Annotated in this window: 64 protein-coding genes, 1 tRNA gene and 1 pseudogene (1 of these 66 running past the window's edge); 30 read left to right on the top strand and 36 right to left on the bottom strand. The window is 57.0% G+C overall.

What is annotated here, in order from left to right; translation table 11 throughout:
- Together ACTRW9_RS05040 and ACTRW9_RS05035 are read left to right on the top strand one after the other, a co-directional pair.
- Positions 1–311, top strand: partial view of an HAD family hydrolase gene (locus ACTRW9_RS05040; protein ID WP_442428526.1) — the final stretch only. It extends 556 nt beyond the left edge of the window; only the last 311 of its 867 coding nucleotides appear in the window; its start codon lies beyond the left edge, outside the window; the stop codon is at positions 309–311.
- Positions 312–380: 69 nt separating this feature from the next.
- Entirely contained in the window at positions 381–1,034 is a 654-nt protein-coding gene (locus tag ACTRW9_RS05035; RefSeq protein ID WP_442427240.1) for a peptidylprolyl isomerase, read from the top strand.
- A gap of 162 nt (positions 1,035–1,196) precedes the next feature.
- Here ACTRW9_RS05035 and ACTRW9_RS05030 read toward each other — a convergent pair whose 3' ends face one another.
- The 4 genes from ACTRW9_RS05030 to queF are packed head-to-tail and all read right to left on the bottom strand — an operon-like array spanning position 1,197 to position 2,760.
- Positions 1,197–1,529, bottom strand: a complete 333-nt coding sequence (locus ACTRW9_RS05030; RefSeq protein WP_442428525.1) for an HNH endonuclease — start codon at positions 1,527–1,529, stop codon at positions 1,197–1,199.
- On the bottom strand, positions 1,526–1,972 hold the full coding sequence (locus ACTRW9_RS05025) for a DUF1566 domain-containing protein (RefSeq protein WP_442427242.1): 447 nt from the start codon (positions 1,970–1,972) through the stop codon (positions 1,526–1,528). The genes ACTRW9_RS05030 and ACTRW9_RS05025 overlap by 4 nt, the downstream gene beginning before the upstream one ends.
- Positions 1,969–2,316 (bottom strand): YkgJ family cysteine cluster protein, encoded by a 348-nt coding sequence (locus ACTRW9_RS05020; protein ID WP_442428524.1) that lies wholly within the window; start codon positions 2,314–2,316, stop codon positions 1,969–1,971. Before ACTRW9_RS05020 ends, ACTRW9_RS05025 begins: the two co-directional genes overlap by 4 nt.
- Before the next feature lie 42 nt (positions 2,317–2,358).
- Positions 2,359–2,760, bottom strand: coding sequence for a preQ(1) synthase (gene queF, locus ACTRW9_RS05015; protein ID WP_442427244.1), 402 nt, complete (start codon positions 2,758–2,760; stop codon positions 2,359–2,361).
- Positions 2,761–3,021: 261 nt separating this feature from the next.
- On the opposite strand from queF, the gene ACTRW9_RS05010 reads away from it, so the two are divergent.
- The 3 genes from ACTRW9_RS05010 to ACTRW9_RS05000 all read left to right on the top strand — a co-directional run bounded on the left by ACTRW9_RS05010 (position 3,022) and on the right by ACTRW9_RS05000 (position 6,521).
- Entirely contained in the window at positions 3,022–3,315 is a 294-nt protein-coding gene (locus ACTRW9_RS05010) for a co-chaperone GroES (RefSeq protein WP_005005736.1), read from the top strand.
- A 36-nt stretch (positions 3,316–3,351) separates the two neighbouring features.
- Positions 3,352–5,007: a chaperonin GroEL gene (groL, locus tag ACTRW9_RS05005; RefSeq protein WP_442427245.1), complete on the top strand. Its 1,656-nt coding sequence runs from the start codon at positions 3,352–3,354 to the stop codon at positions 5,005–5,007.
- A 290-nt stretch (positions 5,008–5,297) separates the two neighbouring features.
- Complete coding sequence (locus ACTRW9_RS05000; RefSeq protein WP_442428523.1) at positions 5,298–6,521, top strand: hypothetical protein; 1,224 nt, start codon at positions 5,298–5,300, stop codon at positions 6,519–6,521.
- Between the two features lie 22 nt (positions 6,522–6,543).
- On the opposite strand, the gene ACTRW9_RS04995 is transcribed toward ACTRW9_RS05000, so the two are convergent.
- The 6 genes from ACTRW9_RS04995 to ACTRW9_RS04970 all read right to left on the bottom strand — a co-directional run bounded on the left by ACTRW9_RS04995 (position 6,544) and on the right by ACTRW9_RS04970 (position 11,002).
- Positions 6,544–6,972: an ExbD/TolR family protein gene (locus ACTRW9_RS04995; protein ID WP_442428522.1), complete on the bottom strand. Its 429-nt coding sequence runs from the start codon at positions 6,970–6,972 to the stop codon at positions 6,544–6,546.
- A gap of 10 nt (positions 6,973–6,982) precedes the next feature.
- Positions 6,983–7,369 carry an ExbD/TolR family protein gene (locus ACTRW9_RS04990; protein WP_442428521.1) on the bottom strand — a complete coding sequence of 129 codons (387 nt, stop codon included), beginning with the start codon at positions 7,367–7,369 and terminating at the stop codon, positions 6,983–6,985.
- Positions 7,366–8,034, bottom strand: a complete 669-nt coding sequence (locus ACTRW9_RS04985; RefSeq protein ID WP_442428520.1) for a MotA/TolQ/ExbB proton channel family protein — start codon at positions 8,032–8,034, stop codon at positions 7,366–7,368. Before ACTRW9_RS04985 ends, ACTRW9_RS04990 begins: the two co-directional genes overlap by 4 nt.
- 43 nt (positions 8,035–8,077) lie before the next feature.
- On the bottom strand, positions 8,078–9,115 hold the full coding sequence (locus ACTRW9_RS04980; protein WP_442428519.1) for a TonB family protein: 1,038 nt from the start codon (positions 9,113–9,115) through the stop codon (positions 8,078–8,080).
- 15 nt (positions 9,116–9,130) lie between these two features.
- A complete protein-coding gene (locus ACTRW9_RS04975) occupies positions 9,131–10,372 on the bottom strand; it encodes a sialidase family protein (protein ID WP_442428518.1) in 1,242 nt (413 codons plus the stop codon).
- A 285-nt stretch (positions 10,373–10,657) separates the two neighbouring features.
- Positions 10,658–11,002, bottom strand: a complete 345-nt coding sequence (locus ACTRW9_RS04970; protein WP_442428517.1) for a hypothetical protein — start codon at positions 11,000–11,002, stop codon at positions 10,658–10,660.
- Positions 11,003–11,198: 196 nt separating this feature from the next.
- Here ACTRW9_RS04970 and glgC point away from each other — a divergent pair, with 196 nt between their 5' ends.
- Entirely contained in the window at positions 11,199–12,434 is a 1,236-nt protein-coding gene (gene glgC, locus ACTRW9_RS04965) for a glucose-1-phosphate adenylyltransferase (protein WP_442428516.1), read from the top strand.
- 24 nt (positions 12,435–12,458) lie between these two features.
- Positions 12,459–13,640 carry an exo-beta-N-acetylmuramidase NamZ family protein gene (locus ACTRW9_RS04960; protein WP_442427254.1) on the top strand — a complete coding sequence of 394 codons (1,182 nt, stop codon included), beginning with the start codon at positions 12,459–12,461 and terminating at the stop codon, positions 13,638–13,640.
- 29 nt (positions 13,641–13,669) lie between these two features.
- On the opposite strand, the gene ACTRW9_RS04955 is transcribed toward ACTRW9_RS04960, so the two are convergent.
- A complete protein-coding gene (locus ACTRW9_RS04955) occupies positions 13,670–15,064 on the bottom strand; it encodes a sigma-54 interaction domain-containing protein (protein WP_442428515.1) in 1,395 nt (464 codons plus the stop codon).
- A 368-nt stretch (positions 15,065–15,432) separates the two neighbouring features.
- Between ACTRW9_RS04955 and ACTRW9_RS04950 the strand changes: the two genes are divergently transcribed.
- Together ACTRW9_RS04950 and ACTRW9_RS04945 are read left to right on the top strand one after the other, a co-directional pair.
- Positions 15,433–15,831: a hypothetical protein gene (locus ACTRW9_RS04950; RefSeq protein ID WP_442427256.1), complete on the top strand. Its 399-nt coding sequence runs from the start codon at positions 15,433–15,435 to the stop codon at positions 15,829–15,831.
- Positions 15,832–15,921: 90 nt separating this feature from the next.
- The gene (locus tag ACTRW9_RS04945) at positions 15,922–16,338 is read left to right on the top strand and encodes a hypothetical protein (RefSeq protein WP_442427257.1); all 417 of its coding nucleotides are present in this window, start codon (positions 15,922–15,924) and stop codon (positions 16,336–16,338) included.
- 161 nt (positions 16,339–16,499) lie between these two features.
- Here ACTRW9_RS04945 and ACTRW9_RS04940 read toward each other — a convergent pair whose 3' ends face one another.
- On the bottom strand, positions 16,500–18,182 hold the full coding sequence (locus ACTRW9_RS04940; protein ID WP_442428514.1) for a TldD/PmbA family protein: 1,683 nt from the start codon (positions 18,180–18,182) through the stop codon (positions 16,500–16,502).
- Positions 18,183–18,470: 288 nt separating this feature from the next.
- Between ACTRW9_RS04940 and ACTRW9_RS04935 the strand changes: the two genes are divergently transcribed.
- From ACTRW9_RS04935 to ACTRW9_RS04915, 5 genes are all read left to right on the top strand, one after another.
- Entirely contained in the window at positions 18,471–18,917 is a 447-nt protein-coding gene (locus ACTRW9_RS04935; protein WP_442427771.1) for a GatB/YqeY domain-containing protein, read from the top strand.
- 104 nt (positions 18,918–19,021) lie between these two features.
- The gene (gene dnaG / locus ACTRW9_RS04930; protein WP_442428513.1) at positions 19,022–20,788 is read left to right on the top strand and encodes a DNA primase; all 1,767 of its coding nucleotides are present in this window, start codon (positions 19,022–19,024) and stop codon (positions 20,786–20,788) included.
- 61 nt (positions 20,789–20,849) lie between these two features.
- The gene (rpoD, locus tag ACTRW9_RS04925) at positions 20,850–22,613 is read left to right on the top strand and encodes an RNA polymerase sigma factor RpoD (RefSeq protein WP_442427773.1); all 1,764 of its coding nucleotides are present in this window, start codon (positions 20,850–20,852) and stop codon (positions 22,611–22,613) included.
- Between the two features lie 8 nt (positions 22,614–22,621).
- Positions 22,622–22,698: transfer RNA gene (locus ACTRW9_RS04920), tRNA-Ile, on the top strand.
- 242 nt (positions 22,699–22,940) lie between these two features.
- Positions 22,941–23,612, top strand: coding sequence for a M48 family metalloprotease (locus ACTRW9_RS04915; RefSeq protein WP_442428512.1), 672 nt, complete (start codon positions 22,941–22,943; stop codon positions 23,610–23,612).
- Between the two features lie 102 nt (positions 23,613–23,714).
- Here the strand turns inward: ACTRW9_RS04915 and ACTRW9_RS04910 are convergent, their stop codons facing one another.
- Positions 23,715–23,894 carry a hypothetical protein gene (locus tag ACTRW9_RS04910; protein WP_442428511.1) on the bottom strand — a complete coding sequence of 60 codons (180 nt, stop codon included), beginning with the start codon at positions 23,892–23,894 and terminating at the stop codon, positions 23,715–23,717.
- 256 nt (positions 23,895–24,150) lie between these two features.
- Here ACTRW9_RS04910 and ACTRW9_RS04905 point away from each other — a divergent pair, with 256 nt between their 5' ends.
- The 3 genes from ACTRW9_RS04905 to ACTRW9_RS04895 all read left to right on the top strand — a co-directional run bounded on the left by ACTRW9_RS04905 (position 24,151) and on the right by ACTRW9_RS04895 (position 25,702).
- Entirely contained in the window at positions 24,151–24,501 is a 351-nt protein-coding gene (locus tag ACTRW9_RS04905) for a helix-turn-helix domain-containing protein (protein ID WP_442427776.1), read from the top strand.
- A gap of 248 nt (positions 24,502–24,749) precedes the next feature.
- The gene (locus ACTRW9_RS04900) at positions 24,750–25,202 is read left to right on the top strand and encodes an Hsp20/alpha crystallin family protein (RefSeq protein ID WP_442427777.1); all 453 of its coding nucleotides are present in this window, start codon (positions 24,750–24,752) and stop codon (positions 25,200–25,202) included.
- 149 nt (positions 25,203–25,351) lie between these two features.
- Entirely contained in the window at positions 25,352–25,702 is a 351-nt protein-coding gene (locus tag ACTRW9_RS04895) for a hypothetical protein (RefSeq protein WP_442427778.1), read from the top strand.
- Between the two features lie 55 nt (positions 25,703–25,757).
- Here the strand turns inward: ACTRW9_RS04895 and ACTRW9_RS04890 are convergent, their stop codons facing one another.
- From ACTRW9_RS04890 to ACTRW9_RS04875, 4 genes are all read right to left on the bottom strand, one after another.
- Positions 25,758–25,982: a hypothetical protein gene (locus tag ACTRW9_RS04890; protein ID WP_005005812.1), complete on the bottom strand. Its 225-nt coding sequence runs from the start codon at positions 25,980–25,982 to the stop codon at positions 25,758–25,760.
- Between the two features lie 75 nt (positions 25,983–26,057).
- Positions 26,058–26,261 carry a hypothetical protein gene (locus ACTRW9_RS04885; protein ID WP_442427779.1) on the bottom strand — a complete coding sequence of 68 codons (204 nt, stop codon included), beginning with the start codon at positions 26,259–26,261 and terminating at the stop codon, positions 26,058–26,060.
- A 120-nt stretch (positions 26,262–26,381) separates the two neighbouring features.
- Positions 26,382–27,197: a sterol desaturase family protein gene (locus ACTRW9_RS04880; protein ID WP_442428510.1), complete on the bottom strand. Its 816-nt coding sequence runs from the start codon at positions 27,195–27,197 to the stop codon at positions 26,382–26,384.
- Between the two features lie 35 nt (positions 27,198–27,232).
- Positions 27,233–27,679 carry a hypothetical protein gene (locus tag ACTRW9_RS04875; RefSeq protein WP_442427781.1) on the bottom strand — a complete coding sequence of 149 codons (447 nt, stop codon included), beginning with the start codon at positions 27,677–27,679 and terminating at the stop codon, positions 27,233–27,235.
- 199 nt (positions 27,680–27,878) lie between these two features.
- Here ACTRW9_RS04875 and ACTRW9_RS04870 point away from each other — a divergent pair, with 199 nt between their 5' ends.
- A complete protein-coding gene (locus ACTRW9_RS04870; protein ID WP_442428509.1) occupies positions 27,879–28,586 on the top strand; it encodes an AAA family ATPase in 708 nt (235 codons plus the stop codon).
- Between the two features lie 81 nt (positions 28,587–28,667).
- Positions 28,668–29,990 carry an MFS transporter gene (locus ACTRW9_RS04865; RefSeq protein ID WP_442428508.1) on the top strand — a complete coding sequence of 441 codons (1,323 nt, stop codon included), beginning with the start codon at positions 28,668–28,670 and terminating at the stop codon, positions 29,988–29,990.
- A 9-nt stretch (positions 29,991–29,999) separates the two neighbouring features.
- Here the strand turns inward: ACTRW9_RS04865 and ACTRW9_RS04860 are convergent, their stop codons facing one another.
- Positions 30,000–30,356: a hypothetical protein gene (locus ACTRW9_RS04860; RefSeq protein ID WP_005005828.1), complete on the bottom strand. Its 357-nt coding sequence runs from the start codon at positions 30,354–30,356 to the stop codon at positions 30,000–30,002.
- Entirely contained in the window at positions 30,353–30,928 is a 576-nt protein-coding gene (gene def / locus ACTRW9_RS04855; RefSeq protein ID WP_442428507.1) for a peptide deformylase, read from the bottom strand. Before def ends, ACTRW9_RS04860 begins: the two co-directional genes overlap by 4 nt.
- A gap of 312 nt (positions 30,929–31,240) precedes the next feature.
- Here def and ACTRW9_RS04850 point away from each other — a divergent pair, with 312 nt between their 5' ends.
- On the top strand, positions 31,241–31,519 hold the full coding sequence (locus tag ACTRW9_RS04850) for an HU family DNA-binding protein (protein ID WP_005005830.1): 279 nt from the start codon (positions 31,241–31,243) through the stop codon (positions 31,517–31,519).
- 168 nt (positions 31,520–31,687) lie between these two features.
- Here ACTRW9_RS04850 and ACTRW9_RS04845 read toward each other — a convergent pair whose 3' ends face one another.
- Positions 31,688–32,071 carry a hypothetical protein gene (locus ACTRW9_RS04845; protein ID WP_442427785.1) on the bottom strand — a complete coding sequence of 128 codons (384 nt, stop codon included), beginning with the start codon at positions 32,069–32,071 and terminating at the stop codon, positions 31,688–31,690.
- Between the two features lie 150 nt (positions 32,072–32,221).
- Complete coding sequence (locus ACTRW9_RS04840) at positions 32,222–32,803, bottom strand: lytic transglycosylase domain-containing protein (protein ID WP_442427786.1); 582 nt, start codon at positions 32,801–32,803, stop codon at positions 32,222–32,224.
- Between the two features lie 375 nt (positions 32,804–33,178).
- Here ACTRW9_RS04840 and ACTRW9_RS04835 point away from each other — a divergent pair.
- Both ACTRW9_RS04835 and ACTRW9_RS04830 read left to right on the top strand, forming a co-directional pair.
- Positions 33,179–33,274 (top strand): annotated as a pseudogene (locus ACTRW9_RS04835) (zinc-ribbon domain-containing protein); the annotation flags it as partial.
- A gap of 159 nt (positions 33,275–33,433) precedes the next feature.
- Positions 33,434–36,268, top strand: coding sequence for a hypothetical protein (locus ACTRW9_RS04830; protein ID WP_442428997.1), 2,835 nt, complete (start codon positions 33,434–33,436; stop codon positions 36,266–36,268).
- Here the strand turns inward: ACTRW9_RS04830 and obgE are convergent, their stop codons facing one another.
- From obgE to rplU, 3 genes are read right to left on the bottom strand one after another with little or no spacing between them, the layout of a single operon-like run.
- Positions 36,269–37,327 carry a GTPase ObgE gene (gene obgE / locus ACTRW9_RS04825; protein ID WP_442428506.1) on the bottom strand — a complete coding sequence of 353 codons (1,059 nt, stop codon included), beginning with the start codon at positions 37,325–37,327 and terminating at the stop codon, positions 36,269–36,271. It abuts the gene before it with no gap.
- Positions 37,328–37,359: 32 nt separating this feature from the next.
- On the bottom strand, positions 37,360–37,617 hold the full coding sequence (gene rpmA, locus ACTRW9_RS04820; protein ID WP_442427788.1) for a 50S ribosomal protein L27: 258 nt from the start codon (positions 37,615–37,617) through the stop codon (positions 37,360–37,362).
- Positions 37,618–37,632: 15 nt separating this feature from the next.
- Positions 37,633–37,944 carry a 50S ribosomal protein L21 gene (gene rplU, locus ACTRW9_RS04815; protein WP_442428505.1) on the bottom strand — a complete coding sequence of 104 codons (312 nt, stop codon included), beginning with the start codon at positions 37,942–37,944 and terminating at the stop codon, positions 37,633–37,635.
- Positions 37,945–38,163: 219 nt separating this feature from the next.
- On the opposite strand from rplU, the gene ACTRW9_RS04810 reads away from it, so the two are divergent.
- Positions 38,164–38,739, top strand: coding sequence for a class I SAM-dependent methyltransferase (locus tag ACTRW9_RS04810; protein ID WP_442428504.1), 576 nt, complete (start codon positions 38,164–38,166; stop codon positions 38,737–38,739).
- A 1-nt stretch (position 38,740) separates the two neighbouring features.
- Positions 38,741–39,604, top strand: coding sequence for an SHOCT domain-containing protein (locus ACTRW9_RS04805; RefSeq protein WP_442428503.1), 864 nt, complete (start codon positions 38,741–38,743; stop codon positions 39,602–39,604).
- Between the two features lie 31 nt (positions 39,605–39,635).
- Here ACTRW9_RS04805 and ACTRW9_RS04800 read toward each other — a convergent pair whose 3' ends face one another.
- From ACTRW9_RS04800 to ACTRW9_RS04785, 4 genes are read right to left on the bottom strand one after another with little or no spacing between them, the layout of a single operon-like run.
- Positions 39,636–40,268, bottom strand: coding sequence for an O-methyltransferase (locus ACTRW9_RS04800; RefSeq protein ID WP_442427792.1), 633 nt, complete (start codon positions 40,266–40,268; stop codon positions 39,636–39,638).
- Positions 40,269–40,279: 11 nt separating this feature from the next.
- Positions 40,280–40,939, bottom strand: coding sequence for a DNA-3-methyladenine glycosylase family protein (locus ACTRW9_RS04795; protein ID WP_442428502.1), 660 nt, complete (start codon positions 40,937–40,939; stop codon positions 40,280–40,282).
- A complete protein-coding gene (locus ACTRW9_RS04790; protein ID WP_442427794.1) occupies positions 40,939–41,739 on the bottom strand; it encodes a hypothetical protein in 801 nt (266 codons plus the stop codon). Before ACTRW9_RS04790 ends, ACTRW9_RS04795 begins: the two co-directional genes overlap by 1 nt.
- Before the next feature lie 3 nt (positions 41,740–41,742).
- A complete protein-coding gene (locus ACTRW9_RS04785; protein WP_442427795.1) occupies positions 41,743–42,261 on the bottom strand; it encodes a shikimate kinase in 519 nt (172 codons plus the stop codon).
- A gap of 242 nt (positions 42,262–42,503) precedes the next feature.
- On the opposite strand from ACTRW9_RS04785, the gene ACTRW9_RS04780 reads away from it, so the two are divergent.
- Positions 42,504–42,965, top strand: a complete 462-nt coding sequence (locus ACTRW9_RS04780; RefSeq protein ID WP_442428501.1) for a tetratricopeptide repeat protein — start codon at positions 42,504–42,506, stop codon at positions 42,963–42,965.
- The gene (locus ACTRW9_RS04775) at positions 42,962–43,633 is read left to right on the top strand and encodes a hypothetical protein (protein ID WP_442428500.1); all 672 of its coding nucleotides are present in this window, start codon (positions 42,962–42,964) and stop codon (positions 43,631–43,633) included. Before ACTRW9_RS04780 ends, ACTRW9_RS04775 begins: the two co-directional genes overlap by 4 nt.
- 28 nt (positions 43,634–43,661) lie before the next feature.
- Here ACTRW9_RS04775 and ACTRW9_RS04770 read toward each other — a convergent pair whose 3' ends face one another.
- Positions 43,662–44,603, bottom strand: coding sequence for a hypothetical protein (locus ACTRW9_RS04770; RefSeq protein ID WP_442428499.1), 942 nt, complete (start codon positions 44,601–44,603; stop codon positions 43,662–43,664).
- Positions 44,604–44,987: 384 nt separating this feature from the next.
- Here ACTRW9_RS04770 and ACTRW9_RS04765 point away from each other — a divergent pair, with 384 nt between their 5' ends.
- Positions 44,988–45,224, top strand: coding sequence for a sulfurtransferase TusA family protein (locus ACTRW9_RS04765; protein ID WP_005005869.1), 237 nt, complete (start codon positions 44,988–44,990; stop codon positions 45,222–45,224).
- 156 nt (positions 45,225–45,380) lie between these two features.
- Here ACTRW9_RS04765 and ACTRW9_RS04760 read toward each other — a convergent pair whose 3' ends face one another.
- The 5 genes from ACTRW9_RS04760 to nirK all read right to left on the bottom strand — a co-directional run bounded on the left by ACTRW9_RS04760 (position 45,381) and on the right by nirK (position 49,803).
- Positions 45,381–46,154 carry a type III pantothenate kinase gene (locus ACTRW9_RS04760; RefSeq protein WP_442428498.1) on the bottom strand — a complete coding sequence of 258 codons (774 nt, stop codon included), beginning with the start codon at positions 46,152–46,154 and terminating at the stop codon, positions 45,381–45,383.
- Between the two features lie 41 nt (positions 46,155–46,195).
- A complete protein-coding gene (locus ACTRW9_RS04755; RefSeq protein WP_442428497.1) occupies positions 46,196–48,034 on the bottom strand; it encodes a carbamoyltransferase family protein in 1,839 nt (612 codons plus the stop codon).
- 12 nt (positions 48,035–48,046) lie between these two features.
- Positions 48,047–48,196, bottom strand: coding sequence for a DUF5989 family protein (locus tag ACTRW9_RS04750; protein WP_005005875.1), 150 nt, complete (start codon positions 48,194–48,196; stop codon positions 48,047–48,049).
- Positions 48,197–48,208: 12 nt separating this feature from the next.
- Positions 48,209–48,565 carry an SxtJ family membrane protein gene (locus ACTRW9_RS04745; RefSeq protein WP_442428496.1) on the bottom strand — a complete coding sequence of 119 codons (357 nt, stop codon included), beginning with the start codon at positions 48,563–48,565 and terminating at the stop codon, positions 48,209–48,211.
- Between the two features lie 164 nt (positions 48,566–48,729).
- Entirely contained in the window at positions 48,730–49,803 is a 1,074-nt protein-coding gene (gene nirK, locus ACTRW9_RS04740) for a copper-containing nitrite reductase (protein WP_442428495.1), read from the bottom strand.
- A gap of 124 nt (positions 49,804–49,927) precedes the next feature.
- On the opposite strand from nirK, the gene ACTRW9_RS04735 reads away from it, so the two are divergent.
- From ACTRW9_RS04735 to ACTRW9_RS04725, 3 genes are all read left to right on the top strand, one after another.
- Positions 49,928–50,278, top strand: coding sequence for an STAS-like domain-containing protein (locus ACTRW9_RS04735; protein ID WP_442428494.1), 351 nt, complete (start codon positions 49,928–49,930; stop codon positions 50,276–50,278).
- 203 nt (positions 50,279–50,481) lie between these two features.
- Positions 50,482–50,973 carry a hypothetical protein gene (locus ACTRW9_RS04730; protein ID WP_442427803.1) on the top strand — a complete coding sequence of 164 codons (492 nt, stop codon included), beginning with the start codon at positions 50,482–50,484 and terminating at the stop codon, positions 50,971–50,973.
- Between the two features lie 56 nt (positions 50,974–51,029).
- On the top strand, positions 51,030–51,191 hold the full coding sequence (locus ACTRW9_RS04725; protein WP_442428493.1) for a hypothetical protein: 162 nt from the start codon (positions 51,030–51,032) through the stop codon (positions 51,189–51,191).
- Positions 51,192–51,197: 6 nt separating this feature from the next.
- Here ACTRW9_RS04725 and ACTRW9_RS04720 read toward each other — a convergent pair whose 3' ends face one another.
- Positions 51,198–52,484, bottom strand: a complete 1,287-nt coding sequence (locus tag ACTRW9_RS04720) for a NupC/NupG family nucleoside CNT transporter (protein WP_442428492.1) — start codon at positions 52,482–52,484, stop codon at positions 51,198–51,200.
- 83 nt (positions 52,485–52,567) lie between these two features.
- Positions 52,568–53,446 (bottom strand): SDR family oxidoreductase, encoded by an 879-nt coding sequence (locus ACTRW9_RS04715; RefSeq protein ID WP_442428491.1) that lies wholly within the window; start codon positions 53,444–53,446, stop codon positions 52,568–52,570.
- Positions 53,447–53,576: the final 130 nt, after the last annotated feature.

The following is a 53,576-nucleotide window of genomic DNA, read 5'->3' as shown; positions in this document are numbered from 1 at the left end:
TGTACTTCGCCGAGGACATCGCACACCCCGGTTATTACTGGTTGCAGGCGTTTCACAAAAAGGCAAACAAGGGAAGCATGCTTGACCAGCTGGCGGAACAACTGGGGATCCCCATGAACCGCGTGGTGGTGTTTGGTGATTACCTGAACGATCTGGAAATGTTCAAAATCGCCGGGAAATCCATCGCCGTCGCCAACGCCCTTCCGGAGATCAAACAGGCCGCTCATGAAGTGATTGGGAGCAATGCCGAGGGTGCGGTCCTGAATTACCTGGAGACGGTTTGGTACGGGTCTCCAAAAAAGGTATCTTAACCGGACCGGGTTACGATAAGATGAAACATCGACTTTTGGAAAAACGGAAAACTGGATTGAGGTGTTGAAATGTCGGATACCGAACAACCCCAAGAACCGGACAAGACGATATACCAGCGGGACCTGACCGCGAAGGAACCCAAGGTTCCGGAAAAGGCCGAAGGCGAAAAACCCAAAAAGCCTCCGGTGAAACCGCCGCGCAAGGTCTTCAAACCAAAGAAGGCAAAAATCCAGACCAGCAAACCGCTGGAACACCGTACGCGGCACATCCTGGTTTCGACCCGGGAAGCGGCGGACCTGATCCGGCAGACGATCATCGGTTACCAGAAAGAACTCGAGAACGAACCGAGCAACGACCCGGACAAGGAATTCATCGACCGGGACAAGGTGGAAAAGTTTTTTGCCAAATTCTCAAAAAAATACAGCACCTGCCGCACCCGCCGCATAGGGGGCGACCTGGACTGGGTTTATCCCAACATGGACGTGTCGGAGGACATCATGACTCCGGATTTCAGGGACGCTATCCTGAAATGCGAGAAGTTCGTGATTCCGGAGCCCATCCGGTCGAAGCTGGGTTACCACATCGTGCTGGTGTGCGAGTCGCGCATCTGCAAGCGGGAAGCGGAAAAGAAGGAAAGCGTGGACCCGCGCTACGAGGCCCTCATGGCGAAGGACAACCCGACCATCCAGGCGCCGCCCAAAAGCATGGACATCCCCACCTGAAGCTTTTGCATGCGAAAACGGGGGAACCCGGACCGTTGCAGTCCGGGAGGCTCAGGTTTTGAACAAAAACAGCACGATGCCAAGGACGATGACCACCAGGGTGCCCCAGCCCATGATCTTCAGCATTTTATCTTCTCCCATACCGACTGCATTCCTTTCTCGTCAGAATTGAACGTCCCCACCCAGCTTGTTTTTTAAAATCATCTCCGCCGGGGTGTAATACTTCTTTTCGTTGTTGCATGACTTGCACGCCACCACCACGTTGCCCTTGGTGCTCTTGCCGCCACGCGCCAGCGGAACCAGGTGATCCATCGTCAAGTCCTTCCGGCCGAACGTTTCGCCACAGAAATGGCACAAGCCGCGGTCGATCTGCACCCGCCACCAGGTGGACTGACGCAGGTCCTTCGCCTTCTGCTTTTCGCGCGCGATCTGCTGGGGAGTGGGTTTTCCGCCGGGCTCCGTCCGCCCGTTTCGCGGTGTGCGCGTTCTTTTCATTCCGGGTTTGTTAGAAGGAGAAAAGGGTTCATATTACCCCGTACTGCGCGTACGGTGCCGGAAAAACTGGCCTTCGGGTACCAGTGCCGGTTGCCCGCATCGAACTCGAACCCCAGCGCCCCCGACAGGCGCGAACGCCACGTCCAGAAACAACTGCCGTAGCCGAACTCGAACACCGGATCGATGTGCAGGGTGTACGTCCGTCCCCGCGACTCGAACGTGTGGGCGATCTCGTAAAGGCTCTGCATCTCAAGCCGGTCCGGCAGACGCCAGTCCGCATGCCCGCCCAGTTGCACGCGGTTGAGATGTTCGATGTACTCGTTCGCTTCATACCACGAGCAGTAGTTGCCCGTCTCGGCATAGTGGTAACTCTGTTGCCACACGAGGCCGGTGGCGGTGTCGGTCACCGTGCCGTCTTCGTTTTCGACGAACCGTTCCGTCATGAACCCACCCGGTCCAGCACCGTCGCCCGGCGGAACGTGTAGCCGCATTGTTCAATGTCGTCCGGCTCCGTCGGGTACTTCATGCACAGGAGCGGCTTGTCCGGCGTACCGTGCACCCGGCACCGCTTGTCATCGGCCAGTTGGTCGCAGGCAATGGGGATGGCGTAAAACAGGCAGTTGTTGTCCACGTCCTCGCCCACCAGTTGAATGCCCCGGTATTTCAGGTAGCGTTCCAGTTCCTCAACCGTGCCGTGCTGGCGCAGGGTGACGTCCCGCACCACGGTCACGTTCACCGTCTGGCAGCACTCGCCGCATGAATGGCACTCACCTTCCCTGATCCGCATAGAACCTCATCCAGTTAAATATAGATTTCTCCCTCCGCCCCATCATGACGACGGGCGTTTGTTCTTCGATTTCCGTTTCGTTCCGCTTTTGCCGTAGTGCTCCGCCGACACCGTGGTGTAGATGCCGCCCCGCACGTTGAACTCGCCCACCACCTGCATGTAACGGGGGCGGCAGGCCTTCACCAGGTCGTCGAGGATTTCGTTGATCACCTTTTCGTGGAACGCTCCCTCGTCGCGGTACGACCACAGGTAGAGCTTGAGCGACTTGAGCTCGACGCACAGCTTGTCCGGGATGTAGGTGATGTCGATGGTGGCGAAGTCCGGCTGACCCGTTTTCGGGCACAGGCAGGTGAACTCCGGGCACTCCATGTTGATCTCGTAATCCCGGTCCGGATTGGGATTGGTGAACACTTCCAGCTCTTTAGACGATTGTTTTTTTGACATTTATAGGACTCGCAACATTTTTTTGATTTTTTTGACCGGACACCTTGCCTTTGCAGAAAGGCGTATTATATAAGACCAACGTTTCTGGCACTCTACCTCAAAGAGTGCTAACCCTTGCTTATTTGACCCAGACCCGAACCCGTAACCGGTTATTTTATAAAAAGTTATGGATCAACGCGGCGTTGCAGGAGGACGCCCACCATCACCAATCCAGTTTACTGGATTCCAAGTTTATCATTTTTTGGGAAGGAGCACAGTTCTATGAACATTCGTCCATTGCAAGACCGTATTCTGGTGCAACCCATTCGGGAGAAAGAAGTCCGAAAAGGGGGGATCATCATTCCCGATTCCGCCAAGGATGCGCCCACGGAAGGCCGAGTGAAGGCCGTCGGCCCGGGCCGGATCGGTGAAGACGGAAAACGCGTGAAACCGGATGTCAAAGTCGGCGACAAGGTGCTGTACAGCAAGTACGGCGGCACCGAAGTGAAAATCGACGCCGAAGATTTCCTGCTGATGCGGGAAGACGACATTCTGGGCGTGATCGACAGCAAATAAACCCACGAACCCCCTATTTGAGGAGAACGATATACAATGGCAAAACAAATCGTATATGACGAGGAAGCAAGACACAAGATTCTGTCCGGCGTCAATCAGCTCGCCGACACCGTGAAGCTGACCCTCGGCCCCAAGGGCCGCAACGTGGTCATCGACAAGAAATTCGGCTCGCCCCTGATCACCAAGGACGGCGTGACCGTCGCCAAGGAAATCGAACTGAAGAATCCGTTCGAGAACATGGGCGCGCAGATGGTCAACGAAGTCGCCAGCAAGACCAGCGACAACGCCGGTGACGGCACCACGACGGCGACCGTTCTGGCGCAGGCCATTTTCCGCGAAGGCATGAAGAACGTCACCGCCGGCGCCAACCCGATGGAAATCAAGAAGGGCATCGAGGACGCGGTAGCCGCCGTGATCCCGGCCATCCAGAAGCTCTCCAAACCGACCAAGGACAAGAAGGAAATCGCCCAGGTCGGCACCATCTCTGCCAACCACGATACGGCCATCGGCGAAATCATCTCCGAAGCCATGGACAAGGTGGGCAAGGACGGCGTCATCACCGTCGAAGAGGCGAAGAGCATGGAGACGGCTCTCGAAATCGTGGAAGGCATGCAGTTCGACCGCGGTTACCTGTCGCCCTACTTCGTCACCGACGCAGAGCGCATGGAAGCGGTTCTGGAAGACTGTTACCTGCTCCTGCACGAGAAGAAAATCTCCAGCATGAAAGACCTCCTGCCGGTTCTGGAAAAAGTGGCCAAGGGCGGCAAGCCCCTGCTCATCGTGGCGGAGGAAGTAGAAGGCGAAGCGCTGGCGACCCTCGTGGTCAACAAACTGCGCGGCACCCTGAACGTCTGCGCCGTCAAGGCTCCGGGCTTCGGCGACCGCCGCAAGGACATGCTGAACGACCTCGCCATCCTGACCGGCGGCCAGGTGATCACCGAAGACATCGGTGTGAAACTGGAGAACATCACCCTGGACGACCTGGGCCGCGCCAAGCGCGTCACCATCGACAAGGACAACACGGTGATCGTCGACGGCAAAGGCAAGCCTTCCGAAATCCAGTCCCGGGTCAAACAGATCCGCACCCAGATCGATGAGACCACCTCCGACTACGACCGCGAGAAGCTGCAGGAACGTCTTGCGAAGCTGGTCGGCGGCGTCGCCATCATCAAAGTCGGTGCGGCCACCGAGACCGAGATGAAAGAGAAGAAAGCCCGCGTCGAGGACGCCCTGCATGCGACTCGCGCCGCGGTCGAGGAAGGCATCGTGCCCGGCGGCGGCGTGGCGTACCTGCGCTGCCTCAGCGCGCTGGACAAGCTGGATGGCACCCACGACTACAAACTGGGTGTGAAGATCATCCGCCGCGCTCTGGAAGAGCCGGTCCGGCAGATCGCAGCCAACGCCGGTGAAGAAGGCACCGTGATCGTCGAGAAGGTGAAGAGCCTGAAAGGAAGCATGGGCTTCGACGCCCGCACCGGTGAGTACGTCGACATGCTGAAGGAAGGCATCATCGACCCGGCAAAAGTCACCCGCACCGCATTGCAGAACGCGGCCAGCATCTCTGCTCTGTTGCTGACCACGGAAGCAATGATCACTGACCTGCCTGAAGAGAAGGACGACCATGGTCATTCCCATGGCGCTCCGGGCATGGGTGGCATGGGCGGTATGGGAGGCATGGGCGGCATGATGTAAAGCCCCCTCCTTTTTGAATAGAATCCCCGGTCCCGTTTGGGGCCGGGGATTTTTTTCGCCCGTTAGGGAAGGCGATATTCGAGGAAATCCACCGGGGGATTTACCAATTCCGGTTGACATCGGGGCACGAATCAAATATAATTCTATAAATCAATTACTTACAAGTTACCGGTGAGCGACGGACACCACTCACCGCGCTGGAGAGGACAGGGGGTTGCCCGGCCGATCGACGGGACCTCCTGCGGCATCTTTCCCTCGTTCCAGCCTGCTTTTATGGTAAGGTACGGCTCTTGTTTGTTACGGACCCCGCCACTCCCTGTGGCGTACACGAGCCCCTGACCGTCTTGATCCCGAATCCTGTATTAAACCGAATCCAGTTAAAAACCATCCTCTGGTGGCTGGCCCTTTGGGTCGCCGCATGCGGGTTGCTGGCGATACCGCGCCCGGCGTGGGCCGATTCCCCTCTCCACTTCGTGGTGGAAAACCAGACCTTCGTGTACAACCAGGAACACACGAACATCGACGCCATCAACGACGGCTTCACCCTGATCGGCAACCAGACCAAAACCTATTTCCGGTACGCCATCGCACCCGCGGTGGCGGTGGACGTCGGCGCGTTTTTGGATTTCCCTTTCGGTGAAGACGACCGCGTATCGGGCGTCGATCCCATCATCTCCCTCCACTGGGGGTTCGCACCGGGCTGGCAGTTCACCGCCGGAACCATCGACCGGAACCATCCCCTGCACGACGCGTTCTTCAACGACAACCTGCGCTACATCGAACCCATCGAGCAGGGATTCCAGATCCGCGGGGACACGCAACACATCCTTCAGGACACGTGGCTGAGCTGGGAGGAACGGGAGACGCAGACGAAACGTGAAAAGTTTGCGGCGGGCAACTACACGCAATTGAAGGCGGGTGGCTTCATGGTGGACGCGCAGGTTTACTGGGTGCACATGGGGGGACAGAAGAACAGCGGGCCCGGCGTGTGGAACAACCTCAGTTACGGCTTCGGCACCGGTTACACCTACCACCACAGCAAAATTCTTCACCCCGGCAGTTTTCTGGACAATATCGGCTTCACCATCCACTACCTCGTCAACCAGGACGATCCCCCGGCGCTGCCACAGGTGGATGAGGAAGGCGTGGCGCTCCGCGTGTTCGCCACGGTGTGGGACACGTACGTGTACGGACTGTTCTGGGAAGGCGGCAGCGCGCATTTCAACTCGCCCCGGGGCGATTCCACTCAGCCGGGCGTGCCTTTGGCCAAGGGCGACCCGTTTTACAAGGCGGAGGATTTCCAGGAGGTCGGCGTCATCAAGACCTGGACGCTCGGCAACAACATCTACCTCACCGGCGACGTACGGGGGCAGTATATCCTCGACCGCTTCGTGCACATCGCGCACCTGAACGTCACCTGGCGCGACTCGTTTGCGCTGTTCGAGGAATTCTTCAGTAAAAAGCGGCCCGACCCCACCCGGCCGCCGCAGGTCTACTGGCCGCAACCACGCTGATTCTTTAAGAAGAGAAAAACCGCTAGAGCGGCGTGTGGACCTTCGCGCTCCCCTGCGGCTGGTCTGTGGCGAACACAAACTCGCGGATGCCCGCCTCATTGGCCAGACGGATCACCTCACCGCAGACCTTGAAGGACGCCTTCCGGTCGGCCTGAATTTCCAGCACCGGCTCTTTTTTATCCGCCGCCAGTTGCGCAAACACGGCAGGAAGCCCGGCCAGTTCGGTGGCCTTGCCATTCACCTCGATGCCGCCTTGCGGGTACACCTTGACCTGCACTGTGTCCTGATTGATTTTTTCCGCCGACTGCGACTCCGGCAGGTCCACTTCCTGTCCGTGCTTCATGGCGGTGGAGGTCAGCATGAAAAAGATCAACAGAAGAAACACGACGTTGATCATCGGCGCCATGTCCAGTCCGAAGGACGTGTCTTTGGATTTGCGGATGCGGATCATGGAATCGGCCTCACATCACGATCGAGTAATCGTTCACCCCGGCCTGCCGGGTGATGTCCAGCACACTGACGAACACCTCGTAGCGGGCGTCCTCACTCGATTCGATAACCACCTGTTTGTCCCGGCGCGTAGCCAGGGCTCGAGTTAGTTTATCCAGCAAGGCATCGGTAGAAAGAGTTTCCCCGTTCAACTTGATGGATCCATCCTGTTTTATGGCGATGATGACTGGTTTTTCAGGATTCTCGGCGGCCGCCTGCGACTCCTTCGGCAACAGCATGTCCAGCCCCTGCCCCTGCACGGCGAAGGTGAGCATGAAAAAAATCAAAAGCAGGAAGACCACGTCGATGAGCGGGGCGAGATCGACGCGAGCCCGTTTTTTATGACGGCGAATCTTCATGACGCAATCAGGGTTTTGGAAGAGGCGGTGCCCGGCGTATTGCGGTTCTGTTCGACGGAATGGACGAAGTAATGCGCGAAGCGCTCCATGGCGAAGCCCTGGCGTTCGATGCGTTTGTCAAAGAAATGCATCATGACGAGAACCGGAATGGCCACCGCGAGGCCCGCGGCGGTGGTCAACAGCGCTTCCCAGATGCCCCCGGCGAGCAGGCTGGGGTTCACCTGTCCCTTGTATTCGGCCACCTGGTTGAACGCCTGCACCATGCCGATGACGGTGCCGAGAAGACCCATGAGCGGCGAGATGGCGGCGATGACTTCCAGCCCCTTGATGTTGCGCTCCATGCTTTCCATCTCCTCCTGACCCACCATCGACAGTGTTTCCTCCAACTGCCACTTGGGCGCGTGGTGATTGTGCACGCCCGCTTCCAGCACCCGCGCCACCGGCCCGTTGGATCGACGGCACAACTCCAGCGCCTTTGACGTGTTCTTTTTGCGGAGTGCTTCCTGCACCGCCCTGTACAGGGCTTCCGGGTTTTCTTTACGTTTATTGAAGTACACCAGCCGTTCGATGATGATGGCGACTGCGATCACCGAGCAAAGCAGGATGGGGACCATGATGATCCCTCCCTTGGTGACCAGATCCATTGCCGATTGAAACATTGTCATGGTGTCGCTCCTGTTCTCTACAAAAATTTCTTTATTCAGGCCGTCATTCGATGAAAAACGAAACCGGCAGTTGGAAGGACAACGAAGCATCGCCCAGCCTGGCCGGGATGGCCTCGTAGGGACTGCCGTCGCGGATGGCCTTCATTGCGGCTTGATCGAGCACGTCGAATCCGGACGACTGGGCGACCGAAACCTGCACCAGGTTGCCGTCACGCGCCAGCTCGAACGCCACCACTGTGCGGCCTTCCACACCGCGCTGGCGGGCGGTGTCCGGATACACCTGATGGCCGGCGATCCGTTGCTGAACTCCCCGGGCAAACAGGCCCAGAATCCGGCGGCGTTCATCCTCGGACAGGCCATCATCGCCCCAGTCCTCCAGTTGCACCGGCTGGGAGAACGACCGGGACACGGATGCGTTTGCATACTTTTCAAAATGGGACACCGGTTGTGCGCCGGTCACCGGTGCGGGGTTTTCATTGGAGGTGAAAAGCGGTTGCGGCGTCACCGGCTGAACCTGCGCCGGATTCACGTGCGTCGTTACCGGGGTCTGCATGACGGCGGCCTGAGTGGTCTTTTGAGAATCCGTAACCGGCGTCTCCAGATGAATCGGGTGGACGACCTGTCTCGTTTTCCGTTGCCGGGAGGTTCGGTCCATGATCATCGCCTTCCGCGTTGCCACCGGTTGGCTCAAAACCTGCGGTTGCAATATCGGTTTCACCACCGGAGTTTTATGCACGACCTTTGCGGACACCGGTTGTGCCTGAGGCATCGTTGTGGGTTGGGGCGGCATTACCATGGGCTGGACCGGTTTCACCTGCGTCTTCACCGGAGTGGGTGCCTGCTTCATGAGCTGCGGTTTCAGTGCACTGGGTTTGGGACCGGCTTTTTTCTTTGGTGGAACCGGAACGGGTTTCTTCTCCGCAATGGTCATCCGCACTTTTTTGGTTTCCGGTTCGGGAATCGTCTTGTCGCTTTGAAGCAGGGGCAGAACCGAGATCAATACCAGGTGGAACGCCAGCGAACACACCACCGCGCGGGGCCAGTTTATGTTGTCAATGAGGGGTCTCACTTCAGCGTGCATGATCGATCGTCTCCCTCAAGACAAAGGTTGAAGGCGGCCCCGGCACAGAATGACCTCGGGGCCCTGTTCGCTGAATTCGGTCCACGTCGCATACACCCGTCCGCCGTTGCCGAAAAACAGATACGGGTACGCCACCCCGTTGCCCTTGGTGGGCAGTGCCTGCGGAGCGGTGAGAGCGCCGTCAGCCGACGCCTTGACCACCCATGCTTTGGCCGGCGCCCACCCACCCTCCAGGTTCGGGTCGCGTCCCTGAAAAATGATGTAGGCCGCGTCGTCCGATTCGGCGATATAGGGGTGGGTCGGGTCGAGCACCCCACCCTGGATTTCCTTCACCCATTTGAACGAGCGGCCGAGGTCGTCCGACACCGCGAGTTTCACGGTAGCGCGGCGGTCGATGGCGGTGTACCAGGCAACGTAGAGTTTGTCATTGATGAAGCGCAGGGTCGGTCCCGCATGCGGGCACCCGTCGATGACCCAGCCCGTTTTCGTCACACGCACCGGATCGCTCCACGTTTTGCCGCCGTCTTTGGAAGAAGCGACGACCACCACCCGCTCATGGCCTTCATCCACATGGCGCCAGGCCATGAACACCTCGCCCGACGAACCGAAGGCGATGGCCGGGCGGCAACAGGGGCAGATGTCCCCGGCGATCTTCACGTTCCTGCTGAACGTGGTGCCGCGGTCTTTGGAGGAGGCGGTGAACAGCGAAAACGTGCCCGGCTTGTTGGTGTTCTTGTCGCGCCCGTCCAGCCAGGCGACGTGCACGCTGCCGTCGGGTCCCACTTCCGTATCGAAGAACGACTGGAAGGATTCGCCCTCGTCATCGTTCACCCGCACCGGTTCGGTAAAGCTTCTGCCGAAATCCATGGAACGGGCGAAGCGCACATCCCCGTTGCCGTCCCAGGTGGTGTATATTTCGATGCCCGGTCCGGTTTCCAACTGGGGTCCGTTCTCGCCGTGGGAGCTCACTTTCTCAGTTTCAGGATGCACGGCGTGCCCGGGCGAAAACGAGTCGCCCATGTTGTGCGAATGCGAATAGAGAATGCTTGTCCTGCCCTTGTCTTTTCCGGCGTAAAGGAGTTTGATGGCTTCCGATGCGCTGATGCTCAATTGCCCACTGTTGCCCTGGCCGATGGCCTTCGGGTGCGGTTCCCATTCAATGATGCCACCGGAAGCACCCGGTTTATCACCGGCAAAAGCGGGTTGCGTCTGCCATTCCATGCCCGCCCAAATGGGAACGACCGCAATGAGAAACATTCCGAAATATATGATTCTTTTATACCTGCACCACATGAAGGAACCTCCAAACACTTTGAACTCGACCGAAATATCACTCAAAGGGATTTCGACCCCGCTCTCGGGAGGAACGACCCCAAAACGGGCCGGAACCCGAAGGGACTTCGAGCAATTTAAAAAATAAGGATGTCGTCGATGGAGTTGCTTCGCCTTTTGTATTAAAAGCCGGGGGTCCGGAATTAAAAGAAGCGCAAGGAAACGATGCTCAATTCCCAGCCGGAACGACTTTTGGAAATAGCGAAGGGTTTAGAGGAACCGGGGAGGAGGTTCTGGAATAGAAGGGAGATGAAAAGAAAAACCGGAGCGGAACAAAGGCAACGCCACCACTCGCTCATAAGCGGGAGTATTGAAAGGCACACTGTGCAGAAAGACGCTCGATGCAGAAGGGGAGCCGGATGCCGGAGCGGGGTTGTCATGACAGGGCAGTTGAATCTCCAGGCCGTCCAAACCCCGCTTCTGGTAGTGCGGGCAGGGTTTCTGGATGTCATGCCCCATCAGCGCACAGTGCAGGGCATGGGCTCCCTGTTTTTTGACAAACGGGGACTTCTCCATGACGTGGCCGTGCGGAGACGCCCAAGCGGACGTGCCCACGCAACACACCAAAAAGATTAAGCCTGCACTGATCCAGCTTTTCATTCCCATGAGGCAATTCTATACAACTGTCCAAAGGAAAATCAAGTTGAATTGCCGGGCCTGCGGATTGCTATTCATCGCAAAACCATTAAAATAAGAACCATCGGGCAACTTCCCCCTCTTTCCCCTTCTCACGAACTGGAGCGCGAACACAATGAAAATTCTGGGCATGATCATGGCTGGGGGCGAGGGAAGCCGGCTGCACCCACTGACCGCCGAACGGGCCAAACCTGCGGTGCCTTTTGGCGGCAAGTACCGGCTGATCGACATCGTGCTCAGCAATTTCATCAACTCCCGCATCTACGCGATCTACGTCCTCACCCAGTTCAAAAGCCAGTCGCTCACCGAACACCTGCAGGAAGGGTGGCGGTTCAGCTCGATTCTCCCGGACCATTTCATCCTGCCCGTTCCAGCTCAGAAGCGCACCGGCGAAAGCTGGTACCGGGGCACGGCGGACGCCATTTACCAGAACATCAACCTGGTGCAGGACCGGGATTACGATCTCGTCGCCATTTTCGGTGCGGACCACATCTACCGCATGGATATTCAGCAGAAGGTGCAGTACCACACGGAAAAGCAGGCGGACGTCACCATCTCCGCCATTCCGGTTCCGGTGGACCAGGCGCATCAGTTCGGCGTGATCCAGGTGGACAAGGCGGGGCGGGTCATCGGTTTCCAGGAAAAACCCAAAAACCCGACACCCATTCCGGACCGCCCGGGCCTGGCGTACGTTTCCATGGGCAACTACCTGTTCAATGCCAAGTTCCTGACGGAAGTGCTTTTCTCCGACGCGGACAAGACGGAGTCCTCGCACGATTTCGGCAAGGACATCCTGCCCTCGGTGTACGGCAACCACGCGGTTTACGCTTACGACTTCGCCACCAACCGCGTCCCGGACATCACGGAAGAAGAAATCGGCTACTGGCGCGACGTCGGCACCATCGGCAGTTACTGGGAAGCCAACATGGACCTGCGCAACATTAAGCCGATTTTCAATCTGTACAACCGCAAGTGGCCCATCAAGAGCAATTCCTTCGGCCTGCCGCCGGCGAAATTCGTATTCAACATGGAGGGGCGGCGCGGGCAGGCGGTGAACAGCCTGGTGTCGGAGGGAAGCATCATCAGCGGCGGCATCGTGCAGGACAGCGTCCTGGGCCGGAGCGTGATGGTGGAAGGCGGTGCGGCGGTCATCAATTCGATCCTCATGGACCGCGTGCACATCGGCCCCGACTGCAAGATCAACATGGCCATCATCGACAAGGACGTGTATATCCCGCCGGGCACCGTCATCGGCTACGATCCCGCCGAAGACGAAAAACGGTTCCATGTGGACAAGGAATCCAATATCATCGTAATACCCAAGGGATACAAGTTTCCCTCATCCAGATAGGGATTGAGCGAAAGCGGGCACACCATGACTCACGTCAAGACCGGGCTGGACCGTCTGCTGGCCGACCCGGCCCATATCCTGAAAGGCAGGCGCGTGGGACTGGTGGCCAACCACACCTGCGTCGCCGCCGACGGCCGCTACGGCTGGCTTCATTTCCAGGAACACGATGAAATCGAGCTGGTGAAACTGCTGGCTCCGGAACACGGCCTTTACGGCGTGGCGCAGGACATGGAATCGGTGGACTCTTCCGTCGATCCCGGCACCGGCCTCGCCATCCACAGCCTGTACGGAACCGACGAAGCCTCGCTCCGTCCTTCTCCCGAGCTGTTCGCCGACCTCGACACCGTGGTGTTCGACATCCAGGACATCGGCTCGCGTTACTACACGTTTGTTTACACCATGGCGTTCTGCATGGAAGCCTGCCGGGAGGCGGGAGTGCGCATGGTGGTGTGCGACCGGCCGAATCCCATCAACGGGCACCAGGTGGAAGGCAACTGCGTCGGTGAGGGATACCGCTCGTTCGTCGGACAGTACCCGATTCTGAACCGGCACGGCATGACAGCGGGGGAACTGGCGTGCCTGTTCAACGAACACTTCGGAATCGGATGCGACCTCGGCGTGGTTCACATGGAAGGCTGGAACCGGAACATGTGGTACGACGAAACGGGGCTTCCCTGGGTGGCGCCGTCGCCCAACATGCCGACCGTATCGACCGCAACCGTGTATCCCGGCATGTGCCTGCTGGAGGCAACGCAGTTGTCGGAAGGCCGTGGGACCACCCTGCCCTTCGAGCAATGTGGCGCACCGGGGATCGATGCCTACCGGCTGGCGGAACGCCTGAACCGCAAAAACCTGCCTGGCGTGCAGTTTCGTCCGCAGTATTTCAAACCGGGATTCCAGAAACACCGGGGCGAGTTGTGCGCGGGCGTGTTTTTACAGGTGACACACCGGGAACGGTTCAAACCCCTCATCACGGGGATCGCTGTCCTGCGCGCCATCTCGCAGGATTTTCCGGATCGGTTTTCCTGGCGCGACAAACCTTATGAATTCATAACCGACATCCCGGCCATCGACCTGCTGTACGGCAACCCCGAATTGCGGGAACACCTGCTGGGCGCAAACTTCTCGCTGCTCGATATCGAGCAGTCCTGGGAACCGGACACGCAGGCCTTCCTTCCCCTTCGACGGGAATACCTGATGTACTGACGTCCGTCAGTTCAGGTTCACAATTCCCCTCAACTCAACCGCGACAGTTTGTAACGGAACGTCGAGCGCGACAGACCGAGCAGGTTCGCCGCCCGCGACTTGTTGTGCCCGCACTGCTTGAGTGCCTGCTGAATGATGCGGCTTTCGAACTGGTTGACCGAATCCTCCAGCGAAAACCCCGGAGGGATTCCATTGCTCGTCCCCGGCTCGCGGGAGTGGTTCAGCTTCATGGATTCCACCACGTAACGCGGCAGGTCCTCCACCTGGATGACCTCGCCCTTGGACAGGATCATGAGCCGTTCCATCACGTTCTGCAATTCACGCACGTTTCCCGGCCAGTGGTAGTTTTTCAGCATCTGCAGGGCTTCCGGCGCGATGCCCTGAATGCGCTTGGCCATGTCGTGGTTGAATTTTTCCAGAAGGCGATCGATGAGCGGGGCCAGGTCCTCCGGCCGCTCGCGCAGGGGTGGAATCACGATCGGGTACACAAACAGCCGGTAGAACAGGTCGTCGCGGAACTGCCCTTTCTCCACAAGCGCCTCCAGGTCCTTGTTGGTGGCGGCGATGATACGGATGTCCGCGCGTTGCGGTTTCACCGAGCCCAGCGGTTCGAATTCGCGTTCCTGGATGACACGCAGAATCTTGGCCTGCGTTGCCGGGGACATCTCCGTCACCTCGTCGAGAAACAGCGTGCCGCCGTAAGCGAGCTGGATTTTGCCAGGCTTGCTTTTTTCCGCGCCGGTGAATGCGCCTTTTTCGTAACCGAACAATTCGCTTTCGATCAGCGTTTCCGGGAACGCCGAACAGTTGAGCGCAACAAACGGTTTGTCCGCACGGCGGCTGTTGTAGTGAATAGCCTTGGCCACCAGTTCCTTGCCCGTGCCGCTTTCGCCCACCAGCATCACGGTGGTGTTCTCCTGCGCCACCTCGGCGGCCAGCTTCATGACCTGCATGATCGGCGCGGAACGGCCGACGATGCTGGAAAAATCGTATTTCGATCCCAGTTCCCCGCGGATCTTGCCGATTTCCTGTTGCAGGCGTTCCTTTTCGCGCTCCATGTCTTTGAGTTCGGTGATGTCCTTGATCACGCCCATGACATAGGCGATTTCGTTGTTCTCCTCGTCGAGAATGGGAGTGTAGATGGTTTCCACCCACACCTGCTTGCCGCTTTTGTGGGGCAGAACCATGCGTTCCTTTTTCGCGCCCAGTTCCCCGTATGAAATGCGGCCGCCCGCACGCGCGGCTTCCTGCCAGCTTTTTTCGAAATCAGACAGTTTCCAGCAGGCTTTATTAACCACGTCCTCGCGGGAGACGTTGTACAGCTCCTCGCAGGCGCGGTTGAACAGGACCAGCCGGTGGTCCCGTCCCACGATGAAGATGCCGTCCCGCGCGGAATCGAGCACCTGGTGAAGATTGTATTTCATTCCAACTTGCCTTTATTTAAGGAAAAAGACCGAAATATCCTTCATTGAGGGATATAAAATCAATATAGGTACCTCGCAATCCGGCGGCCAATTTTCGTCAGTTCGGTGAAATTTGGCCAATTGAAAAATCATTAAAAACAATTACTTATATAAATATCACCCAAAATGGGCAGATTTTGGCCGGACTTCCCTCCTCCCTCTTTAACTTCCCATTTTACAAAGAGAATCGAATCAATGGGTTACGACCATGCCGCGGTTTGGCATTCAATTTGTATTGATTATAGAACATAGAGGGTTTCCCGTTTCCGGGAATGTGCCTGCCTTAAAAACAACATCACATACATATTAGATAGGATGGAGGTCTTTACATGAAAAGCAAGAAAGCGGTTTTGGCATTTGCGTTAATCAGCTCAATGGCGGTTTTCGGTGCCAACTCCGCTGGTGCGGAGGAGATGACGGTGGAGCCCTGGTTTGTTGAAGGTTACAACCAGGCGGAAACGATTTTGGAGCCGGGCACCACGGCCTACTGCAACAAGGATTTTACCGTCCACAACATGAGTGAAAGTGAAGAAGCGACCGTCCAGATCATCCGGGGCAATGGTGACAACTATGACTGGGATCAGATCGACCCCAATCAGTCCCTTGGATACAAAAAAGACGGCGTTTCCATTTTTTCCAGTGATTCTGGCGCTCGGCAGCACGTGGACGAAACCCGCATTGTCAATGGAACCATGGGCAGTGCGAATTTGAAGGTGCTTTGCAAGTAAGTCAATCTCGCTTGACTTGTTTGGCCTCACACTTTTAAAACCGGGTCCGCTTGTGCGGGCCCTTCAATGAATACAGATTGGAGGTTATTCATGAGAGGGACGAAAACGCTTTTTACCGGCATCGTAATTTGTTCCATGCTGACGTTCGGCGCCAGCACGGCACTGGGAGCAGGTGAAGAGACCGTCGAGCCCTGGTTTGTGGAAGGCATGAACAACGAGGAAATGATCCTGGAACCGGGAACCACGGCCTTTTGCAACAAGGACATCACCGTTCAGAACCTGAGCGGGGATGAAATGGCCCGGGTCCGGATCGCCCGGGGTAACGGCGACAATTACGATTGGGACCAGTTGGAACCCAATCAGACGCTGGGATACAAAAAAGACGGCGTCTCGATTTTCGCCGTGGCTCCGGGTGAACGGGGACCGAACAAAGGCCCCCTCTTCGACGAGGCGCGCATCGTGAACGCCACGATGGGCAACGCCAAGTTGAAGGTCATTTGCAAGTGAGTCAACGTCGTTTGGCTGGGCCGGCTTTCCGTGTTTTAAATCTTGAAACCGAAAGTGTCAACTTCCCCCAAATCGGGAAGCCGGCCTGAAGTTTGGGAAGGACGGGTCTGAAAAACGGCCGGGAGACATCTCCCGGCCGTTTTTTTATTTTTCCAAAGATTTTATTGAAGCGATGTGGACACGGCAGGCGGTGTGAGGATCGGCGGGCGAACCCGCATTTTCTTCGCACCCTGCAATTCCACCTCACGCAAAAGCACGCTGGGAGCGATGCTGGTGACGGGGATCGCCCCGGACTCCGCGTGGCAGAATCCGTTCAAAACCTCCCGCTTGTCTCCGGTGACCATGATCTTGCCGATCATGGAAAGCGGCGTGCCTACGAAATCGACCCCGCGAACCAACTCCTCGCGTCCGTCGGGATACACTTTATACAGGTATAACGGTTCGCCTTTGAACACCTGGAACCCGGCGCCTTCGGTGTGGGTCTCGCCACCGGTGATCTTTTTCACGAACAGGCCGAAGGGTTTGCCCTGCCGCTGGACTTCCTCGATGAGTTTCCGCTTCAACGTCGCGGCATCCACCCGCGACTTCGATTCGATGATGAAATTGCTCATGCGCGACATGGGCGCGTGCACGCCGTCGCCGCGGGCGTGGCCGTTGGTGCGGCTGAATCCCAGTACCGGCATGCGCGTGAGGAGAAAATTTTGCAGGGTGCCGCCTTCTACCAGCACCACCTCTTCGCTTTCCTGGCCTTCGTCGTCGAAGCGGTAATGCCCAAGCAGGGGGGTGCCCTGGAAACGGGTCATCTCCGGATTGTCCGTCACCGACAGGAATTCGGGAAGTATCCTCCGCCCGATCTTCTTGAGAAATGTCTTGCCGTCGCGGTCCTGCCGCAGGCGGTCGCCTTCCAGACGGTGGCCCAACGCCTCATGGAACAGCACCGCCGTGGCATCCGGACTGAAGATGGCCGGACCGATGTACGGGTCCATGCGCGGCGCGCGTTTGAGCTTCCCCAGAGACTCGATCAGGCGGTCGGCGCGGGAGATCAGTTCTTCCTCTTTAGGAAAGGGGTCGCCTTCGTGCAGGTAAACCGATTCCTCGTCATGCAGGCGGTCGCCCTGGGGAGACCGGGCCCAGCCTTCGATGACAAGGGCATAGTACAATTTCCCCTCACGGATCTTGTTGCCTTCGGAATCGTAGTAATAACGGATGGTGCGGTTGGCGGACACTTCCACCTTGGACTTCTCGATGTCCTCCGCGTTGCGGAACCGCTCGGAGACGGCTTTCGCCAGGGATTCCCATTCCTGCATGCGGGGCTTCCACTCAGGAACCGGCCCCAGCCGCACCTGCGGGGGGTTGCCGGGAGAAAAGTCTGAAATTTCGTGGCTTTCCACGCCACTGATGAACCGTCCCTTTTTCTTCAGCAGGTTGACGATGGCTTGTTTGTAGCGCAGATCCGTTTCATACCACAACGCACGCCGGAGGGCGCCGACCTGGTTATCGAGCGGGATCAACGCTTCGGTGACGTACTGATGGCTTTGCGGATGCGAACTGTCGAACTCGGGATCGCCCACCTTCACATCCACAAAAAGCGTCTGCTTCTGTTTGATGTCCGATTCCAGGAGCGCGCCGAGCGTGGCTGTCACTTCCGCCCGGTCATGGTGCCGCACCTGGTAATTGATGAAGTACGGCGGGCCGAAGTCATCCACCTGGAGCTCTTTCAACGAGCGGGCCATCTCCTCTTCCATGGCCTGGAAAATCTGGGCGCCGTTTCCGGATTCCGCCTTGGCCGGCAAAGCGGCCGCAACCCAGATCAGCGCGAGGCTTCCAAAGAAATACCGTTTCAAGATCTGTCAACCTCCCTCACAACGAGAAATTCAACTTGCATAACAAATACAACCTTTTGGCGTACAGATTTCAAATTGTACCGCCGTCCGGCCCTGGCCACAAAAATGTCTTGCCACATGCCCCCCACTTTGGGGGTACTGCCATTCCGAAAGCCCAGTAACCCTAATATTATCAATACATTCTCTCCATATTGTAGGAAAAATGCCGACAAAAAATTCATTTTGAGGGACATCTATTGACAAAATCCGCACCCGGCCCTATATTTTCTTGTTTATTTGAAAAGGGTTATGGGACTCAAAGACAAGCTCCTCCAGGACCTCAAAGAGGCCCTGAAATCAAAGCAATCTCTCAAGGTCGAGACCTTGCGCCTGGTTTCTGCTGAAATCAAAAACAGGGAAATCGATCTCCGCAAAGAACTTGAGGACGAGGAAATCACCGCCCTCTTGTCCACCCAGATAAAAAAAAGAAAAGAAGCCGCGGCGCTTTACGAAAAAGGCGGCCGTGCCGATCTGAAAGAAAAGGAAGAGCAGGAAATGGTCATTCTGGCAGGTTATCTGCCGGAACAGGTGGGGGAAGACACCTTGCGAAAGCGCATTCAGGAAGTCATCGCCGAAACCGGCGCGCAATCCCCCAAAGACATGGGCAAGGTAATGAAGGTGGTCGCCCCGGAGTTCAAAGGCCGGGCGGATGGAGAGCAGATTCGCTCTCTTGTTACGGAAATGCTGGCGGGGTGACGCCTCCCGGGTGCACCCTCAGTCCCACACAACTTTTTGGCAATGGAACCCCGGGCACCTGCGGGGGTTCTCAACCATCAATCCTTGAAGCCGGTTCGTGATCGTTGAAACAGCATATTCCGGAACAGGTCATTGAAGACGTGCGCCAGCGGGCCGACATCATCGATGTGGTCTCGGACTTCGTTCACCTGAAAAAAGCGGGCAAGAACTACAAGGGGCTGTGCCCGTTCCATCAGGAGAAAACCCCGTCGTTCACCGCCAGCCCGGACAAGCAGATCTATCATTGCTTCGGTTGCGGTGCGGGGGGCAATGCGTTCAAATTCCTGATGGAACTGGAGGACCTCACTTTCGTCGAGGCGGTGAGGAAGCTGGCGGCGCGCTACCACGTCACCATCCCGGAATCCGCCCTGCGTTCCTCCAGCCAGCCGTCTGAACGGGAAACCCTGCTTCACGTCAACTCCCTGTCCGCCGAATACTTCGCGCAAAACCTGAAACACCCCCAGCTCGGCAAACCCGCGCGGAAATACCTGGAGTCGCGCGGCTTTGATGATGGCGTGATCGATGCGTATCAGCTCGGCTGGGTACCGGACGAATGGCGGGGCCTCCTGACGCACCTCGAAAAGAAAACCAAATGCACCCGCGCGCAGCTGGAAAAATACGGGCTGATCGTTCGCAACCAGGAAAAGGGCGTCGAATACGACCGCTTCCGTGGGCGCATCATCTTCCCCATCCGGGACGTGCAGGGACAGGTCATCGGTTTTGGCGGCCGCGTGCTGGGGGACGGGGAACCAAAATACCTGAACAGTTCCGAAACTCCGGCTTATAAAAAAGGAAAACACCTGTTCGGCCTCAACATGGCCAAAAGCGCCATTCGCCAGCATGACCGGGTGCTGGTCGTCGAGGGCTACTTCGACCAGCTACGCGCCTGGCAGGCGGGCATGCAGAACACCGTCGCCACCTGCGGTACGGCCCTCACATCCCAGCAGGCGGCCATGCTGAAGCAGTACACCCATAACGCCGTGCTGGTTTTCGATGCCGACAACGCGGGTCTGCAGGCCGCAGCCCGGGCGTTCGAGGTGTTCAAGGAACAGGGGCTCAACGTCTACATGGTGGCCCTGCCGGAGGGAGAGGACCCGGATTCCCTCATCCGTGACCAGGGAGCGGGAGCGTTGTTGTCGCGGGTGGAGCAGGCGCCGCCCTACATACACTTCGTGGTGCAGAAAGCCATTCAGAGTTCGCCGCCCAAAACACCGGAGGCGAAACTGGACCTCATCAACCGTCTCCTGCCGCTTCTCACCAAGGTGACGAACGCGGTCGAACGCAGTGAATACGTGCGATACATCGCCGAAACCGTGGGGGTGGAAGACCGGGCCCTTTTGGACGAACTGAGGAAAACGCTGGCGGAAAACAAACCCCGGGTCAAACCGCCGGTGCGGGAACAGCCTGTGGCGCACAGCCCGGAGTGGTACCTGCTCCACCTCATGCTGGCGGATGCCGAGGCGGCGGTGGAAATTCGCCGCTCGGTGGACCTCGATGGATTCCGACGTCCGGAATGCCGAAAAACCGCCCAATTTCTTTACCAATTGATTGATGACGATCAACCGCTTGCGCTTCACCGCCTGTTGGACCATGTTGAGGATGTGGAGGTGAAATCCGTGCTGACCCGCATCGGGCTCGCGCCGCTCACCTTCGACAACCTGAAACAGGCGGTTTCAGACTGTATTCTCGATATCCGCAGGAGATCGGTCCAGGACGAAATCAACAAATTGAGGCGCCAGCGCAATGAAGCGATGCAGGCCGGGGACAACGACCTTTCCCGGGAACTGCACAGCCAGGTGAGGAAAATGCAATTCTCCCTGATACCCGATTGAGTTATTTGCATCCTATTTATTAGAAACCGTTGGAATTCATAACACAGGAGAGTCGGACCTCATGTCAAATGCGGATAAAGTGGCAGATGTTTCGGAAATCAATCAGCTCATCTCACTGGGCAAGGAAAAGGGTTACCTCACCTATGAAGAGGTGAATGATGTTTTGCCGTCGCATCTCGTGGCGCCGGATCAAATCGACGATCTGATGCATCTGTTCGGCGAAAACGAAATCGATATTGTCGATTCGGCCATGAAAGAGGACAAGAGTACGGACGAAGAAGACGAATCAGAAAAGGAGGAGGCAGTGGTTGAAGAAACCATTACCGACACCAAAACCGATACAGTGAGCATCGACGACCCGGTCCGCATGTACCTGCGGGAGATGGGAACGATCTCCCTGCTCACCCGGGAGGGTGAGGTGGAGATCGCCAAGCGTATCGAAGATGGCCAGAACGAGGTGCTCTCCGCCGTGGCCAACTGCTCGGTGACGATCTACGAAATCGTCTGCCTCGGCGAGTCCATCAAGGAAGGCCTCATCAACGTATTCGAGGTCATCAACCAGGGCGAACCGGACGAGAAAAAGGAAATCGACGAAAAAGAAGAGATCAAGCGCCTGCAGAAAGCCATCCGGAACCTGCTGGCGCAGGAAAAGAAGGTGTTCCGCCTGCGCGAGCGATGTGAGACCAAGCTGTCCGATAAAATGCGCGAGAAGGTGGAGAAGGAACTGGTCGAGCAACAGAACAAGCTCGAGGACATGGTGCTGGACCTCAACCTGAACAGTGATGTGATGGACGGCATCATCGAAAGGATTTACGAGATCGCAGCCCGGTTTCGCGAAGCGGGCAAGCAGGAACGCATGATCGAGAAAGAACTCGGCCTGTCGCTCGCGGAGGTGAAGAAACTGGCCAAGAACTGGACCAAGCAGAAAAGCGTCAAGCTGCCGTCCAACAAGGTGGTCACCCGCGCGCAGTACGACAAGCACATGAAAGTCGCGCAGGCGTGCCGCCGCAAGATCAAGAAGATCGAAAAGGAAACCAACACCTCGAAGGACCAGCTGCTCGCCACGGTGCGCACCATCGCCCGCGGCAGGGTGAAGGACAAAACCGCCAAGCGCGAACTGGCCGAGGCCAACCTGCGGCTCGTGGTCAGCATCGCCAAGAAATACACTAACCGCGGCCTGCAGTTCCTCGACCTCATCCAGGAAGGCAACATCGGCCTGATGAAAGCCGTCGATAAGTTCGAGTACCGCCGCGGTTACAAGTTCAGCACCTACGCCACGTGGTGGATCCGCCAGGCCATCACCCGCGCCATCGCCGACCAGGCCCGCACCATCCGCATCCCGGTGCACATGATCGAGACCATCAACAAACTCATCCGCGTCTCCCGCCACCTCGTGCAGGAGTTGGGTCGCGAACCGACGCCGGAGGAGATCGCGGAGAAGATGAGCCTGCCGGTGGACAAGGTGCGCAAGGTGCTCAAGATCGCCAAAGAGCCCATCTCGCTGGAGACCCCGATCGGCGAGGAGGAAAACAGCCACCTGGGCGATTTCATCGAAGACAAGAAGGTGCTCTCACCCATCGACTCGGTGGTGAAAAAGAACCTGAAGGAGCAGACGCTGAAGGTGCTGGGCACGCTGGCCAGCCGCGAGGAAAAGGTTCTGCGCAAACGGTTTGGCATCGGCCTCGACTCCGAGCACACGCTGGAGGAAGTGGGCCAGGACTTCGCCGTCACGCGCGAGCGCATCCGGCAGATCGAGGCCAAGGCGCTGCGCAAACTGCGGCACCCCAGCCGGTCCAAGAAACTGCGCAGTTTCATAGAGGGCTGACCGCTTTCGGGCCCATAGCTCAGTTGGTCAGAGCCCCCGGCTCATAACCGGATGGTCCCAGGTTCGAATCCTGGTGGGCCCACCACATACGCTACAGATTTATATATTAAGGAAAGAAGGCCCGGGTGCCCCGCGCTCCCGGGTCTTTTTTTTATGGTTTTGCACGGACTGCGGCCCGATCGGCCCCTCCCCTGCATTTTCCCGCCCAAACAAAAATCTCACAATCCCCGCATAAAACCCTCTCCGGCCGCCGCCATATTGAAGGCAATGAAAACGGGGCCTGTTTACAGCACCCCTTCCATCTTGATCCAAATTTCGAGTGAACGGATGAACCTGAACCGTGCGATGAAACGAAGCCTGCTGTTGATCCTGCTGACCTTTCAATCCGCCTGCGCAGCGCAGATGGCGCAACTTCCCTGCGGCCCCGGTACCTGCGCCGGAGAAAACCGCTGGCAGGAGAGCATCGACCAGATCGCCGCGAAAAATTTTCCCGGCGAGGAATTTGAAGGCGTGGTTTACAAGGACCGGCTGTCCAATGCGTGGACCACGTTCGATCACCGCGTGCACATCACGGAAGACCTTCTGAATGCACTGGGCCGCGCCGGCCAACCGCACCTGTTGAGCATCGCCGCACACGAGATGGCCCACATTCAGTCCGAACACTTTTTGAAGAAAGCGACCAAGACCTACGTGCAGTGGTTCCAGTCGCTGTTCAACCACGATGATTACAAAAACAGCGCACGCCATGTTCCCGGGGGGATGGATCCCGAAGTCGCCGCCATGAGCCGGGAGCATGAGTTCGAGGCGGACCGGCTGGCGGTGCGTTACCTGGAGAAGCTGGGACTGGGTAAAACAGAGTACATCGATTTCTTGAAATGGATGCAGGCACACCTGCAGGACGCACCGTTGACGGAATCGGCCAGCCACCCTTCGTTTGCTGAACGCATTGCGCGGATTGAGGCCATGGGGGAGCCACCAGAAATTCAGAAGGGTGTGTGAGAAAACCAAAATGAAAAGGAAAAACAAAAGAGGCCGGATGCGTACCGGCCTCTTTCGTTTCCTGCGGATTCGTTTCAAGTGAGCCAGGGAGCCCACTCATCGTCAATCCATACGACGTTCGTCGTGCTCGAATTCGGGGTTTTTGTACAGGTTTTTGTCCCCGTTTTTGTATTCACCCGATTGGGAGGGAGCCACATGGTTCGGGGCAACCGTCGAACAACCCATTCCCAAAATAAAGACCAGCAACACGCACAACAGCAAACCACTCCCTCGCTTCACCATCTGGCACCTCCGCCCGGTCCGGGCAAATACAGGGTTCAAGAATCTCCACTATCAATATTAGTTGTTTGGGGGAGCGCCGCAACAATCAATTGCGTACAGCCAAAAACGGGCTCCATGAGGAGTGAATTTTTATAGCTTCATCCTATAAAAAATCATGTGGAGACAATTGAGTTTCGAAGGACCCCGGAATCGACCACAAATATAACACAAATAAAAACAACTTATTATTAGGCCTGGAACACCACCGATTCGACGCATGGGATTCACTGACGCGTTCAACCGCATCCGCCTGGAAACCGATTTGCAGACGCAGGAAGAGCTGGCACGTTTCCTGGGAATCCGGCAGAGTTCCGTATCCGGCGCGAAAAAGCGGGGGCGCTTTCCCAACACCTGGGCGGAGAAACTCAGCCGGCACTACAATTTGCGCTACGAATGGATCATGGAGGGCCATGAGCCGAAGCGGCTGGTGCCCGGGATGACCCCGGCGGAGATCCAGCAATTGATGGACCGGTTCTGGTGGGTTCTGCTCCACGCCTCCGATGCCGGCCGCACGCGGTTGAAAGAGGTTCTCGAAAGCGTTTACCGAGAAGCCCGCGAGAGCAGGTGACCCCCGCATGGCCCCTCCAGGAGGGACCCCGTCCTTTCTTCCTTTCCATCCTCCCCAGAAACGGTATCCCCCCGAAACCACTTAATTTTTAAGCCCGTACCGGCTCCCTTAAAAAAAATCACGACCAGCTTGACACCCCCGCGAAACATCTTATTTATTGAACAGAAGGTTGAGAGACACGGTTCGGTACCGAATCCTCCATTCTGGACCCAAGCAATGCGTTAACCCGTATCCTTTGGAGGAAGAACATGAGCAAGATTGTGAATTACACTCCCAAAACCTACATGGACAAGTTTTTCGAGGATGCTGATTTTTTCGGCCGGATGAGCCCGTGGGCCCCGCTGTGGGAGCCGGTATCCAAGATGCAGGAATCCCTGCGCTGCAACATCGAGGAAAAAGAAGACCGCTACATCCTGACCGCGGCCGTTCCCGGCTGGAAACAGGATGAGATCGATATCGGTATCCATGACGGGCGACTGACCGTCAAGGGCAGCCGTGAATCGGAATCCAAGTCCGAAAACGAAAAGTATCACCTGAGGGAGTTCAGCCAAACCAGGTTTGAACGTTCCTTCACCCTGGGTGACGGCATCGACCCTGAAAACGTCGAGGCCACCCTGGAGCACGGCATGTTGACCGTCAATCTTCCGAAAAAGGAAGAAATGAAGCCGCGCTCCGTGCAAATCAAGGTCAACAACGCGTAACCTCCCCAACCAGAGCCCGCGTTTCCTGAGGAAACGCGGGCTTTTTTTTCGCCGGTTTTCTTCATATAATGAGGTCAGGAAACGGGGCCCCACGGGTCACCTTCCTGCCCCATTGCCAACCCCGCAGAAATTAGAATGGAAGGAACCGAATGAAATCGCTGGCATCCATCAATGCAAAGGATATCGAAACCATCAAGATGGCCTTGAACGATGCTATCTCCGATATCAACATGGAACTGAAAACGAACCTGCCTGAGAAGAAGAAACGCGACATCATGGAATACAAGGCGAAGTACACCCGTGTGTACGACAAACTGCGCGCCAATCCTTCCATTTACGCCCTGGTGGAACACGAACTGGACATCGCCGCCGGCGGTCTGAACGATGCCATCGAACTGCTGGAAGAAAACATGACGGACGACCTGGACGAGCAGGAGAAACAGGACATCCAGGAATACAAAAACGAGTGCGAGCGGCTGATCGATATTCTGGCGAGTTGAAAGAAGTCTGGGGACCGGGCCGGGTGCAGCCCTTCCCTGCTTTGGCGGGACCTGCCTAGAAATTCACGTAATACCCGTAAGCGAACATCCAGCCCGTCACCCCCGCCCCTGCGGCCATGCAGAGGATCCAGGCCTTCTTGCTGTTGCGAGGCAATTTCGGTGAGTCTTCGTACATCCAGGCGGAATGGATCATCATCCCCATGAAGTAGGAAATGAACACAAATGCAATTCCCATGATGATGAACATGATGGGGCTGAATTCCATGTTGCTCGTGCTCATGCTTCCACTCCGTAACTCATGACCGGTTGAGAACCTTTCTTCCCACCCCGCGGTCGGGCGCGTTCCTGTTCAAAATTAAAATCCGGATTGTGCAATACCAAGCGTTTCCAGCAGTTTCGCCAGTCCGGCAATCAGCAGACCGATGACGACCAGGCCCGCGGCCACGGCGGCCATGATGGTGAAAAATTCCTTCTTCGTGCGGGTCTGACGAAGCCAGCTGATGACAACCGTCAGCACCAGCACAACGATAAAACTGATCCAGTAATACCTGGCAGACATTGGCAGATTCTATCAAGAATGGGTTGGAGAATGGGAAAAATCTGACACGGGCCCAAGCCCGTCATCAGGCCTGCAACCAGCCCCGGACGAGCTTTCTTTAGCCTGATCAGGCGTCCAGAATCATGAGACGGGCCGCGGTGGCGCCCCCTGAGGCCCGGCTTGCAACGGGAGCATCACCACCCGGCCGAAGGTCAACTGCTCCGGCTGCTTGTACTGGGGCACGCCGATCACGATCTCCGGCTGGGCCTTCTGCGCATCGGCAATGTACGTCCCCAGCATGCGGTCCCAGATGGACAGGTTGAACCCGTAATTGGAGTTGGTCTCACGCATCTCTTCGGAATGGTGGATACGGTGCATGTCCGGCGTCACGATCAGGCGGCGAAGCACACGGTCCACCGGCTCAGGAATGTAAATATTGGAATGCGTGAACTGCGCCATGCCGTTCAGCACCGCTTCAAAAATGATCACCGCAAGTACCGACGGACCGATCGCCAGCACCAGCCCCATCTTGAACAGCATCGATCCCAGAATTTCCACCGGGTGAAAACGCAGGGCGGAAGTGACGTCCAGATCCAGGTCGGAATGGTGCACGATGTGGAACCGCCAGAAGAACGGAATCATATGCACCACCACGTGCTGCAGGTAAATCATGAAATCGAAGAACACGATGGTGAGGACCACTTCGATCCACATGGGCCAGTCGAGGTAATTGAACAGCCCCCATCCCCGGTCTGCAGCGAAGGCGGCGGCGCCCACGGCAGCGGTGCTTAAAAACAGTTTGACCAGAACGACATTGACTCCCGTGAGACCGAGATTGATACCCAGCCGCCGCAGCTTGGAATCCACCGTCGGATGACGCGGGATCAGCCGCTCCAGCCCCAGCAGAAGCACAAATACTCCCAGAAAAATGGCAAAACGGATCTGGTCGACGTTCATGGCAAGCCCCTTTGGGCGCAGATTCTCTCAATGCATCACAATGGAGGTTTCTGCTGGCGAACGAGGTTGACCACCCCCTGAATCATGAGTCCGATAAACCAGAACCCGGAAAAAGCGATCATCCACAGTCCAAATAAATTGAACCAGTACTGGTAGGGAGTGTAGTCGATGGACTCGTGGTAGATTTTGCGGATCTTCCCTTTCTCCACCTCCGAGGCCTTCATATAGGAATGGTAAAAAGGATGCTTTGCCTTTTTTACTTCCTTTATCTTTTCATCGTGAGGCATGCGCAGGAACTCGCCGACCTTGATTGCATTTTCCTTGAAGAACAGGCGCATGCGTTTCAACTCATCACCGTCCGGTGGGTTGGCCATGGCATACCAGACGGTCATGGCTGTAGCCAGAAAAAGGGATATCCATAAGGAGATTTTGCCAACGAGTCGGTCGAGCTTGTCATCAAGTTCGTGCGGGGTTTGATCCATAGGTCGCGGTCGTGAGTGAATGATTAAAAAAGAAGTCCATTATGAATTATTATTTTATCGCATTCACGGAAATTCCGGCAGGTTCTTTCGGTGAAACCGATGAATTTCCGGCAAATATGTTTGAGGAATGTCAGGGGATACCCTATATTACTTGTGGAATCGAAACCATCGGGCACCCTTCAACTTTAAGGAGGGGAACATGTCTGCAACCCTGCCGGAGTCCATAGCGGAAAAAATCATTGAAGACAAAATTCAGGAATGGGAAGCCAAAAAAAGCGGCCGGTCCGGGAAGGAACCGGGCATCGGAGCCTATCCTTTCATCGCCATTTCACGGGATTACGGATGCCTGGAAGAAAAACTGATTCCCCTCTTCGAAAAAAAATTCCAGTGGAAGGTTTACGGCCGCAACCTGCTGGACCACATCGCCAGCCGCGACGCCCTGAACCGCAGCTTCATCGAAACCCTCGACGAACACCATGCCAACCAGTTGGACCAGTGGATTCATTACCTCATCTCATCCGGAGCACTGCGTCCGGACGAATACCTGGTCAAGCTGTCCAAACTGATGAAGGTGATCGTCACTCACGAAGCCGCAATTTTCGTCGGTCGCGGCGCACACTACATTCTCGCCGACAAACCGCATGGCGTGTTCGTGAAGCTCACCGCGCCTTTTGCTTACCGCGCAGAGCACATCGCCCGCCTGAAAAATATGTCGCAGGCGGAGGCGGAAACCCTGGTCCGGCGAATCGACCGGGAACGCCAGGAATTCATCCAGCACCATTTCAAACAGGACATCGAGGACGCATCGCATTTCGACCTGTCACTGAACACGCGGACGATTCCCGCGGACATGGTGTGCCAGCTGGTAGCGCACGTGATGGAGATCAAGACGTCAACCGTGTGGTGATCCATCCAGCCGTTCCGTCCCGGAATACGCCGCACGCGTTCCGCTTATTCATTCGACCCGTTTTCTTCTGAAACCGCGACCATGGCCACCGACCGTTCGGCCGGGTACGTCCGGCTTCTCAAATCCAACCGCCCGTTTCGCAACCTGTGGTACGCACAGGTGGTCTCCGAACTCGGCGACTGGCTGAACAGCATCGCCATCTTCGCGCTGGTGCTGAAAGTCGGGGGCACCGGCATGGCCATGGCGACGGTGATGATGGCCAAGCTCCTGCCTATTTTTTTCGTGAGCCCCATCGCCGGTGTGCTGATCGACCGCATGGACCGGCGTGCCATCATGATGGCCTCCGACGTGTTTCGCTTCGTGGTGGTACTGGGTTTCCTTCTGGTGGAAGACCAGAACGACCTCTGGTTGCTGTACACGCTGGCGGTGGTGGAAATCGCGCTGGCGGGATTTTTCGAACCGGCACGCAGCGCGGTGATCCCTTCCCTCTGCACACGCGAGGAGCTGGTGACGGCGAACGCGTTGAGCGGTTCCACCTGGTCGGTGATGCTGGCTTTGGGCGCGGCCCTGGGAGGCGGTGTGGTCAGCCTGTTCGGCATCAAAGCCGCTTTTGTCGTCGATGCCTTCACCTTCCTCGTGTCCGCATTTTTCGTCTCGCGGATTCAATTCCCGGTTAAAGCCGCCGCAGGCACAGAGGATGAAACCCCACGCACGAAAAAAGAGAACGGCTGGGTGGAAGGCATGAAGTACCTCGTGCGCCGGCCGGTGGTCGGCGTGCTTTCCCTTTTGAAATCCGGCCTGGCGCTGGGCGGTGGGTTGATGACCCTCATTCCGCTTTACGCCAACACTTTGTTCTCGACCGAAGCCGCCATTTCCATGGCCACGGGGTTGATGTATTCGGCGCGCGGGCTGGGTGCGGCACTCGGGCCGGTCCTCGTGAAACGCTTTTTCGGCGACTCCACCCGGGTTCTGCAACTGTCGATTTTTTCCGCGTTCTTCATCAGTGGCGTCGGGTTTTATTTTCTGTCGCGGTCGTTCACGCTGGGAACGGCGGCGGTGAGCATCGGGCTCGTTACGTTTTTTGGTTCCATCATCTGGGTGTTCAGCTCCGCCCTCATTCATCTGGAAGCGGAGGACCGGTTTCTAGGCCGCGTGTTCAGCACGGAGATGGCGATGCTCACCCTGGTCATGGGACTCAGCAACTGGTGGGTCGGGTATTCGATCGACCACCTGGGATGGACATTGAGCGAGGTGGCCCTGGGGCTGGCCGCAGCGTTCGCCTTGCCGGGAACCTTGTGGGGGTTGTTTCTGCTGGTTCGCAGGCGGGCTGAGAAAAGGAAGGCCGTGGACTCGATCTGCCCGGTGGAACCGAGCGATTCCAAACTGCCTCCGTCGAACTATTGAATCAACCGATCAGGGAGGATTGATGACAAAGTGCTCGGCGAGGGATTTGCCGATGTCGAAGTGGCTGGTGAACATATGGCTGTCGTCACGCCCTTCCGCCCACTGGTACGCATTTTCCACATGGTCGTGCATGCCGAGCGCGTGCAGGACGCCGACGGAGACGTAACTGGAAGCGAGATCGTCCGACTGCGAGAACGTGACCACCATGGATTTCATGTATTCCATCTGTTCCGATTCCAGGCTGCGGAACTTGGTCACCAGATTGACGAGGTTGGCTTCACCGTAGGTGTTGCTGTAACCGGAGCCGATGACCGGTTCCTGGTACAGGTGCAGGATTTCCTGTTCCAATGTGTCGTGCCAGCTCATACGGTTTGTTGGGGTTCTGTGGTTTCTTCCGCAGGTTTCACCCAGTAGGCCATGAACTCTTTTTCGTAGGAAAGCTGAGTGAGGTCCTCCATGCGGTCCAGGAATACCATGCCGTTCAGATGGTCGATCTCATGCTGCAGCACCACGGCGAGAAACCCGTCCGTCTTCACCACCACCTTCTCACCCCGGCGGTTGTAGGCTTCCATGGTGCAGGCGGAAGGACGGCTCACCAGCCCGCGCAAATCCTTGACGCTCAGGCATCCTTCCCAGAACTCTTTTTTCTCTTCACTGACCCAGGTGATCACCGGGTTGACGTAAACCTCAAGAGGTATTTCGGACCCATCCGGGTAACGTTCGTTGCCCTGGTACTCCACCACAATGATCTGCAATGAACGCTGAACCTGGGGCGCAGCAATGCCCACACCGCCTTCATCGTGCATGGTCTCGATCATGTCATCGATGAACTTTTGCAGTTCGTTGTCTCCAGGTGCCGTCAATTGTTCGAGATCCACCGGATCTGCCACGCGTCGCAACACCGGATGCCCCAGATACGCTATGGGTAACACCGCCACTTCCGCACTCCTAATCAATTTTGATTTAATTTTATTATTGTATCCCTGATGAAGAACGAGTCCAATCAAAAATGAAAATCGTTGCGATAATTTTTGCTTTCCCGCATTACGAAACGCTTATAATTCCGTACGCAAAAACAGGCATACCCCGTATCGGCCTTTATTTATGGGAGGGAAAAGGGTGTTGCTTCTGATTTTTTGTTTGACATTTAAACCCCATTTTTTATAATGAGCCCGCTTGATGTCCTACACCATACTCACCTTTTCCAGAAGGTCCTGTCTCAAAAAAATCTCGAAAGGAGGGATGATCCATTGACTAAAGATGAGCTCATCGCCAGCGTAACCAAAAACGTAAAAGATTCGAACCTCAGTAAACGATTGGCCGGAGATGTTGTCGACGCCACCTTTGATGTCATCGCCAAGGCGATCAAGAAAGACAAACGTTTTGCTTATCCCGGATTTGGAACTTTTACCGTGAGGACCCGAAAAGCCCGCAAAGGCCGAAACCCGCAGACCGGTGAAGAAATCAAAATCAAGGCAAGCAAAACGGTCGGCTTCAAACCCGCACCGAACATGAAGAATTCCCTCTAACATCCCAAGCAGATCGAATTCGCGGAAAAACCGCCCGGGTTACGGGCGGTTTTTTTGTGCCCTTCAGATCCCTTCGTACTCGCCCCGAAATTCCTTTAAAAGCAGATAAACAAAGGAATTCAAGCCCCGCATTAACCGGGTCCAGGCCGCAGGAATGTCAGCAAAATGTCAGGAAGTGGAATCGTCGTGGGGTAAGGGTGAGGTTTTCTGCGATTCCAGAAACTCGCGTTCGAACGCGGTGTAAACGCCCTTGTTGGCTTCTTTGGGGCGGCGGGTTTTACGCAGAAAATCGTTCAGGTACCAGTGCTTTTCCAGGTAGTGACAGACCCGGCACTCGGTGGCGTAACGGAACACCTTCCGTTGGTAGCTCAGCGAGACTTCCTCCACATGCGAGCTGGAGTTGAAATCCCTGTGCAGATGACAGCTCATGCAGTATTCATTGATGATGCGGTTGTTCTCAAAGGAGGCAAATTCCCCTTCGAACGCCCGTTCGACCTGCATGGCGTAGCATCCCGCGCCAGCCAGCAGAGCCAGCCCGCAGAAGACCCCCATCCACCTCCGCCTGCGGAAAACGGGTGAGGTCCGGGTTGCGGCCCGATCGGATGAATGTTTCGCAATTCGTTTCATCACCGATTCATTGTACTCAAACAGGCAGGGCGATTTCCAACCGGGAATGGCGGGCAGAAGCAGTGCAGGAAGGAATCAAGTGGTTTTCGACCTCAACTGGCCGTACATCCGGATGACCTTGCGGGAATACTTTTTGGGTTTTTTGCCCTGGCGCAGGTAGCGGGAAAGCCGTGAAGGCCCGTGGTTGTAGGCTTCCAGAGCCAAATCCAGGTCCTGGAACCGTTTCTGAAGTTTATCGAGGTACATCGCACCGAGCGCAATGTTCGTATCCGGGTTGAACAGTGTGAAGTTACCCTTCCACGCCATTTGCGCTTCTGTCGCCAGAGCCGAGCCGGTTGCGGGACGGATCTGCATCAAACCCAGAGCCCCTTTGTGCGACTTCGCTTTCTGATTGAACGAGCTTTCCGTAACGATGAGGGCCGTCAAAAGCAGAGGATCGTGGCCGTATTTCCGGCTTTCACTGAAAATCCGGTTGGATATACTCCGCATCCCTTTTCTGTCGAGGCCGGAATTGTATTTGCGGATCACCTCGTGTATCCGGTTTCTGATGCGCCGCTCCTGCCGGATGGCATCGAACCGGGCCTTCAGGTACAGATCCCGGAACGTCCGTTTGTCCAGCTTCATCAGGTACCGCGATTCCGCAGAAATTCCCTTCACAGCCCTTGATTTCTCAGGAAAAAAACCGAAAAGGGTTAACAGGAGAACCAACGATAAAAGACTGCTCTGTTTAGAAAGTGCCTTCATGCAGGATGAAAATCAGCGCAACAGATTCAGGTTTTGACATGAATTATTGCTAGTTGGAAAATGGATAGAATGTGGCGGTTCCGGAGTGGTATCGGAGCCGCGACCTCCGTCATTCAACGCCCAAACAACCCAGCCCCTGAAAAATCATGTTGGCCGCGGCTGGAAAAGGATTATATATTTAATTAAAACCCTTGTCAAATTGGGACTTATAGGGATTTTGCCGATATAAACTGGCTCCTCGTTTGGCTTTCCCTATAATGGAAGTTAAACCTTGTTATACAAGATTTTATGAAGATCGTATGTCCGAAATGCCGCGCGAATTATGAGGTCGCCCTCCCTCCCCTGGGCGAACAGGGCATCGAGCTTAAATGTGCGGTCTGCCACCATCCGTTCCGCATCAAGAAAAAAGCGGCCCCCTCTTTAACAAAGCCGCAGCCGCCCAACCAACCTCGAACAGGTGGGGAAAGTGCCTCCCCCGACTCGCAAAAAAGCCCCGGTGCCCCTCCGGTTGTTTCTGCCGGTGAGGAATCGTCGGAATCAAAAATGGAAGAAACATCAGGCGACATGCTGGGCCTGGGCGATGAACCGATCGATCCCGACCTGCCGGAGGAAGTGATCGCGCGTGCCGAAGACCTGGAAGCCATTCCCGACACAAAAGACTGGGATCAGGTAGCGGACTCGGCAAAAGCGCTGGAAGAGGAGGAACTGGCGGAAGCTGCCCAGTACGCGGAAGAGTTTGCCAAAAACGGGGATTCCTCAACCGAACATTCCGGGGAAACCGGCAACGACGCCATGCCGGAGAATCCGGAACCTGTTGAAACGACCGCCAAGGCACCAAAGGATCTGGTTGACCCTGAAATCTGGGTAGACGCAATATCCGGAGAGGCCGAGCCCGAGGCTCCTCCGGAAGAAGAAGCCTCCGATGCTCCATTTGAGGATCCGGAATTGTGGGCCGAGGCCTTTGCAGATGAAACGGCCCAACCCGCCGCCATCAATGCGGAACCGGAAGAGGAAGCCGCAGAGCCGGAAGTGGTGGAAGAGGAAGTCGATGATATCGATGCCTGGGCCGAAATGTTTGCCGAAATGGCACCGGAAGACGACCAATGGGAAAAGGCGGCGGCCGAAAGCGAAATGGAATCCGCGCCTCCCCCGGACGTGCAGGCCGAGGCTGACAGGCCCGGGGCCCAGGAGCCTTCTCCACCGGAAGAAGTTCCTCCATCCAGGCCGGACGAGGTCCCTCCAGAACCGGAACCCGTTCCTTCCCCGCCGCCCAGGGAAATGCCATCAGACCAGCCTGAGGAGGTGCCGCCCGAACCGGAAGGCATGACCGCCGGGACCGCGCCGGAGCCCTCCAAATCTTATGAAGATCTGGAATCCGAACTCGAGGCACTGGAGGCACAAAGAAAAAAACTCAAAAGTCAGAAGGCGGAGTCCAAACTGAAGCAACTGGAAGAACAGCGCCTGATGCTGGAATTGGAGAGACAAAAATTACAGGGTGAAGCTTTCGAGGAACAGGAGAAAAAAGAAGCGGATACCGCATCTATTCAGGAACAGGAAACCCGACCGGATCCCGAACCCAGCGTGGAGCCCGAAGTCCTCACTACGGTGGAGGAGTTGACCGCCTCTCCTGGAGAACCGGAAGAAATTAATATGTTGGACGACGATCTGGACGTCATCGGACTGGATGAAGAGTTCGCCGACCAGGAAAAAGAAGTCATTGGCCTGGATGAAGAGTTTGCGCGGGCAGATGCAGAAGCGACCCCGGAACCCGTCCCGCCGGCTCCCGAAGATGCCTTTACCGATCTGTTCCCGGAAACCGAGGGCGAAACCGAACAGATGCCTGAAACGAAAACCGCCGTCTCAGAAAAAGAAGCGACGCCCCCTCCGGAGGGAGAAACCGAATCGGGAACCCCTCCAAAACCCCTGCATCCCGGGTTCAGCGCCTTGGAGAATCTTGGGGGCGATTTTTTTTCCGGAGATCGGGTAACCGGGGAATCGAAGCCGGCGTCCAAGGAATCTGCCATGTTCGATAACCTGGGTAAAAGGGGTTTTGACGACTTGCCTTCGGACCCTTCACCCGGCCTGGATTACACTTCCGCCACATCCAACGAGGAACCGGACGACTTCACCGCCGCCTTTTTCAGTCAAAAAGGAGAACTGGACATCGCGTCCCTTGGAAAACAGGAAACGGACACCCCATCGCCGATGAAAAACGTATCGGATTCCAGCTGGGCCGAGTCGCTGGATGCTTCCGAGGAAGACGATGGGTTGACGCGGGAGGAAATGTGGGAACGCGAGTTTCCAAACATGGATGAGGATGAAGAGGAAAACGCCCTGGCGGTCACCCATGACGACCCGTTTTCCGATGTAGGGGATTTCCGCGATGAAGATGAAGAGGATCTGGACGAGTATGGCGACGATGCCCGCCCGGTGGTCATTGGCAGGGAATATGACGATGATGCGGCTTACGAGGAGGAGGGGTTTGAAGGCGTCGACGAGTCAGCTTACGAAGACTATGATGATGACGAAGATTACGACCTCGCTTTCAGGGAGAAAAAGCCCAGTCTGTTCTCAACCCATCAGCGACGCAAGGGCGGCCTGGTCGCCGCATCGGTCGTCGCAGGCCTTCTTCTGCTTGCCGGGACAGGGTATTTCCTCATGCAAACCTTCACTCCGGAGGAGTTGACCGACTCCATGGTGGCAGACGGTGAAATCCCTGAAGACATGGTTCCCCATGATACCCAAAGCACTCAAACTTCCCCCACCATCAATCCCGAGGTGCAGGATCTGCTTACGGAGTCCGGGGAGGAAAAAGAAATGGACATCGATCAATTGATGGGAGACACCCGGATTCCCGAAACCAAGACCGAGCCGGAAATCGAGCCGGTGGTGAAGGACCCTGAAACCAAGCCCGGCAACGCACTGGATGAGGCGGCGCAATTGCTGGAGCCTTCCGCGGACAATGAACTGTTGAAGGAACTGGAACAATCCGAAATCCTTCAGGAATCCCAACAGGAGATCGAGCAGGCGATCAAGCAGGAAGAAGAACTCGCGCAATTCATCGATCCCAATGCCACCATCGTGGCCTTCAACACGATTCTGCCCGTTGCTTATAACACCACGGACATCCGCGTATTGAGTTTCCGCCTGGAGATCGAAATGGACACGCCGGACAGCGCGGAAGTTGTTCGCAAGGCCCTGCCCGTTTACGAGAACGTGATGGTTTCGACGGTGGAGCGGTTTTTCAATCAGCGGTTCTATACCGATGTGGTGTATGCCAAGGAGAAACTGCGCGACAGGTTGCAGGAAGCGTTCAACAAGAACATCGAAAATGGAAAAATCCGCAAAGCCAGCTTCACCGACTTCGCTATCCAGTAATCAGTTTTCTTCCGCCCAATCTTCCTTTCCTGACCCTCCGGGGGCAATGTCCGGAGGCGGCACGTGCTCCTGCAATAGTTGATAGGTCTGGTGGATCAGGCCGCTGATGCCTTTCCCTGTCACCGAGGACACCGCCAACAGCCTGGGATTGATGATCTTCAGGCGTTCGCGGTAACGTTCGAATTTTTCTTCCGCTTCCGGGTGGTCGATCTTGCTCGCCACCAGGATCTGCGGCTTTTCATGCAAGTCCTCGCTGAAGGCCTTCAACTCTTTCTGAATGGTTTCATAATCCTCGATCGGATCGCGATCAGACAGGGCGGAAAAGTCCAGCATGTGCAGGATGACCCGGGTGCGTTCGGTGTGCTTGAGAAAGCGCGTGCCCAGTCCCTTGCCCTCGTGCGCCCCTTCGATGAGACCGGGAATGTCCGCAGCGACAAACGACTTGTATTCATCCACGCGCACCAGCCCGAGGTTGGGTGTGAGCGTGGTGAAGGGGTAGTCGGCGACCTTCGGCCGTGCGTTGGAGATTTTGGAGATGAGCGTGGACTTGCCGGCGTTGGGAAACCCGATGATGCCAACATCAGCAAGCAGCTTCAATTCCACCAGCAGGACACGCGAGTCACCCGGCTTTCCCGAATCGGCCCGGCGTGGGGCGCGGTTGGTGGAGGATTTGTAATGATCGTTGCCGAACCCGCCGCGGCCGCCTTTGCCAGCGACGTATTCCTGGAATTCTTCGGTCAGGTCCGCCAGCACTTCACCCGTTTCGTAATCCTTGACGACCGTGCCCATGGGCACACGGATGACGCAGGTCTCGCCGCTTTTTCCGGTTTTGAGATTGCCGCTTCCGGGACGGCCATTTTCGGCGCGGTAAAGTTGCTGGTAACGGAGGTCGAGAAGGGTGGTGAGGTTGGAAACGGCCTGCAGGACAACATCGCCGCCGCGGCCGCCGTCGCCGCCGTCGGGTCCGCCCTTTGGGATGTACTTCTCACGGCGGAAACTGCAACAGCCGTCGCCGCCTTTGCCCGCGCGGACGGTGATCTTGACCTGATCGACAAACATGTATGGAAACGCATCCCCTTATGGGGAGCGCCTCAGTTGGCGGGATAAATGCTGACTTTTTTCTTGGTGCGGCTCAGCCACTCGAACTTCACGACGCCCGGCGTTTTGGCAAACAACGTGTAATCGTTGCCCACACCGACGTTGGTACCGGCATGGATGGTCGTGCCACGCTGGCGCACGATGATCTCGCCCGCCTTCACCGTCTGTCCGGCGAACCGCTTCACGCCCAGCCGCTTGCCGATGCTGTCTCGGCCGTTCGAAGTACTGCCCTGTCCTTTTTTGTGTGCCATGACGTCTCCTTCGCCTTACTTGGAAATGCCGGTGATCTTGAGGCGGGTCACCAGCTGGCGGTGTCCGTTTTTCCGGCGATAGTTCTTGCGGCGTCGCTTCTTGAATACCAGAATCTTTTTGTCCTTGAACTGCTCCACGATCTCGGCTGTCACCGCACTGCCTGAGACAAGAGGACTGCCTACCTGGATGTCATCGTCCGCACCGACCAGAAGAACCTGATCCAGAGTGACTGTATCGCCGACGTTGCCTTCCACTTTTTCCACCTGGATAACGTCGCCTTCGGCAACCTTGTATTGCTTTCCGCCTGTTTTGAGTACCGCGTACATTCCAATAACTCCAATGAACCTGTCTGGGACCGGTTTGGCTGGTGAGAGATGCTTTCCTGCGAGCCGGAAACGAAAGAAAGAATATACCGAAAACCCCCCTCCAAGTCAACCCGGACTGGGGCCTTCCCAAAATTATTTTGATACGCCCTCAAAATGGCATACCATGCTGGTTTTCCGGGAAATCAGGGGGGAGCCGCAGGAAACCCGATTCTGCATAATATGTCGGCAAAAGACAAGGAAAAATGGAACGCCAAGTACGAGGCCACGGACTGCCTGGCCGGTCGCGAGCCCTGCCAGTGGCTGGTGGAACACACCCCGCTTCTGCCCCCCGGTGGGCGGGCGCTGGACATCGCCATGGGCGAAGGCCGGAACGCCCTCTACCTGGCGGAACGGGGGTACCGGGTGACAGGGGTGGACATCTCCGAAGTCGCCATCGACCGGGTTCACCGCCTTGCCCGGGAAAAAAGTTTAAGGATTGAGGGCATTGCCGCCGATCTGGATACATACCAGTTCGAAAAAAACGCCTACGATGTGATCCTCTGTTTTTACTTTCTGGACCGGCAGCTGTTTCCAGCCATCCGCGAGGGCCTGAAACCGGGCGGATTCTTGATTTACGAAACCTTCAACCAGGACTATCTGAAATACAGCCGGTTCAAGCCCGAATGGGTGCTGGCACCGAATGAACTGCTGAAAACGTTCGGGGACTGGCTTGTGTTACATTACCGGGAAGTGGACGACCCGAAAGAGGAAAAAGCCTTCGCCTCGATCGTGGCCCGCAAACCCATACAGGAGTGACATGTCCCCATCCACGCACACGCAACTGAACTCGAACCGGATTTGCCGCTGGACCGCCCTTTTCCTGCTCGTCTGCATGATCGCAATGCTGGTGGGATGCAAGATCAAACACGAACCGGAAAGTTCCGGCCGGGTTTTGGAAGTGGACAACCTCACTCTCCGCTACATCAGTAAATTCCAGCTGGGGGATGCGGTGGCCCAGCTGCAACTGCAACACCCGCTCACAATCAGCGAAGCGGAGCTGGTCCAGCAGATGTGGTCCCTCAAATACAAGCCCAACTCCCTTTTGGGCGAGGAGGGACGCGTGTTCACCAAGGACGACGTCATGGACTCCAAACGGCTGCTGACCAAGGCCCTCAACCGGGTCCGGCCGGGGAATGTCGTCGGCTTCACCGTTGAATCTGATGGGGGAGACACTGAGGGAGCGGTCTTCGCCAGCGACAACCGACTGTACTGGAAGTTCGACAAGATTCAGGGAGTGGCGCACAATCTGACCCGCAACTTCAACGCGCGTTACGGCTCTTCGTGGCACATGCTGCCCCAGGAAGGACAAAAGTACTTCGTCACCGGCAAACTGTTCGGCAATAAAACATGGGAAAACTGGATCGTGGCGGATCTCGATTACAAGGGGCCGGTGAAGATCCGTCGGCTGAAACGCAAAACCGGCACCACGGTCCCGGAAAAACAGAACCCGAAACCAATGGCACCGGAAAACACCCAGCCGCAGGCCACCGGCAACGAGCCGCCTCTGAACCCGGAACTGGTGAAGAAACTGGAATTCCTGAAAAGCCTGCATGACCGCAAACTGATCGGTGAAGAGGAATACCTGGAGAAGCGGAAGGAACTGCTGGACAGTTTGTTCTGATATGGGCCCGGGCCGCCCGCCTACATCCTTTTCATTTTTTACGCAGGCAATACACCCCGTCACGAACGGTGAGCAGGACTCCTTCCACGCGGTCGTCGGCATGCACCGAACGGTTGAAGTCGTCTATGGCGTGGTCTGACTCGTCCTTCGGGTTCAGCACCCGGCCGCTCCACAGCACATTGTCCACAACAATCAATCCCCCGCTCCGCACTTTCGGAAGAACCGCTTCGTAATAATTCAGGTAATTGACCTTGTCCGCGTCAATGAATACCATGTCGAGCGGCCCGTCCACCTTCTCAACCGACTTCAAAGCGTCGCCTTCAAGAAGGGTGATCTTGCTTCCGTGCTCACTGCGGTGAAAGTATTTTTTAGCCATTTCAATCGCCGCTGGATCGACATCGCAGGTGAACAGGCGTCCGTCTTCCGGCAGGCCCTCCGCCATGGACAGCGCGCTGTACCCACTGAAGGTGCCGATTTCCAGCACACGTTTCGCGCCCAAAATCTGCACCAGCAGTTTCAGAAACCGCCCTTCCAGCCGACCTGTCAGCATCTGCGGCAGTTCCAGTTTCTCATGGGTTTCCTGCTTGAGCTGGGTCAGCAAGGGACCCTCATCCTGCGTGTGGTTGAACGCATAACGTTCGATCCTGTCGTCGATAAAATCCATGGGTCGTGCCTTCAGTAATTGATGATGGTTCCATCCAGCGTACGCCACGCGTACCAGGTGGCGACCGTTTCCAAAGGATGCCACGTCTCCGCCAGCGACCGCAACTGTTTTGCCTTTGGCATTTCGGGCAAATCATAAATCATCTTCACCGCCGCGCGCAGGCCCAGGTCGTCCACCGGAAGAACGTCCATGCGGTTCAGGGAAAAGATGAGGAACATTTCCGCCGTCCAGCGTCCGATGCCGTGAACCGCGGTCAGGCGCTCAATGATGGCTTCGTTTTCCAGGTAATTCAACTGGTGTGGCCGGATGGTCTTGTCGAGAAAGCGCGCGCTCAGGTCGTGCAGGTAGGCCGCCTTCTGACGCGACAGGCCGACGGCGCGCAGTCGGTCGACGGACACTCCCGCCACCCGGTCCGGTGTCGGCGGTTTGCCGTCGAACAACGCCTGAAAGCGGGCATAGATGACATCCGCCACGCGCGTGGAGATCTGCTGGCCGACGATCGCCTTGCACAGCACCTGGAAATAATTCCGGTTGCGCCGGAGACGCATGGGTCCGATTTGGCGGATGACGGCCGCCATCACGGGGTCCTGCCGGTCAAAATGGCGGAGGATGGCACGCGAGGCAGGGATGACGTGGTTGCGCGAGCGGGTGGATTTCGTGCGCGGGGGCATCAATCCACCTGCAGGAACTTGAAGCGGGTGAGCTTCGGCGCATTTTTCAGTTTCTGCGCGTAACCTTCAGTAAAACGGTTTTTGTAAAGGTCGAGCGTGACGAGATTCGGCAGGTGCTCGCTCTCGGCCAGCAGGTCGATGGCGCTGTCGGTGAGGCCGTTGTGCGGCAGGGTGAGTTTTTCCACGCTGTCGAGCACCTCCGATTCGCACAAGGCTTTCAACCCCTCGTTGCCGATGGACGTGCGGTCCAGATACAACTCCTTGAGCCCCCTCAGTTTGGAAGACGCCGCCAGCGCCGCCGCACCTTCGGGGCCGAGCGACGTCGCTTTCAGGTAGAGCGTCGTCAGGCCGGAGAGGGTCTCGGAGTTGCCGAGCGCCTCCATCGCCGCCGCGCCGATGTTGTTGTGATGCAGGTACAATACGCGCAGGCGGGTGAGGTGGGGCGACTCCGCCAGCGCGGCCACGGCCGCATCGGTGAGCTTGTTGTCGGCCAGCGACAGGGTGTGAAGTTTTTTGAGGGCCCCGGTTTTCGCAAGGAGGGCCACGCCTTCGTCGCCGAAACTGTTGGCATCCAGGTACATCATCTTGACCAGCTTCAGCCGGGCATAGCCCATCAAATCTTCCAGCTCGTCGTAGATGACGTCCTTGTCGTTGAGGTCGAGCTTGAAGGTCGGCTCTTCGCTGGTCTCGGCATTGGCGAACATGTCTCCCTCGTGCACCACCATCGACTCGCTTTTGTCGATGTCAGTGATGAGGGTCATGCTGTTGCGCACCAGGCTTTCGAACAGGGAGCCTTCCATGGTTCAAATCCACCCGTAGTTGTGCATGCGTTCGATGATTTGCTGGACCGTCTGTCCGGGGCGGGCGCGGCTGGTGTCGCACACCATGTCCGCCACGGCGGAGTACAAAGGCGCACGCTCTTCGTACACCTTTTTCTGCTCCTCCTCGAAAGACAGGCCTTCGGTGAGAGGCGGGCGGTCCCGGCCGCGCTGAAGCCGTTCCAGTATGATCTCCAGGCTGGCGTCCAGCAACACCACCTTGCCGTTGCGTTTTAGAAGCTCGACGTTGTCCGGGTTCAGCACCACGCCGCCGCCGCAGTCGATGATGCAGTTGTCACGCACCGCCACGCGGGACACCACGTCCGCCTCCATTTCGCGGAAGCGCGGCCAGCCGCATTGCTCCACGATGTCGGAGATGTCGCAGCCCGCGTCGTCCATGATCATGCGGTCGATGCTGAACAGCGGCCATTTGAGTTGCTTGGACAAAATTTTGCCGACGACGGACTTGCCGGTTCCGCGGTAGCCCATCAACACAATGTTCATTCCCATTTCCTCCCCAGGGTTCTGTAACGGGCGGCCACCAAAACCATAAACAGCTTCAAATCAATAAGTCCGATAACGGATGAAGGTTAGTGGATTTTTAAACCCGATGCAAACCAAAGACACGGCTCGCGGAAAACCACCGGGGACATCGCTGGCAACAATGCCCCCAAGTTATGTTAAAATGCCCGCATTGTCGCATGAAGGTCGGGTGTGGCTTCACCTCTTTCAGGAAAGGGCATACCGTGAACACTTTCAAAATTGTGAAGACTGTGGTGTTGGCCGGAATACTGGTTGCCTTGGGGGCTTCCGCCTCCTGGGCGGAAGAGGACAAACTCCTCAAATTGTGTGAAGAAGGAAACTCCGCCGCATGTTTCGAACGGGGTAAAAAGTACATCACCCTGGACAACGAAATTAAAAAAGCGATTCCCCTGTTCCGTAAATCCTGTGAACAGGATTACATGACGGCATGCATCTGGGGCGGTATCTACATCCAGAACCGGGGCCAGCAATACAGCCCGGAATGGAAGGAAGCAGCCAAAATGTTTGAGAAGGCCTGCGCAGCGAAAGAGGACGCCGCATGCTTCAACCTGGGGGCTTTGAAATACCGGGAAGGCCGGCAGAGCGCGGCCCTGAAATGGTTTCGAATTGCATGCGACATGGGCAATCAACCCGCATGCGGGAACATCGTTAAAATAGAAAAATGAGCACGCAACCGAAGAAAGCGAAAAACTGGGAAGAACTGATCAACGACGGCGAAAACTACGCAGGGCGTGGCGCGGAGTTCACCCCGGTGCAGAAAGCCCTGTTTGAATCCATACGCGACAAGGTGGTGTTGAAAGTGCAGGATCACTTTGTTTTCGCCAAACTGATGGACACGGAAGATCCAGGTTACCCGGTGGAGCTGGCGAAACTGATCGCCGGCTTCGAGCCCCTCGACAAGGTGACCTCCCTCATCATCACCCACAACAAAATGAACGCGGAGGCCATCCGCCTCATCACTGAAAGCAGGGTGCTCGGCAAGATCGAATACCTGCACCTGGGTTCCAACACGCTGGGGGACGAGGGTGCGCGGGTGGTGGCGGAATCACCGATGTTCAGCGAGGTCCACACGCTGAACCTGGAATGCAACGGCATCGGTCCCGAAGGCGCGAAAGCACTCGCCGCCTCACCGCACCTCACGAAGGTGACCTCGCTCAGCCTGGTGGACAACCGCATTGGCGAGGAAGGCGCGTATGCCTTTGCCGACTCCGACACGTTTTCCAACCTCACCTACCTGCACCTGGGCGGCAACCGCATCAAGTCCGACGAAGCCAAAAAGGCACTCCGCGAATCGCCCAAACTCTCCAAAATCGAAAAACTGAAAGTGTTCTGACGAGAGGGATGGCCGTTTCCAGGCTCTCTCATTCCTCTTCATAATCCGGGCGCAGAAGTTCCGGACGGGAGTAGTTGACGAAGTCGGGATTGGTCTCGACGCCCTCGGTCAGCACCAGCGTCTTGAGACCGGTGAGTGTTTTCGTGTAATAGACCGCATCGCCCCCTTCCTGGCCGAAATAGTTGCGGCCCATGTACAGTTTTTCCAGGTTGGGGAAATGGGTGCTTTCGCCGATGGCCTTGGCACCGGGGTCATCGATGGCGTTGTTGGTGAGCCACAGGATTTTGAGGTTGGGCAAAGGCTTCAGAGTGGCGAGTGCCACGGCTCCTTCTCCCAAAAGCTTGTTGGACGCGAGGTTCAATTCTTCCAGTCCGTCGAGCACCGTACCCGCCAACAGGGCGCGCACTCCCGCTTCCGTGATGTAGTTGCGCTCGAGAATCAAGGTCTTCAGGCATGGCATTTTGCCACCCGTACCCAGCGCTTCGGCGGTGGCGTCGGCCACTTCATTCCAGCCCAGGTTCAATTCTTCCAGTTCCCCGAAATGAGGCGAGTTCACCAGCGCCACCGCGGCGGGATCTTTCAGCCGGTTGTCTTCCATGGAAAGCTTCTTCAAATGCGTCACCATCACCCCCCCAGCTTCGGCGAGTTGCTTCACCCCCGTTTCGGTAATGAAATTGATGGAAAGGTTCAGGTCCTCCAACTGCTCCAGGTTGGGCGACTGAAACAGCGACATCAGGGCTTCGTCCGCCAACTGGTTGTCGGACAGGTCGAGGGTTTTGACCGATTTCACCGCATCGCATTCGGCAATGATGCGGGCTTCGTCGGTGCCAAAGTAGCGACCGGTCAACACCAGCCGGGAGGCATCCTGCTCCAACTGCCGGGCGATTTCCGCGTGCAGTTTTTCCGCTTTCTCCTCGTAGGTGGGCTCGTTCGCTTCATATTCCGTGTTTCCATCGCTTCGCACCGCCATATTGTTTTCTCGACTTTCCTTTAAAACAGGGTTTTCGAAAACCGCCGGATTATCCCCTCCGGCACTCCGATTGTAACAAATCCCCGGCCGGCACCATACCTCCCGGGAAGCTCAAAATAGCCCCGTCCCTGTCCCTTGGCCACCTGTCGGACCAAGCCTCCCGCAAAAAGGGGGGATTGAAGACCCGCAACCCACCCGAACTCTTCAATAAAAACAAAACTCCAATAGAATCAATCGGTTGTAACCCACCCTGAGGATTAAAAAAAATTAATGAACCATTCATTTTCTTTTAATGTTGCCGTCCTATATTTACAACCAAGGCAGGAGTTGCCGGGGAGAATCTTTTAATTGACCAGCGTCATCTTAATAAACAGGAGTGGGACCATGACCGTGTTCAAAACGCTCGATACCCGTGGATTGTCATTCTTCAGCGCGACCGATCAGTTAAACCAGGCTTTCAAGGATGTCAAAATGAACGGCATCCTGGAAATCATTTTGGACAAAAAGAAAAATTTTTCCGAAGCTTTTAGCCGCTGGGTGGAATCTAAAGGATATAAGGTATCCAATCGGGACGAAGATGCCCGGCTGGTTCGCTTGTTTATAAGCAAATCCAAACGGTAAAATAGAGATATAGAGAATCAATCGAATACATGGACATGCCTGATATGCAGTTGCCGGCTTTTTCGACTACTGATTTTCCTGGGGTCCCTCCTCTCCCCGGGTTTTAGCCCCTCCTCTAGTCGGGAAAGCCGGTTTTTTGTGTGAAGGACCTCCTTCTCACTTTCCCTGCCGGTTTCGATCATAAAGAATTTTCAAACCTTCCAACGTGAGAAACGGGTCGATCACCTCGACCACCGGAACCTGATCGGCGATGGCCTTGATGAGCCCGCCGGTGCCGATCACTTTCGCTTTTTCTCCCAGTTCCCCCTGCATTTTCGACACAATGTTTTCGATCATGCCGACGAAGCCGTAAATGGTGCCGGCCTGAATGCTCTCCACCGTCGATTTGCCGATCACCTTTTCCGGCCGGACGAGGTCCACCGGTGACAGCTTTGCCGTGCTTTTGTAAAGCGCTTCCATCGAAATCTGCAGGCCGGGAAAAATCGCGCCGCCCAGGTACTCGCCCTTATTCGACACCACGTCGAAGGTGATGGCCGTTCCAAAATCGACGATGATCAGCGGCCCGCCGTATTTTTCCAGCCCCGCCACGGCGTTGACGATGCGGTCGGCCCCCACTTCCGCCGGATTCTTGTAAAGGATGGGAATGCCCGTCTTGATGCCCGGCCCCACCACCAGCGGTTCGGTTTTGAAATACTTGCGCGACAACTCCTCGAACACCGGGATGAGCGGCGGCACCACGCAGGATATGACAATGTCGTCGATGGTGCCGGTGGTGATGTCGTTCAGCAGGATGAACTCGTTGGCCAGAACCCAGTACTCGTCCACCGTGCGGTTGCGTTCCGTACGGATGCGCCAGTGCGTGCGCAGGCAGTCCGCGTCATACAGACCGAAGACGATGTTGGTATTTCCAATGTCTACCGCTAAGAGCATGTGCAGAAATCCTGAAAGGCGGGGGGAGGAGGCGGGATGGCTCAGTCCAGCTCAAACGCCCCGGCGTGGTTGTTGATGAGAGCGGGGTTCTGCTCTCCCTTCTTAAGAAAACAGTTGCCTATGGCGAGCACGTCGATCTGCGTGCCCATGAAACAGCGAAACGCGTCTTCCGGCGTGCACACGATGGGCTCGCCGCGCACGTTGAAACTGGTGTTGACGAGCACCGGACACCCGGTGCGTCGCTGGAACGCCGTGATCAATGCATGATAGCGGGGATTGGTCTCTTTGTGAACTGTTTGAATGCGGGCCGAACAATCGACATGCGTCACGGCGGGGAGATCGGACCGCACCACGCGGAGCTGTTCCAGCCCGGTCCGGGAGAGATCGGCGTCCGTCAAGGAGCGACGCCGCCGCCGGGCCACCTTCGCCACCAGCATCATGTAGGGGCTGTCGGTGTCCATTTCAAAGTAGCGCGCCACCTCCTCTCGCAGGACGGACGGGGCGAAGGGACGGAACGACTCGCGGTTTTTGACCTTGAGGTTGAGGGTGGCCTGCATGTCCGGCGAGCGGGGGTCGGCCAGAATCGACCGGTTGCCGAGGGCCCGCGGACCGAACTCCATCCGTCCCTGGAACCACCCCACGGCGCGCCCTTCGGCCAGCGCCTCGGCGCAGGCGTCGATCATTTCCCCCTCTTCCATCACCGCAAATTGCGCCCCGGCGGCATCCAGCCGCGCCTGGATTTCCTCCTGTGAAAACTCCGGCCCCAGAAACGCCCCCCGCATGCCGTCAAGGGCAATGCCCGTCCTGCGGGGGTTGCCCGCATGCAGGTGATAAGCGCAGTAGGCCGCACCCAGCGCGCCCCCGGCATCCCCTGAGGCGGGTTGAATCCAGATGCGCTCGAACGCCCCGTCGCGCAGAACGCGCCCGTTGGCGACGCAGTTGAGCGCCACCCCGCCCGCCAGGCAAAGGTTCTTCAAGCCCGACTCCCTGGCGATCGAGCGGGTGAGTTTCAGCAGGACCTCTTCCGTCACCGACTGAATGGAGGCCGCGAGGTCCATATGCCGCTCCGTCAGCACCTCGGCGTCGCCGTTGCGCGGCGGACCGCCGAACAGCGCGTGAAACTTTGTGTTGGTCATGGTGAGGCCGGTGCAGTAATCGAAGCAGTCCAGGTTCAACCGGAACGTGCCGTCGGATTTCACGTCGATCAGGTGTTCAAGGATCGTGTCTTTGAATCGCGGTTCGCCGTAGGGGGCCAACCCCATCAGCTTGTACTCTCCGGAGTTCACCTTGAACCCGAGGTACTGTGTGAACGCTGAATAGAGCAGGCCCAGCGAATGCGGGAAATGGATTTCTTTTTGCAGGGTGAGTTCGCGCCCGCGGCCGATGCCGAACGACGTCGTCGCCCATTCGCCGACGCCGTCGAGAGTCAGCACCGCCGCTTCCTCAAACGGCGACGGGTAAAAGGCACTGGCCGCATGGCTCAGGTGGTGTTCGGAAAACAGCAGGGCCCGGTCGGGATCGCCCTCCCATCCCATGGCGCGCAATTGGCGCAGGAGCAACGGTTTTTGAAACAGCTTGTCCTTGATCCAGACGGGAATGGCTTTATGAAAGGTGCGGAATCCTTTCGGAGCGAAGGCGATGCTGGTTTCCAGCAGGCGTTCGAATTTCAGAAAGGGCTTGTCGTAGAAGGCGATGACATCGACTTCGGCGAGGCCGAGGCCCGCCTGTTCCATGCAGGAATGGATGGCGTGGCGGGGAAAGCGGGCGTCGTGTTTTTTACGGGTGAAGCGTTCTTCCTGCGCCGCGGCCACCACCACTCCGTCCCGCAACAGGGCCGCCGCGCTGTCGTGGTAAAAAGCGGAGATGCCGAGAACAACCATGGCCCGGCAGGATCAGAACAGGGTGTAGATGAACGGCGCCACCGCGGACCCCTGAGTCAGAATCACCAGCCCGCTCATCATGAGAAGCAGAGTCACGATGGGCAACAGCCAGTACTTCTTGCGGACCCGAATGAACACCCACAATTCCTTGACGACCGTCACGGAAACCTCCCGTCAAAACTGATTGATCAGCGACTCCGGCGCCGGGCCGGGGGGATCGCGTTCGATCCAGTAACTCGCAGCGGCGGGGTCCCGCCGCATCCGCAACAGGTCTTTTCCTAGTATACGAAGGAAAACCCCTGTCGGCGTCACCACGCAGAAATACAGGATGCCGAGGATGACCGGGCTCATTGTATTTCCTAAAATCCCACCAAGGCGAATCCATCTCCGATTGAACGGAGACAGCCAGGAAGGCCTCAACCCGGCAATGCCCAGTGTGACCACGGCGAGAACCAGAAACACCGGACGCACCGGACCGCCGTTCAGCAGGGGCCACAGGCCGATCCCCGCAAACACAGCGAAGAAAACCAAGCCAAACGACCTGTCGGAAGAACCTGATATAGGATCATCCTCCAAGCATTCATTTTCCACGGTATCCATGCCGAAAGATTATATATCAAATTGAGGATTTCTTCACCTGCGTAGGAAAACAGGATGCCTTGGAAAGGGGGATATGATGAGTGTGAACGCCCCGGTCAGGGGGTGGACAGGAGTCCGGGGACAGGGTGGCCCTCGACTTTCAGCAGGCCGTAGGAGCCGCGATCGATGCGGGCGATGGCGTGGTCGAGCAGGATGTAATCGCCGGAATTCTCCAGGGTGAGTTCGACGGCGGACGCCCCTCCGGCAGGCACCAGGGTGGTCTGCACCCGGTGCCGCGGCGGACTCATGGCCCCTTCCGGATAGACCACATCAAACATCTCCCCGATGATGTGGAAATTGAGGACGCGCGACACCCCGCCGTTGCCGACGAAGATGCGGATGCGTTCCCCCTGTTTCACCTGAAGGGCGCCCGGGCCGGTGAGGGACCGCACCCGGCCGTTCCACACGATGTACTCGGGCCGCTCCTGCATCATTTTTTCAGGAGAAAAGTCCTGGAATCCCCGGTCTCCCAACGCCCCACGGGTATAAAATTCGCCCTGCATGATGTAGAATTCACGATCCACCTCGGGCCAGCCGTCTTCGGGATCGATGACGATCAGTCCGTAGAGGCCGTTGGTGATGTGCGACGGCACGTTGGGCGTGGCGCAGTGGTAGAGGTACACGCCGGGATGAAGCGCCTTGAATACGATCGTCCGCGTCTCGCCCGGTTTCACTTCGGAAAGCTTCGATCCGCCCCCCGGACCCGTGACCGCGTGCAGGTCTATGGAATGCGAATGGGTGCTGGTGGGATGGTTGGTCAGCGTCAACTCCACCGTATCGCCCACACGGGCGCGCAGAAAAGGGCCCGGAACCGTGCCGTCAAACGTCCAGAAAACGTATTCCGTATCCGGGGACAGGGTGGACACCAGCTCGCGGAATTCCAACTTGAACTTGACGGTTTCGGATTTCTTGCGTTGAATGGGTGGAGGCAGGTCGTGAGGCCGTTTGGCGATATCGTCCACGCGGGTCAGCTTGTCCACATCGATTTCATGAAAATGCGGCGCTTCGCCGGGCCCTACGGAAGGCAAATGGCCCGAACGGTGTGGATGATGATGCGGGTTCTCCGCGAACGCGGGTGGGAGCAGCATCCCCAAAACGAGCAGAATAAGCGGGCTGAAACGAAGACACATCAAATCCTGGTACTCCCGAATGGCAAAGCGAACTGAATGCTAAAACGCCCGCATTGGTGTTTGAATTCAGTATAAGGGATCGCATCATGCAGGGAAAACCTTATATTCCCCAGGAACTGAAATCATGGAAATCAAACTGAAAGAGGATATCGGAACCCGGTGCATTGCGCTCGACGACGGCATCCGGCTTTATGAAAAAATCCTGCCGGAATTGAAAGCAAAACAACCCGTGTACATGGACTTCACCGATGTGGAGGCGGTATTCTCCCCGTTTTTAATGGGGTGTGTCGGTCGCCTGCTGGATCATTTTGAAAAAGAGTTTTTGATGGAACACCTCATGCTCCGCAACATCCAGCCGGAACACCTGAAGACCGTCAACGAATTCATCGACCGTGCCGAACAGCGGCTGACTGAGAAAACGGACCTGGAATCCATGAAGGAATTTTTCGAAGAGGATGAGCTCGGCGACATTTAAAACCGTCGGCTGGGCCGGTCCCACGGTTTGAGCCCTTCCTTCAAATAGTCAGGAAGTGGAAAAGGATGTGCCGGATCCGCCCCCGGTTCGCCAACCGTGCGGATTTCGCATTGCCTGCAACCTGGGGTCAGGCTCTCTCCCACAGGCGGGAAGACAAATCGAATCTGAATTCGTATAATAGGAGGCTCAAGAAAGGGCCTGACATGAATCTTTACAAAGCATATTCACTGATTCCATCGACCCGTTTGACGATGGACCACGAGGAAGATGACATCCGCATCGAATGGATTGTCTATTTTCGTGACGAGCCCCTGCCCGTGCCCAAGATCATCGCCAATTACCCGCAAGCACTGGAGATGAATGAGGAGCAATCGGCCCCCGAATACCTGCGCTGGATCCAGAGCCGTGTCAACAACCTGCTACTGGAAGAGGAAAAGGAGGAGCTGGAGCGGTATCTGACCGAGAAATACGGCATGTCCGCCTATTTTGAAAAAATGGTCATCCCGATCGACGTCAAAAAACTGCCGTGGTTTCGCGAACGTTACATCAACAGCATGGTCATCCTGCACGAGCGCGGCGACCCCTTCATCCTCAACTCCTGCATCGTCGGCATGGTCTCACCGTTCAAAAATTTCAACACCGTCCACACGGTCAGCGAATTCCTGCAGGAAATCGACCGGCAGAACGAGGTTTGACCGATGGCCCCCACCCTTCAGCCGCCCGGACTCACCACTCTTCCCTTCCCGGCGTCATGAGCGGCCGACACGAACCGGACGGGGACAAGTACCCTCCCCTTACGGAAAAAGAAAAACGCGAGGCGTACTCGGTGTACATCGCCGCCATCGGTGTGTTGATCATCATCATTTCATTTTTCTGGAACATCGTGTCCCTGCTGTTTGGCGGCGCCGAGTGAATCCCGTCACGCCAGCACCCCGGCCACGCACCCTGTAAGCAGGGTCGCCAGAAACGACGTCCACAACGCCCGCACGCCCAGCACCGAAACCTCCCCCACGCGCTTCCGCATCAGGCTCGACACCCCGCCGATGAAGATTCCCATGCTGGCGATGTGCACGAAACCGCAAAGTGCATAGGTCAGGATGGTGAGCGAACGCGGGGTGAATGCCGGGACGTCTCCTCCCTGCACCGCCGCCAGCGTGAAGTACGCCGTCACCTCCGTCTCCACGAAACGCGAACCTAGAATCTGGGCCGCCATCTGCCACTCGCCGGGTTCCAACCCGAGCAGAACCACGAACGGCCACGTGAGCATCCCCAAAATGCGGGCCAGCGTGATCGGCTCCCCACCCACTTGGGGAAGGAGGTTCAGCAACAGATCCAGCACCGCTTCCAGTCCCAGCACCACAATCAGCAGGGTGGCGATGCCCACCGCCATTCCCACGCCCTGTTTGCCACCGTCCATGAGCGCCACCATCAGGTTGGCGGGCGGGGACTCACCACCGTCGTACCCCGCTTTGGCGGGCACTTCGCCTGCGGTGACGGGCTGATCGTTTTCCGGCAGGGTGAGCTTGCTCACCAGGATGGCGCAGGGGATGGAGATGATCGACGCGGACACCAGGTGGCCCGCGATCTGTGGAAACACGTTCTGCAATGCCAGCACGTACACGGCAAGCACGGTGCTGGCCACCGTCGCCATCATGCAGGTAAGAAGCGTGAGCAGTTCCGAGCGCGTCATGCGTTCGAGATACGGCCGTACGGTGAGGCTGGACTCGATGCCGACAAAGATGTTGGCGGAGGCCGACAGGGCCTCCGCGCCGGACAGGCCCATCAGCCGATAAAAAATGCGCGCAAAAAACCGCACCACCGCCTGCATGACATTCAGGTAATACAATCCGGCGACCACCGCCGAGAAAAAGATCACCGCAGGCAATACCTGCATGGCGAGCACGAAACCGATGGATTTCGTCCCGTCGGGCAGGCTCTCCCCGGGCCCCAGGGCCAGCGGACCGAACAGGAACACACTGCCCTTTCGCGATGCGGCGATCAGGGCCAGCAGAGCGTCGTTCACCCACGACAACGCGTCGCGCGTGAACGGCAACCAGAAAGTGAAGGCGCCAATCAGCCAGATGAGGACCAGGCTCCCCGCCACCGTGCGCACATTCGGCCGGGCGCGGTTGCCGGTGGCCCAGGCCACAAGGGCGAGAACAAAAAATCCGGTGAGTGACAGCAAACGGTACGGGGCGTCGTCCATGCTCCTCCTTGAGAATCGGGGTTGGGGCAGGCGGACCTCGACGGGGTCCGGGTACAGGAATTATAACAATGCTTCCGCCCGGATCATTCCAGTTTGGCGGCCAGGGCTTTCAACCCTTCGCGGTAGTCCGGGTAATGCAGGCGCACCTTCAGTTCCTTTTTGATGCGGAAATTGCTGACCCGCTTGTTGGTCAGGTAAAAACTTTTTCCCATCTCGCTCAAACCGGCTTCTTCAAACGGGACCAAAGGCGGTGGTTCCATGCCCAGCAGTTTACAGGCGAGCTCGGTGACCTCCGCCGGGGGGGCGGGGCAGTTGTCCACCACGTTGTACACGCGGCCCGGATGCGGCCGTTCGATGGACGCCTTCAGCACCTGCACCACGTCCGCCACATGGACGCGTCCGAACATGAGGCCGGGCTTGTCGATTCGCTGCGCGGTGCCCTGCCTGGCTTTGAGCAGGGGGTTGCGTCCCGGACCGTAAATGCCCGCCAGCCGGAACAGGTGCACGGGAAGCCGGTGTTTGTAGGCGAGGCGCATCCAGTTCGCCTCGGCCTCGGCGCGGCGTTGCTGGTGCGGGAAGGTCGGCGCGGGGGGCGTCTCTTCTTCCACCCAGTCGCCGCCGCGGTCGCCGTACACGCCGGTGGTCGAGAGGTAACCGATCCATTCGCATTCCGGCAGGGACATCAACAGCTCGCCGAAATGGTGCAGGGCCACATCACCCGCGTCCCCCCTGGGCGCAATGGTGACGAGCACATGCGTGGTCTCGGCCAGCGCATGGGACACATCCGGAACCGTTTCCGGAGCGTCGAACGTCCACACCTGCCAGCCCTGCTGTTCAAGTTCTTTTCTTTTTTCTTCGCTCCTGCAGGTGCCGGAAACGATCCAACCCTCGCCGTGCAAATTTTCCGCGAGCGCCCTTCCCACATACCCGAGGCCAAAACAGAACAGCCTGGCAGGTTTCATTCCTTCCTTCATAATTTCCACGCGTTCGTTATAAAATCGGTCAACCATAGCATAAAATTTAAAGCACGCTCAGACCTGATTCCTTTTTCCCGGCACCGGATCGAAAACCGACATGACCCCGCTGACACAC

This window comes from Nitrospina sp. 32_T5 (assembly GCF_052156635.1).
GTDB lineage: Bacteria > Nitrospinota > Nitrospinia > Nitrospinales > Nitrospinaceae > Nitrospina.
Note: the sequence above shows the minus strand (reverse complement) of the source record. Positions and strands in the feature narration are given on the sequence as shown.

What these genes read in the sequence shown, in the direction of transcription:
- ACTRW9_RS05035 (WP_442427240.1), top strand. Translation starts at nt 381, where the DNA reads ATGTCGGATACCGAACAACCCCAAGAACCGGACAAGACGATATACCAG.
- ACTRW9_RS05030 (WP_442428525.1), bottom strand. Translation starts at nt 1,529, where the DNA reads ATGAAAAGAACGCGCACACCGCGAAACGGGCGGACGGAGCCCGGCGGA.
- ACTRW9_RS05025 (WP_442427242.1), bottom strand. Translation starts at nt 1,972, where the DNA reads ATGACGGAACGGTTCGTCGAAAACGAAGACGGCACGGTGACCGACACC.
- ACTRW9_RS05020 (WP_442428524.1), bottom strand. Translation starts at nt 2,316, where the DNA reads ATGCGGATCAGGGAAGGTGAGTGCCATTCATGCGGCGAGTGCTGCCAG.
- queF (WP_442427244.1), bottom strand. Translation starts at nt 2,760, where the DNA reads ATGTCAAAAAAACAATCGTCTAAAGAGCTGGAAGTGTTCACCAATCCC.
- ACTRW9_RS05010 (WP_005005736.1), top strand. Translation starts at nt 3,022, where the DNA reads ATGAACATTCGTCCATTGCAAGACCGTATTCTGGTGCAACCCATTCGG.
- groL (WP_442427245.1), top strand. Translation starts at nt 3,352, where the DNA reads ATGGCAAAACAAATCGTATATGACGAGGAAGCAAGACACAAGATTCTG.
- ACTRW9_RS04995 (WP_442428522.1), bottom strand. Translation starts at nt 6,972, where the DNA reads ATGATCCGCATCCGCAAATCCAAAGACACGTCCTTCGGACTGGACATG.
- ACTRW9_RS04990 (WP_442428521.1), bottom strand. Translation starts at nt 7,369, where the DNA reads ATGAAGATTCGCCGTCATAAAAAACGGGCTCGCGTCGATCTCGCCCCG.
- ACTRW9_RS04985 (WP_442428520.1), bottom strand. Translation starts at nt 8,034, where the DNA reads ATGACAATGTTTCAATCGGCAATGGATCTGGTCACCAAGGGAGGGATC.
- ACTRW9_RS04980 (WP_442428519.1), bottom strand. Translation starts at nt 9,115, where the DNA reads ATGCACGCTGAAGTGAGACCCCTCATTGACAACATAAACTGGCCCCGC.
- ACTRW9_RS04975 (WP_442428518.1), bottom strand. Translation starts at nt 10,372, where the DNA reads ATGTTTCTCATTGCGGTCGTTCCCATTTGGGCGGGCATGGAATGGCAG.
- glgC (WP_442428516.1), top strand. Translation starts at nt 11,199, where the DNA reads ATGAAAATTCTGGGCATGATCATGGCTGGGGGCGAGGGAAGCCGGCTG.
- ACTRW9_RS04960 (WP_442427254.1), top strand. Translation starts at nt 12,459, where the DNA reads ATGACTCACGTCAAGACCGGGCTGGACCGTCTGCTGGCCGACCCGGCC.
- ACTRW9_RS04955 (WP_442428515.1), bottom strand. Translation starts at nt 15,064, where the DNA reads ATGAAATACAATCTTCACCAGGTGCTCGATTCCGCGCGGGACGGCATC.
- ACTRW9_RS04950 (WP_442427256.1), top strand. Translation starts at nt 15,433, where the DNA reads ATGAAAAGCAAGAAAGCGGTTTTGGCATTTGCGTTAATCAGCTCAATG.
- ACTRW9_RS04945 (WP_442427257.1), top strand. Translation starts at nt 15,922, where the DNA reads ATGAGAGGGACGAAAACGCTTTTTACCGGCATCGTAATTTGTTCCATG.
- ACTRW9_RS04935 (WP_442427771.1), top strand. Translation starts at nt 18,471, where the DNA reads ATGGGACTCAAAGACAAGCTCCTCCAGGACCTCAAAGAGGCCCTGAAA.
- rpoD (WP_442427773.1), top strand. Translation starts at nt 20,850, where the DNA reads ATGTCAAATGCGGATAAAGTGGCAGATGTTTCGGAAATCAATCAGCTC.
- ACTRW9_RS04915 (WP_442428512.1), top strand. Translation starts at nt 22,941, where the DNA reads ATGAACCTGAACCGTGCGATGAAACGAAGCCTGCTGTTGATCCTGCTG.
- ACTRW9_RS04910 (WP_442428511.1), bottom strand. Translation starts at nt 23,894, where the DNA reads ATGGTGAAGCGAGGGAGTGGTTTGCTGTTGTGCGTGTTGCTGGTCTTT.
- ACTRW9_RS04905 (WP_442427776.1), top strand. Translation starts at nt 24,151, where the DNA reads ATGGGATTCACTGACGCGTTCAACCGCATCCGCCTGGAAACCGATTTG.
- ACTRW9_RS04900 (WP_442427777.1), top strand. Translation starts at nt 24,750, where the DNA reads ATGAGCAAGATTGTGAATTACACTCCCAAAACCTACATGGACAAGTTT.
- ACTRW9_RS04895 (WP_442427778.1), top strand. Translation starts at nt 25,352, where the DNA reads ATGAAATCGCTGGCATCCATCAATGCAAAGGATATCGAAACCATCAAG.
- ACTRW9_RS04890 (WP_005005812.1), bottom strand. Translation starts at nt 25,982, where the DNA reads ATGAGCACGAGCAACATGGAATTCAGCCCCATCATGTTCATCATCATG.
- ACTRW9_RS04885 (WP_442427779.1), bottom strand. Translation starts at nt 26,261, where the DNA reads ATGTCTGCCAGGTATTACTGGATCAGTTTTATCGTTGTGCTGGTGCTG.
- ACTRW9_RS04880 (WP_442428510.1), bottom strand. Translation starts at nt 27,197, where the DNA reads ATGAACGTCGACCAGATCCGTTTTGCCATTTTTCTGGGAGTATTTGTG.
- ACTRW9_RS04875 (WP_442427781.1), bottom strand. Translation starts at nt 27,679, where the DNA reads ATGGATCAAACCCCGCACGAACTTGATGACAAGCTCGACCGACTCGTT.
- ACTRW9_RS04870 (WP_442428509.1), top strand. Translation starts at nt 27,879, where the DNA reads ATGTCTGCAACCCTGCCGGAGTCCATAGCGGAAAAAATCATTGAAGAC.
- ACTRW9_RS04865 (WP_442428508.1), top strand. Translation starts at nt 28,668, where the DNA reads ATGGCCACCGACCGTTCGGCCGGGTACGTCCGGCTTCTCAAATCCAAC.
- ACTRW9_RS04860 (WP_005005828.1), bottom strand. Translation starts at nt 30,356, where the DNA reads ATGAGCTGGCACGACACATTGGAACAGGAAATCCTGCACCTGTACCAG.
- ACTRW9_RS04845 (WP_442427785.1), bottom strand. Translation starts at nt 32,071, where the DNA reads ATGGGGGTCTTCTGCGGGCTGGCTCTGCTGGCTGGCGCGGGATGCTAC.
- ACTRW9_RS04830 (WP_442428997.1), top strand. Translation starts at nt 33,434, where the DNA reads ATGGAAGAAACATCAGGCGACATGCTGGGCCTGGGCGATGAACCGATC.
- obgE (WP_442428506.1), bottom strand. Translation starts at nt 37,327, where the DNA reads ATGTTTGTCGATCAGGTCAAGATCACCGTCCGCGCGGGCAAAGGCGGC.
- rpmA (WP_442427788.1), bottom strand. Translation starts at nt 37,617, where the DNA reads ATGGCACACAAAAAAGGACAGGGCAGTACTTCGAACGGCCGAGACAGC.
- rplU (WP_442428505.1), bottom strand. Translation starts at nt 37,944, where the DNA reads ATGTACGCGGTACTCAAAACAGGCGGAAAGCAATACAAGGTTGCCGAA.
- ACTRW9_RS04810 (WP_442428504.1), top strand. Translation starts at nt 38,164, where the DNA reads ATGTCGGCAAAAGACAAGGAAAAATGGAACGCCAAGTACGAGGCCACG.
- ACTRW9_RS04805 (WP_442428503.1), top strand. Translation starts at nt 38,741, where the DNA reads ATGTCCCCATCCACGCACACGCAACTGAACTCGAACCGGATTTGCCGC.
- ACTRW9_RS04800 (WP_442427792.1), bottom strand. Translation starts at nt 40,268, where the DNA reads ATGGATTTTATCGACGACAGGATCGAACGTTATGCGTTCAACCACACG.
- ACTRW9_RS04795 (WP_442428502.1), bottom strand. Translation starts at nt 40,939, where the DNA reads ATGCCCCCGCGCACGAAATCCACCCGCTCGCGCAACCACGTCATCCCT.
- ACTRW9_RS04790 (WP_442427794.1), bottom strand. Translation starts at nt 41,739, where the DNA reads ATGGAAGGCTCCCTGTTCGAAAGCCTGGTGCGCAACAGCATGACCCTC.
- ACTRW9_RS04785 (WP_442427795.1), bottom strand. Translation starts at nt 42,261, where the DNA reads ATGAACATTGTGTTGATGGGCTACCGCGGAACCGGCAAGTCCGTCGTC.
- ACTRW9_RS04775 (WP_442428500.1), top strand. Translation starts at nt 42,962, where the DNA reads ATGAGCACGCAACCGAAGAAAGCGAAAAACTGGGAAGAACTGATCAAC.
- ACTRW9_RS04770 (WP_442428499.1), bottom strand. Translation starts at nt 44,603, where the DNA reads ATGGCGGTGCGAAGCGATGGAAACACGGAATATGAAGCGAACGAGCCC.
- ACTRW9_RS04765 (WP_005005869.1), top strand. Translation starts at nt 44,988, where the DNA reads ATGACCGTGTTCAAAACGCTCGATACCCGTGGATTGTCATTCTTCAGC.
- ACTRW9_RS04760 (WP_442428498.1), bottom strand. Translation starts at nt 46,154, where the DNA reads ATGCTCTTAGCGGTAGACATTGGAAATACCAACATCGTCTTCGGTCTG.
- ACTRW9_RS04755 (WP_442428497.1), bottom strand. Translation starts at nt 48,034, where the DNA reads ATGGTTGTTCTCGGCATCTCCGCTTTTTACCACGACAGCGCGGCGGCC.
- nirK (WP_442428495.1), bottom strand. Translation starts at nt 49,803, where the DNA reads ATGTGTCTTCGTTTCAGCCCGCTTATTCTGCTCGTTTTGGGGATGCTG.
- ACTRW9_RS04735 (WP_442428494.1), top strand. Translation starts at nt 49,928, where the DNA reads ATGGAAATCAAACTGAAAGAGGATATCGGAACCCGGTGCATTGCGCTC.
- ACTRW9_RS04730 (WP_442427803.1), top strand. Translation starts at nt 50,482, where the DNA reads ATGAATCTTTACAAAGCATATTCACTGATTCCATCGACCCGTTTGACG.
- ACTRW9_RS04725 (WP_442428493.1), top strand. Translation starts at nt 51,030, where the DNA reads ATGAGCGGCCGACACGAACCGGACGGGGACAAGTACCCTCCCCTTACG.
- ACTRW9_RS04720 (WP_442428492.1), bottom strand. Translation starts at nt 52,484, where the DNA reads ATGGACGACGCCCCGTACCGTTTGCTGTCACTCACCGGATTTTTTGTT.
- ACTRW9_RS04715 (WP_442428491.1), bottom strand. Translation starts at nt 53,446, where the DNA reads ATGAAACCTGCCAGGCTGTTCTGTTTTGGCCTCGGGTATGTGGGAAGG.